The 46,862-nt window shown below is 66.9% G+C and carries 33 protein-coding genes; 18 read left to right on the top strand and 15 right to left on the bottom strand.

Features of this window, described 5'->3' with window-relative positions:
* The 9 genes from A5678_RS24330 to A5678_RS24290 all read left to right on the top strand — a co-directional run.
* Positions 1–3,003 (top strand): type I polyketide synthase (locus A5678_RS24330; protein WP_156747066.1); only part of this gene is annotated, 3,003 nt, incomplete at its 5' end.
* Positions 3,004–3,029: 26 nt separating this feature from the next.
* Complete coding sequence (locus tag A5678_RS24325; RefSeq protein WP_068048115.1) at positions 3,030–7,436, top strand: type I polyketide synthase; 4,407 nt, start codon at positions 3,030–3,032, stop codon at positions 7,434–7,436.
* A gap of 42 nt (positions 7,437–7,478) precedes the next feature.
* Positions 7,479–8,561 carry a daunorubicin/doxorubicin resistance ABC transporter ATP-binding protein DrrA gene (locus A5678_RS24320; RefSeq protein ID WP_068048112.1) on the top strand — a complete coding sequence of 361 codons (1,083 nt, stop codon included), beginning with the start codon at positions 7,479–7,481 and terminating at the stop codon, positions 8,559–8,561.
* Positions 8,558–9,367: an ABC transporter permease gene (locus A5678_RS24315; protein ID WP_068048109.1), complete on the top strand. Its 810-nt coding sequence runs from the start codon at positions 8,558–8,560 to the stop codon at positions 9,365–9,367. The genes A5678_RS24320 and A5678_RS24315 overlap by 4 nt, the downstream gene beginning before the upstream one ends.
* The gene (locus tag A5678_RS24310) at positions 9,367–10,230 is read left to right on the top strand and encodes an ABC transporter permease (protein WP_231983751.1); all 864 of its coding nucleotides are present in this window, start codon (positions 9,367–9,369) and stop codon (positions 10,228–10,230) included. Before A5678_RS24315 ends, A5678_RS24310 begins: the two co-directional genes overlap by 1 nt.
* A gap of 52 nt (positions 10,231–10,282) precedes the next feature.
* On the top strand, positions 10,283–11,521 hold the full coding sequence (locus A5678_RS24305; protein ID WP_068048103.1) for an acyltransferase: 1,239 nt from the start codon (positions 10,283–10,285) through the stop codon (positions 11,519–11,521).
* A 14-nt stretch (positions 11,522–11,535) separates the two neighbouring features.
* Positions 11,536–12,402 (top strand): class I SAM-dependent methyltransferase, encoded by an 867-nt coding sequence (locus A5678_RS24300; RefSeq protein WP_068048099.1) that lies wholly within the window; start codon positions 11,536–11,538, stop codon positions 12,400–12,402.
* A 22-nt stretch (positions 12,403–12,424) separates the two neighbouring features.
* A complete protein-coding gene (locus tag A5678_RS24295; RefSeq protein WP_068048096.1) occupies positions 12,425–13,903 on the top strand; it encodes an NAD(P)/FAD-dependent oxidoreductase in 1,479 nt (492 codons plus the stop codon).
* A gap of 44 nt (positions 13,904–13,947) precedes the next feature.
* On the top strand, positions 13,948–14,307 hold the full coding sequence (locus A5678_RS24290) for a DoxX family protein (protein WP_068048093.1): 360 nt from the start codon (positions 13,948–13,950) through the stop codon (positions 14,305–14,307).
* Positions 14,308–14,332: 25 nt separating this feature from the next.
* Here the strand turns inward: A5678_RS24290 and A5678_RS24285 are convergent, their stop codons facing one another.
* The gene (locus tag A5678_RS24285) at positions 14,333–14,764 is read right to left on the bottom strand and encodes an SRPBCC family protein (protein ID WP_068048090.1); all 432 of its coding nucleotides are present in this window, start codon (positions 14,762–14,764) and stop codon (positions 14,333–14,335) included.
* Positions 14,765–14,856: 92 nt separating this feature from the next.
* On the opposite strand from A5678_RS24285, the gene A5678_RS24280 reads away from it, so the two are divergent.
* A complete protein-coding gene (locus A5678_RS24280; RefSeq protein ID WP_082945727.1) occupies positions 14,857–15,846 on the top strand; it encodes an alpha/beta fold hydrolase in 990 nt (329 codons plus the stop codon).
* Positions 15,847–15,853: 7 nt separating this feature from the next.
* Here the strand turns inward: A5678_RS24280 and A5678_RS24275 are convergent, their stop codons facing one another.
* The gene (locus tag A5678_RS24275) at positions 15,854–18,544 is read right to left on the bottom strand and encodes a LuxR C-terminal-related transcriptional regulator (protein ID WP_368664903.1); all 2,691 of its coding nucleotides are present in this window, start codon (positions 18,542–18,544) and stop codon (positions 15,854–15,856) included.
* Positions 18,545–18,738: 194 nt separating this feature from the next.
* Here A5678_RS24275 and A5678_RS24270 point away from each other — a divergent pair, with 194 nt between their 5' ends.
* Positions 18,739–19,551, top strand: a complete 813-nt coding sequence (locus tag A5678_RS24270; protein WP_068048081.1) for an SDR family NAD(P)-dependent oxidoreductase — start codon at positions 18,739–18,741, stop codon at positions 19,549–19,551.
* Between the two features lie 8 nt (positions 19,552–19,559).
* Here A5678_RS24270 and A5678_RS24265 read toward each other — a convergent pair whose 3' ends face one another.
* The 4 genes from A5678_RS24265 to A5678_RS24250 all read right to left on the bottom strand — a co-directional run bounded on the left by A5678_RS24265 (position 19,560) and on the right by A5678_RS24250 (position 26,572).
* Positions 19,560–21,587 (bottom strand): substrate-binding domain-containing protein, encoded by a 2,028-nt coding sequence (locus A5678_RS24265; protein WP_068048078.1) that lies wholly within the window; start codon positions 21,585–21,587, stop codon positions 19,560–19,562.
* Positions 21,588–21,695: 108 nt separating this feature from the next.
* A complete protein-coding gene (locus A5678_RS24260) occupies positions 21,696–23,891 on the bottom strand; it encodes a malate synthase G (protein WP_068048075.1) in 2,196 nt (731 codons plus the stop codon).
* A 279-nt stretch (positions 23,892–24,170) separates the two neighbouring features.
* On the bottom strand, positions 24,171–25,211 hold the full coding sequence (locus A5678_RS24255; protein ID WP_068048071.1) for a hemolysin family protein: 1,041 nt from the start codon (positions 25,209–25,211) through the stop codon (positions 24,171–24,173).
* Positions 25,208–26,572: a hemolysin family protein gene (locus A5678_RS24250; RefSeq protein ID WP_068048068.1), complete on the bottom strand. Its 1,365-nt coding sequence runs from the start codon at positions 26,570–26,572 to the stop codon at positions 25,208–25,210. The genes A5678_RS24255 and A5678_RS24250 overlap by 4 nt, the downstream gene beginning before the upstream one ends.
* Before the next feature lie 298 nt (positions 26,573–26,870).
* Between A5678_RS24250 and A5678_RS24245 the strand changes: the two genes are divergently transcribed.
* On the top strand, positions 26,871–27,497 hold the full coding sequence (locus A5678_RS24245) for a GNAT family N-acetyltransferase (protein WP_068048065.1): 627 nt from the start codon (positions 26,871–26,873) through the stop codon (positions 27,495–27,497).
* 30 nt (positions 27,498–27,527) lie between these two features.
* Here A5678_RS24245 and A5678_RS24240 read toward each other — a convergent pair whose 3' ends face one another.
* From A5678_RS24240 to A5678_RS24225, 4 genes are all read right to left on the bottom strand, one after another.
* On the bottom strand, positions 27,528–28,964 hold the full coding sequence (locus A5678_RS24240) for a GuaB1 family IMP dehydrogenase-related protein (protein WP_068048062.1): 1,437 nt from the start codon (positions 28,962–28,964) through the stop codon (positions 27,528–27,530).
* 42 nt (positions 28,965–29,006) lie between these two features.
* Complete coding sequence (gene gndA, locus A5678_RS24235; RefSeq protein ID WP_068048059.1) at positions 29,007–30,476, bottom strand: NADP-dependent phosphogluconate dehydrogenase; 1,470 nt, start codon at positions 30,474–30,476, stop codon at positions 29,007–29,009.
* A gap of 100 nt (positions 30,477–30,576) precedes the next feature.
* Positions 30,577–31,527: a M56 family metallopeptidase gene (locus A5678_RS24230; RefSeq protein WP_068048056.1), complete on the bottom strand. Its 951-nt coding sequence runs from the start codon at positions 31,525–31,527 to the stop codon at positions 30,577–30,579.
* Positions 31,528–31,541: 14 nt separating this feature from the next.
* A complete protein-coding gene (locus tag A5678_RS24225) occupies positions 31,542–31,961 on the bottom strand; it encodes a BlaI/MecI/CopY family transcriptional regulator (RefSeq protein WP_068048052.1) in 420 nt (139 codons plus the stop codon).
* A gap of 288 nt (positions 31,962–32,249) precedes the next feature.
* Between A5678_RS24225 and A5678_RS24220 the strand changes: the two genes are divergently transcribed.
* Positions 32,250–32,663: a PaaI family thioesterase gene (locus A5678_RS24220; protein WP_068048049.1), complete on the top strand. Its 414-nt coding sequence runs from the start codon at positions 32,250–32,252 to the stop codon at positions 32,661–32,663.
* A 224-nt stretch (positions 32,664–32,887) separates the two neighbouring features.
* On the opposite strand, the gene A5678_RS24215 is transcribed toward A5678_RS24220, so the two are convergent.
* The 4 genes from A5678_RS24215 to A5678_RS24200 all read right to left on the bottom strand — a co-directional run bounded on the left by A5678_RS24215 (position 32,888) and on the right by A5678_RS24200 (position 36,617).
* The gene (locus A5678_RS24215) at positions 32,888–34,276 is read right to left on the bottom strand and encodes an NAD(P)/FAD-dependent oxidoreductase (protein WP_068048046.1); all 1,389 of its coding nucleotides are present in this window, start codon (positions 34,274–34,276) and stop codon (positions 32,888–32,890) included.
* 190 nt (positions 34,277–34,466) lie between these two features.
* Complete coding sequence (locus tag A5678_RS24210; RefSeq protein ID WP_068048043.1) at positions 34,467–34,847, bottom strand: DUF4189 domain-containing protein; 381 nt, start codon at positions 34,845–34,847, stop codon at positions 34,467–34,469.
* A 115-nt stretch (positions 34,848–34,962) separates the two neighbouring features.
* Positions 34,963–35,880, bottom strand: a complete 918-nt coding sequence (locus A5678_RS24205; protein WP_068048039.1) for an LLM class F420-dependent oxidoreductase — start codon at positions 35,878–35,880, stop codon at positions 34,963–34,965.
* A 59-nt stretch (positions 35,881–35,939) separates the two neighbouring features.
* On the bottom strand, positions 35,940–36,617 hold the full coding sequence (locus A5678_RS24200) for an SDR family oxidoreductase (protein ID WP_068048121.1): 678 nt from the start codon (positions 36,615–36,617) through the stop codon (positions 35,940–35,942).
* A 254-nt stretch (positions 36,618–36,871) separates the two neighbouring features.
* Here A5678_RS24200 and modA point away from each other — a divergent pair, with 254 nt between their 5' ends.
* Both modA and A5678_RS24190 read left to right on the top strand, forming a co-directional pair.
* Complete coding sequence (gene modA, locus A5678_RS24195) at positions 36,872–37,645, top strand: molybdate ABC transporter substrate-binding protein (protein WP_068048036.1); 774 nt, start codon at positions 36,872–36,874, stop codon at positions 37,643–37,645.
* Positions 37,646–37,780: 135 nt separating this feature from the next.
* Positions 37,781–41,035, top strand: coding sequence for a LuxR C-terminal-related transcriptional regulator (locus tag A5678_RS24190; protein ID WP_068048033.1), 3,255 nt, complete (start codon positions 37,781–37,783; stop codon positions 41,033–41,035).
* 36 nt (positions 41,036–41,071) lie between these two features.
* Here the strand turns inward: A5678_RS24190 and A5678_RS24185 are convergent, their stop codons facing one another.
* On the bottom strand, positions 41,072–43,714 hold the full coding sequence (locus A5678_RS24185) for an adenylate/guanylate cyclase domain-containing protein (protein ID WP_082945726.1): 2,643 nt from the start codon (positions 43,712–43,714) through the stop codon (positions 41,072–41,074).
* A gap of 326 nt (positions 43,715–44,040) precedes the next feature.
* Between A5678_RS24185 and A5678_RS24180 the strand changes: the two genes are divergently transcribed.
* The 3 genes from A5678_RS24180 to A5678_RS24170 form a co-directional block, all read left to right on the top strand.
* Positions 44,041–44,793 carry an ABC transporter permease gene (locus tag A5678_RS24180; RefSeq protein ID WP_156747067.1) on the top strand — a complete coding sequence of 251 codons (753 nt, stop codon included), beginning with the start codon at positions 44,041–44,043 and terminating at the stop codon, positions 44,791–44,793.
* Complete coding sequence (locus tag A5678_RS24175; RefSeq protein ID WP_068048024.1) at positions 44,790–45,896, top strand: sulfate/molybdate ABC transporter ATP-binding protein; 1,107 nt, start codon at positions 44,790–44,792, stop codon at positions 45,894–45,896. Before A5678_RS24180 ends, A5678_RS24175 begins: the two co-directional genes overlap by 4 nt.
* A 119-nt stretch (positions 45,897–46,015) precedes the next feature.
* Positions 46,016–46,862, top strand: an 847-nt coding sequence (locus tag A5678_RS24170; protein WP_068048021.1) for an alanine and proline-rich secreted protein Apa, incomplete at its 3' end; no start/stop codon positions are given.

Genomic DNA, 46,862 nt, shown 5'->3' with positions numbered 1-46,862 from the left:
CAGCACGATGCCCACACGTCCGCGGTGGACCACCAGGCCCGGACGCTACAGCCAGCGCCCAAGCGGCCGTCCAAAAATCCCCTCACCCCCGCCATCACCCAGACCCTGGAATCGGTCAAGCCGGGGGAGCGGGTGCTCGTCGCCTCGACGGTCAATCGAGCCGAAGACGAAACGCTCTCCTTCCGTGCGCAGCTTGCCGCGCTCGGTGTTGCGCCGAACAACGCCGGTAGGGGTCGTTTCGCGGAGATCCCCACCACACCGTGGCAGCACTCCACCTTTTCGATCCCGGACCGCTCCGCGACCTGCTCCGCGAGCGATACCAATCCGCTGCTCGGCGGACACACGGAAGTGCCCGGGGGACAGGTGCATATCTGGCAGGCAGACGTTGGAACCGACGTCATCCCGTGGCTGGCCGATTATCGGGTGCACGGACAAGCCGTCCTGCCCACCGCCGCGGTCGCCGAGATCGGCTTGGCCGCCGCCACACAAGCCCTGGGTGTACCGGTTCACGCAGTCTCGATCAACCGACTGAGCATCGAGCAGCTGCTGCCGCTGGAATCCCACACGCCGCTGACGACGCAATTGATTCGCGACGTGGACAACACCATTCGGCTCGAGGTGCACACCCAGTCATCGACGGGCGACTGGTGCCGGCATGCGGTCGCTCAGGTCGACGTATCCTTCGACAGCACGGATGCCGCTATCCGCGACATCAGTGGCCGCTTTCTCGAGTCGCCGGGGGATGCCCGATCGCCGGCCGACTTCTACGCCGCGCAACACCGTGGCCCGGCCTTCACCGCGTTGACCCGGATCGTTGAGCTGCCCGAGGGTGTCTCGGAAACCGAGATCATGGTCCCCGACGAGGCACCGCGGTACGTCGAATGCCGGATTCATCCGGTGCTGCTGGACGCGGCGCTCCAAAGCCTCCTCACCGCTGCGCCCGGCGGCCGCGCTGCCACGGAATCGGATGGCGGCACGTTGTTGCCGGTTTCGTTCGAGTCGATCCGGGTGTTCGGCGAAGCGGGCCGGCATGCCCGGTGCCGCGCGAAAGTGATCAACTCCGATGACGACGGCGCGGGCGTGCTCGGCAGCATCACCTTGACCGACGACGCGGGCATTCCGACCGCCGAAATCACGGGCGTGCGCCTCCGCCGCATCGAACGCGAAGCGGTCCCTATACCGTTGAGTAACAAATTGTTCGAGACCACGTGGGTTGAGGCTCCGATCGCGGTGCAAAGCCCGTCGAGCGGTACTGCGGGCAGCTGGCTCATTCTCAGTGACGACACCGATGCCAAGGCCGCGGACGAATTCGCCGCCCAGTGGCGCTCACCGACCCGCCGCGTCACCACCGCCAGCCTCGTCGACGAGTCCGCCGTTCTGGCCGCCTTCGCCGAGGCGTCGGCCGATCCCGACAGTCCACCAACTGGAGTGGTCGCCCTGATCGGCGACGATCCGCGGGGCATGACCGATCCGCATGCCTCGCTCCAAAGCGCCCGCGACTCGATTTGGTTCCTAGCCTCCGTAATTCGTGCGCTGGTCGGCGGCTGGCACGGCCGCTCACCGCGGGTATGGCTGGTGAGCCGCAACGGCCTCGTCGTGCGCGACGGCGAACCCGGGCAGCCGCGTATCGGCGCACTGCGAGGCCTGATCCGGGTCCTGGCGTACGAGCATCCGGAACTGGGCGTCACGCTGATCGATCTCGACAGCGGCGCCGACGCCGCGTCGACGATGACGACAGAGGTGGCGTCGCCAAGTTCCGACGATGTGATCGCGTGGCGCGGGCGGCACAGGTTCATCGAACGGCTCGCACGCGCGGGCATCCCCACGCGCGCAAGCGACCCGGTCATCCGGCGCGACGGCGCATACATCGTCACCGGGGGCCTTGGCGGACTCGGCCTGACCGTTGCGCGCTGGCTGGCCGATAGAGGCGCTCGGCGCGTGGTGCTCAACGGCCGGAGCCGTCCGTCAGACGATCAACTCAAGGTCATCGCTGAATTGCAGGACCGGTGCGAGATCGAGGTGGTGCGAGGCGATATCGCCACACCCGACGTGGCCCAGCGCCTGGTCGGTGCCGCACAAGCGACCGGTCTTCAACTGCGCGGCGTCCTGCACTTGGCCGCGGTTATCGACGACAGCCTGCTCATCGCCATGAGCAGGGAAAGCCTGGACCGGGTGTGGGCGCCCAAAGCTGCCGGGGCGCTGCGACTGCACGAGGCGACTGCCGGGCTGACCCTCGACTGGTGGCTCCTGTTCTCCTCCACCGCTTCGCTGTTGGGCTCCCCCGGGCAGACCGCTTACGCATCCGCGAACGCGTGGCTGGACGCCCTGGTGTCGTGGCGGCACACACTAGGACTTCCCGCTGCTGCAATCCATTGGGGCCCATGGTCGGACGTCGGTGTTGCGCGTTCGCTGCCGAACGCCGCCGTTGATCCGATCTCACCGGCAGAGGGGATCGCAGCGCTCGAATCGGTGGTCGCCAGCGGCCGCGTGCACACGGGCGTTGCGAGGCTGCGTCCGGATCGCGCGCTGGCCGCGTTCCCCGAGATCCGCCAGCTCGGCTACTTCAGCGAGGTGATCGGGGAGCTGGCCACGGCGGGCGACGACGGTGGCTGGACCGGTCCGGAGGGGCTTCAGAACCTCGACCCCGTCGAGGCCGGGCGCATCGTCACCGAACGCCTATGTGCCCGCGTCGCGGCGGTCATGGGCCACGCCGGTCCCGCCGCCGTCGATTTGCGCGTGCCACTGACCGAGGCGGGAATGGATTCCCTGATGGCCGTGCGTATCAGGAACACCGCCCGTGTCGACTTCGGCATAGAGCCCCCGGTGGCTTTGCTGTTGCAGGGCGCGTCGTTACAGGATCTCGCGGACCATCTGCTGGGGCAGCTCGGACTGGTCGAGGATCGGTCCGCCGACCGGCACGACCGCGTCCGTAACCGGGCTCAGCAACGCGCGGCGGCGCGGCAAGGCGCCGCACTGCGGCGAAAGAAAGGACAACCCTTGTGAACGCCAGTACCCCAACCATTTCGGCATTGGACTCGTTGCCCGCGAACGCGATCGCGGTTGTCGGCATGGCCGGCCGATTTCCGGGCGCGAACTCGGTATCGGAGTTCTGGGACAGTCTCCGGCGCGGCGAGGAGTCGATCGTCACGCTATCCGAAGACCAACTCAGCGCCGCGGGGGTCGACGACAAGACCCTGGCGAATCCGTCGTATATCCGGCGCGCGTCGCTCGTCGACGGAATCGACGAATTCGACGCCGATTTCTTCGGTTTCCCGCCGCAGGCCGCGCGGATCATGGATCCGCAACACCGGCTGTTCCTGCAGTGCTGTTGGCATGCCCTGGAAGACAGCGGCTGCGACCCCGCCCGGTATGACGGCTCGATCGGTGTGTTCGCGACGAGCGGGGCCAGCATGTACATGCTGCACAATCTGCTGTCCAATCACGATCCGAACGAGATCATCGGTGAGGGACCGACATTCGACCTCGTCAACATGTCGCTGTGGAACGACAAAGACTATCTGGCCACGCGCGTCTCGCATCAGTTCAACCTGCGCGGACCGAGCGTCACGGTGCAAACAGCATGCTCGTCGTCACTCGTCGCTATCCACCTGGCGTGCCAGAGCCTGCTCAGCGGTGAATCGGACATGGTTCTCGCCGGAGGCGTGTCGCTTCGAATTCCCCACCACGTCGGCTATTGGCATCAACCCGGATCGATGGTGTCGCCGGTGGGGCATTGTCGGCCCTTTGATGTGCGAGCCGACGGAACCGTCTTCGGAAGCGGTGTGGCCACAGTCGCACTCAAGCCGCTGCAGGCGGCGGTCGCCGACGGCGACCGCATTCACGCCGTGATCAGGGGATCGGCGATCAACAACGACGGATCGATGAAGATGACGTACGCGGCGCCCAGTCCGGCCGCCCAAGCCGACGTCATCGCCGAGGCGCATGCCGTGGCGGACATCGATGCATCGACCATCAGCTACGTCGAGACGCACGGGACCGGCACTCCGCTGGGCGACCCGATCGAGATCGAAGGGCTGCGAAAGGCGTTCGGCGTTTCCGAGGCGACCAGACCCGGGCCGTGTGTCCTCGGCGCGGTGAAGTCCAATATCGGCCACCTCGGCGAGGCCGCGGGCGTGGTGGGCCTGGTGAAAACGATCCTGTGCCTGAAGAACCGGGCGATCCCCGGCACCTTGCACTACACGAGCCCCAACCCGGAACTGCATCTCGAGAACGGTCCGTTCGTTGTGCAGAACGAATACAGCCCATGGGAGTGGGACGGCGTTCGCCGCGCCGGGATCAGCTCCTTTGGTGTGGGCGGCACGAACGCCCACCTGGTCCTCGAGGAGGCCCCGCAGGACCCGGCGCCTGAAACCCACGGTGGTCCCCAGGTGCTTTGCCTGTCGGCGCGAACCTCCGAGGCGCTCGACGACTTCCGATCGGCCTTGGCCGCCGAGTTCTCCCGCCCCGATGCGTTGGACATGTCCGACGCTGCTTTCACCCTCGCCGGCCGGCGAACGGAGGAGATCCGGATGGCGGCGGTCGTTCAAGATCAGCAGGATGCTGCCCGGGTTCTGCAGGGGTCGGAGCACAACAACATTTTCATCGGTGAATCCGTCGAGAACACCGGATCGGATTCCGACAGGGTTGTTTTCCTCTTTCCCGGGCAGGGGGCTCAGCATCCCGGAATGGCCCGGGGGCTCTATGAAGCCGAGCCGGTGTTCACCGAACACTTCGACGAGTGCGCGGAAGGCTTTCGCCGGGAGCTCGGCATAGATCTGCGGACGGAGATCTTCAGCGCGGCTGGACGGGAGTTGGAGCGCACAGACGTTGCCCAGCCGGCCCTGTTCACGGTGGAATACGCGCTCGGAAAGCTGATCGAATCTTACGGAGTTCGCGCGGCCGCGTTCGCCGGGCACAGCATCGGCGAATACGCGGCGGCCACGTTGGCGAACGTCTTTGATCTTTCGACCGCGATCAAAGTCGTGTCCGTTCGCGCACGCCTGATGCATGAATCAGCTCCCGGTGCGATGGTGGCGGTGGCGATGAGTCCGGAGGCGGTGGCCGAGCACCTCACACCGGGCGTCGACCTTGCCGTGGTGAACGACCCGGCCAACTGCGTGCTCGCCGGATCACAGGAGAACATCCGAAAGTTGCTGACGCGGCTGCAGCAGCAGGGCACGCTCGTTCGCCGGGTGCGCACATCGCATGCCTTCCATTCCAGCCTGATGGATCCGGTGGTTCCCGAGTTCGCCGAGTTCCTGTCGCAAGTCGAGCTGAAAGAGCCGCAAACACCTCTGCTCTCCAACGTCACCGGGTCCTGGGTGACCGCCGAGCAGGCGACAGACCCCGCGATGTGGGCGCGGCAAATACGCGCCACGGTCCGATTTTCCGATGAACTGGAGCTGATCCTCGCGGACCCGAGGCGCGTGCTCATCGAGGTTGGCCCCGGCGGGACGCTGACCGGCTCCGCGATCCGCCATCCGAATTGGTCAGATGGGCATCGCACCGTCCGGTTGATGCGACACCAGGTCCAAACCCAAAGCGATCGAGACACTTTCCTGCTTGGCCTCGGTCAACTGTGGGCGGCCGGAATCGAGGTGGACTGGAGCCGCTTCTCAACCGATCGGCCCAGGCTGCTTTCATTGCCGGGTTATCCCTTTGCCAGGCGACGGCATTGGGTTGATCCGAATAAATCCACCAGTTGGGCAGCGGCACCCGCCGCAACGAACGGTGCGGACTCGCCGAATGGCGACGCCGACAACACCAGTGCGGACACGAGCACGCAGTCCGAGATCGAGGCGACCCTGCAACGCATTTGGACGCAATGCCTGGGCATCAACTCAATCGGCTTGACAGACAACTTCTTTGAGGTGGGCGGCGATTCGATCATGGCCATCGGTGTCGCGATGAGCGCAACGAATCAGGGCCTGGAGCTGAGACCGCAAGATCTGTATGAAAACCAGAGCATCTCCATGCTGGCGGCCGACCTCGCGGCGCGATACGCCGCGGGCGGCCTGGCGAGCATGCCATCCGGGGACGATGTGAATCCACCGGTTCCACCCAGCATGGTTGACCGCCTCGAGCACGGGTTGCGGGAGGCCGGTCGTGGGCGTGTGCCGCTAATCCTGCGGCTCGGCTCCGACGTCGGTGTTGACGACGTCCGCTCGGTGCTCACCGCCGTGACCAATCACCACGACGCCTTGCGCCTGACGATCGTGGAACGCGCGGGCAGCTGGGAGCAACACATCTGCCCGCCGGCCGAGTCCATCGATCTCACCCAGCGATCGCTTCCCGCCGGTATGGCTTCCGGAAGCCAGCAGGAGCGGGACGCCGTTTCAACGATGATCACCGAAGAGGCGCGCGGGCGGGATGCGTCCACGCAGGCGTTCAGCGCCACCTATATCGTCGATTCCAGCGGCGAACCGTGCTACCTGGGCATCTCCGTGCTCGAAATGATCGCGGACGGTCTGTCACGCGAAATCCTGCTGAGCGACATCTTCACCGCGTTCGCGCAACGGCTGGCGGGCGAGGACATCGTGTTGCCGCCGACCACCGCCACTTGGCGTGAGTGGTCCCAGCGCTGTGCGACGCTGGTTACTCACCCCGCCGTGCTGGAAAGTCGAGATTACTGGCTGGAGAATTCGACGAAATCCAGCCTGCAGCTGACGGATCAACACATCGCCGAACCACCGGAGGTCGATGATCTGGCGAAGCTCTCGTCGGCCCTGACAGACGAGCAGACCAGCGAGGTCGACCACGCTCGGCACAGGTTTCAGTTCACCGTCGAGGAAGTGGTCCTCGGCGCGCTGGCGCGGACGATCGCGCAGGCCCTCGGCGAAGGTGTCATCACCGTGAACCTGTCGGGCGATGGGCGCTCGGTTCTCAAGCCTGACGTCGATCCGCGCCGGGCAGTAGGCGGTTTCGCGACGATCTATCCGATGCCGCTCACGTGCCTGAGCCGCGAAAGCGCCGGCGCCACAGAGGTGTTGGCGGACATGCGCGACATCCTGAACGCCGTCCCGCATCACGGCATTGGCCATGGCCTGTTGCGCTACCTCTATGCGCCGACCGCCCGGCTGCTCGGCGCCATACCCCCGCCCGACGTATTCGTCTCCTACGAGGGCGTTATTCCCGACTTACCACCCGGCGAGGGGCCTGTGGAATTCATCGATGACTTCGCGATGCCGGTGCGCGACAAGGTCTCTGGCCTGGGCCGTGCCATCGAGCTTCGGGTTTATCGCTGGGGCGACGCGCTACACGCCGACTGGTGGTATGACACCCGCAGGATCCAGCGGTCACAGGTCGAAACGCTCGCGGAGCACTTCCCGGCAGCGCTCACCGAACTCGTGCAGGAAGCGATGGCGTCGGCCCGGGCAGACGGCCAGGCGGACGGCTTCAGCGAGGAAGTCGCGCTGGTCGACCTGTCGGCGGAATGACTCGGGCCGCAGTTGAGGCCCATAACGGCGAAGAGAGAACTGATGCAAACCAAGCCCAGACCTACCGCAGGCAAGAGCGTGATAGTCGACGGGATCAGCAAGTCGTTCGGTTCCGTCGAAGCGCTGCGCAACGTGAGCTTCGAAGTTGGCTGTGGGGAAGTGGTGGCGTTGCTCGGCCCGAACGGGGCCGGCAAGACGACAATGGTGGACATTTTGTCGACCCTCGCACTGCCGGACCGGGGGCGCGCCGTCATTGCCGGCCACGATGTCGTGACCGACGCCGCCGGCGCACGTCGGTCGATCATGCTGACCGGTCAGCAAGTAGCTCTCGACGACATGCTCAGCGGTCGAGAGAACTTGGTCTTGTTCGGTCGCCTACAGGGGCTGAGTAAGTCCAACGCGCGGGCGCGGGCCGAAGAACTACTTCGCGAGTTCGATTTGGCGTATGCGGCGAATCGCCGCGTCGGAACCTATTCGGGGGGTATGCGGCGGCGGATCGACATCGCCTGCGGTTTGGTGGTTCGCCCCGAGGTGGTGTTCCTCGATGAACCGACCACCGGGCTGGACCCACGGAGCCGACAAGCTGTTTGGGATCTGGTCGCCAGCTTCAAGGACCTCGAGATCGCGACCTTGCTGACCACGCAACACCTCGAGGAGGCGGACGAACTCAGCGACCGGATCATTGTGATCGATCATGGTGTCATCGTCGCCGAGGGGACCGCGGACGAACTCAAGGAACGCACCGGAGGCAGTTATTGCGAGATAGTGCCGCGGCACCTGGGCGATTTGCCGGCAATAGCGGATGCGCTCGGATCGCTGCTGCCCGAGTCGAACAGGGCTGCCCTGACGCCTACCTCGGATCGGATCGCCATGCCGGCACCGGCCGGTGCGAACACACTCGTCGAAGCGCTGTCGCGACTCAAGTCGGCGCACGTCGAGTTGGCAGACATCGCCCTTCGCCGCCCGTCACTCGACGACGTATTCCTGGCCCTGACAACGGATTCCAGTTCGCAGACGATGCGGGATGAATCGGCGTGGCGGGATCCGGCGCCGGCCGGCTCCCTCAGCAGCCCGAACGGCGACGGCGGACGGCACCGACGAAGCGATACGGACGTGATGTCATGACAACGGCGCTGACGGCAGCCCGACCGATACCCTCGACATTCGCGCAGTGGTGGACGCTCACCACCAGGTTAGTCACGCCCACGCTCCGCAATGGGGAAGTGGCTACGGCGATAGTTGCGTCTGTGGTGTTCACCGCCGGTTGGTACATACCGTTGAACCACATCATCGGAGTCCGATCGGGGATGAGCAGTTACGCGCAGTACCTGATGCCGTTGATCGCGCTGCAGGGCGTCTCGTTCGCCTCGGTCACCGGAGCCCTGCGCGCAGCGACCGACGCGCGCGACGGGGTCAACCGACGCTTCCAGTCCATGCCGATCGCCCCGCTGACACCGCTGGCCGCCCGCACCGCGGCCAGCGGATACCGCTGCGCGGTTGGTGCAGCGGCGGCCCTTATCAGCGGCCATGTCATCGGATTTCGGTTCTATCGTGGCCCGGTATACGCCGCGGCCTTCTTCCTGTTGCTGATTTTGATCGGTCTGGTGCTGTCATTCCTGGCGGACCTGCTGGGCAACCGTTCAAAGAACCCCCAGGCCATCGCGCAATGGCTGATCCTGCCCCAGCTGATTTTCGGGATACTCTCCGTCGGTATCCAACCGGCAGAACAGTTCCCGGGTTGGGCCCAGCCGATCATCCGCAACCAGCCGATTTCCCAATGCATTCTCGCATTGCGCGCATTGGCCGGCGATGCCACCCCGGACGCGGGCGCGGTGACCTGGCAGGTTGTCGGCCCGTCGCTGGCGTGGCTGGCCGGGGTGATGATGATCGTGGCGCCTTTGTCGTTCATCCTCCTGCGAAGGAGGTCATGATGCGTGTCGCAGACGGTTCCGCGCGAACATCTTTCACGGTTGTCCGCGACGACGCTTTCCCCAGCGTCGACCGCCGGTTGCCGGAGAGCTCGCCGCGGCTACTGGCGCCGAATACCCTGGTGCAAACACAGCGATTGCTCATCGGCTGGTTGCGGGATCCCATGACGTTCTTGTCCGGGCTCATATTGCCAATCTTCTTCTTGCTCATCATCACAGCCGTGCTCGGCCAATCCGTTGCGTCGGCCACGGGGCACAGCGCTCTGCACGGCAGCGTCCCGATGGTGACCCTCATCGGAGCGATGCATGGGGCATCCGTTGGTGCGCTCGCAATCATCACCGAGCGGTCCGACGGCCTGCTCGCCCGGCTGTGGGTGGTGCCCGTGCACCGCGCGTCGGGCCTCCTCGCACGGATCAGCGCCGACGCGGTGCGCATTGTCGTCAATTCGCTTGTCCTACTTTGTATCGGTCTGTTATTGGGTCTGCGATTCGAACGAGGCATGTTGGCGATCGTGGCTTGGCTCGCTGTGCCGATCGTGTTCGGACTGGGATTTACGGCGCTCATTCTCACAGTCGCTTTGTATTGGCCAAATTCGGTCTTGGTCGACGTGATCGTCTTGGTGGACTCACTGACGCTCTTCTTCTGCACGGGATTCGTGCCGTTGGACCAGTACCCACGCTGGATTCAGCCCGTCGTCCAGCACCAGCCGTTGTCCTATGCGGTTGAGACGATGCGCGGGCTGTCCCTGGGCGGTCCGGTGCTGGGCCCGGCGATCGGGACTCTGCTCTGGTCGGGCGGCATCGCCGCCGCCTGCGCCGTCCCCATGATGATCGGCTATCGAAGGGCGAGTATGCGCGGAACGTGACGCGGCGGCCCGTAAGAGCGGCCGCCCCAAGCCGGAAATGCAAGGGAGTCTCATGGTTTTTCCAACATCCGTCGTTCGAAGACTTGCGCCCAGCGAGAACTTCTTCGCCGAAACTCAGACCTTCTCCTCGGTCACCCTGGAGCTCAAGGGTGCCGTGGACGTCGAGGCCATGTCGACGGCTTTCGACACGCTGCTCGAGGTCTATCCGGTGTATGCCGGCCACCTCGAGCAAGCGGACGATGGGCGATACCAGATCGTTGCCGACGATTTTCTGCACCCTGGGACGTGGATAGTCGAGGGCGACGACGACCCCTCCTCGGTGATGCAGCTTGATCAGAATGTGTCTCTGGTCAACCTGATGTTGCGGACGGCCGACGAACATGTCGAGCTGACCCTGTACGTACACCACAGCCTGGCGGACGGCCATCACATCGCCGGGCTCCTCTTCGAGCTCTTCTCGAGGTACGCCGCAGTGGTGGCGACCGGCGACCCGGGCCCGATCACGCCTCAGCCGGCGCCTGAACCCATCGAAGCCCTCCTGGAGCAGCGCGGCATACAGAAGCAGCAGCGCTCCGGACTGGACCGGTTCATTCCAGCGATGTTCGCCCACGAGCTCCCGCCGAGACGAACGAGTGGCACCACCAAATCGGAACGGCCCGTTGCGGTTCCGGCTGCTCGCGGCGGACTCAGCAAGCCGGAGACAACGGCATTGGTGCAGTTTGGCCGCAAAAACCGGCTCTTCGTCAACAACCTGGTTTCGGCGGCGATCCTGCTCGCTGAATGGCGTATCCGCGAGACACCGCACATACCGATTCCCTATGTCTATCCGGTGAACTTGCGGGGGCTTCTCGAACCTCCGGTTCCTCCGACGGGTTCCACCCTCGCTCTGGGAGTGGCCACGTACCTCGCGCAGATCACCCCGGACACCACCCTCGTCGACCTCGCCCGTGACATCGCCGACACGTTTCAGGCCGACCTGTCCGAAGGCGTGATCCAGCAAGCGATGCTGCACTTCAACCTGCAATACGAAGGGGCGCTCCCGGGGCTGGCCGATGCGGTGGTGTCCACGAACATCGGTAGCCTCTCCGCAATACCCATGCCGGGCCTGGAGCCGGTGAGCTTTCACTCCGAGTTCTTTCGATCATCGTCCGCCGTCATCGATGTGTATTCGTTCGGAGTGGTCGCGGGGGAGCTACTGGTCGAGCATCACGTCCAGGCTTCCACGCCCGAACAGTCGCTTGAGTTGATACTTTCGCAGCTCCGCGCGGCCTCTCTGGAATATCAACCCTGAAGGATGGAGCTCTAATGTCTTCTCTCAGCCACACGCAGCCACGCAACGCCGGCACGGACAAGATCCACATCGACCTGAGCGGGCCGCCACAGACCATGCTGGACACGCTCTACGCCAAGGCGCTGGACGCCGACGCCGCTCGGCCGGTATTGGGTGATGTATACGCGAGACGGCTGGTATCCCAGCTGGATTACGACTGGGACAGGAGCGCTATCGCACGGCAGCGCCGCCGTCAAGTGGCGTCGGCGACCGTGCGCAGCGCCCAATTCGACGTCTGGGCGACCGAGTTCCTGGCGCTCCACGGCCGGGCGGTGGTCCTGCATCTTGGCTGTGGTCTGGACAGTCGGGTGTTCCGGTTGAACCCCGGGCCCGGCGTCGATTGGTACGACCTCGACTATGCCGACGTGATTGCGCTGCGCAAGCGGCTCTATCCGACCCGCGACCATTACCATCTGGTGCCTGCCTCCGCCACCGACCCGTCCTGGCTCGCCGGGATCCCCACGGACCGGCCGGTTTTGATGCTTGCCGAGGGCCTGAGCATGTACCTGACCGCGGACGACGGGCTAGCGTTGCTCCGCCGCGTGGTCGAGCACTTTCCCGCCGGGGAACTGCAATTGGATTTCTGGAGCCGGCTCGGAAGTCGGGTGCAGCAGAAGACCAACAAGATCGTGACTCTTTCCGGCTCGAGACTCGGGTGGACGGTCCAGGGTCCCGACGACGTACTCGCCGGTGTTCCGGGAGCCAGGTTGCTGGCGGCGGATTCGCTGTTCCGAGCCGGCACAGTCCGGCGGCTGCCCATGTCCTATCGGTTCGTCGCCAGGTCCGCCTCGCGAATACCGGCTTTGCGCAGGAGCATTCAGCTCCACCGCTATGCCTTCTAAAGACCTGCGGGACGGTGTGACGATGGGCATGGAGCAATTAGACGCCATAATTGTGGGCGCCGGCTTCGGCGGAATGGGCGCGGCGATCCAGCTCAATCGCCTGGGGTACCAAAACATCGCGATCCTCGACCGCGAGGATGACCTGGGCGGAACCTGGCACATCAATCGATATCCGCGGCTCACCGTCGATGTGCCGACCACTACATACTCCTATTGGTTCGAGCCGTACCCTTACTGGTCGCGGTTCTACGCGCCGGGGCAGGAACTCAAGCGGTATGCCGACCACGTAGCCGACAAGTACGATCTGCGCCGCTACATGCGATTTCGCACCAGCGTGGACGGCGCGCGCTGGGACGAGGAAGAGCGTGTGTGGCGCGTCGCGCTCGCCGGTGGGGAAACGTTGACGGCCCGGTTCCTGATCACGGCCACCGGCTACCTGTCCCAGCCCCGCATCCCCGATATCCCGGGCATCACCAGCTTCGAGGGCAAACTGATGCACGGATCCCGGTGGGATCACAGCTACCCGTTCGAGGGCCGCCGCGTCGGAATCATCGGAACGGGCGTGACGGCGGTGCAGTTGGTGCCCGAACTCGCCGAGAACGCTCGGGAACTGACTGTCTATCAGCGCACACCGATCTGGGTGGTCCCGAAGTTTGATTTCGCAATACCGCCCATGGTGCAACGACTTTTCGCCCGACTACCGTTTTTGCAGCGCGCCGTCCGCTGGATCACCGACATCATCGCCGAATTGGGCGTGCTGCCCGGCTTCGTGTATTACCGGTGGACCAGGCCGCTTACCCGTGGCAGCGCGAAAATCTCGAAAATGCACATGTTCGCGTCGATTCGCGACAAAGAGCTGCGGCGAAAGCTGACACCGGACTACGACTTCGGTTGCAAGCGGCCGACATACCACAACTCGTACTACCGCACCTTCACCAAGCCGAATGTCCACCTGGAAACGGCGGGGATCGCATGGGTCGAACCCGACGGCGTGGTCACTGCCGACGGCCGCAAGGCGACGATCGATACGCTGGTACTCGCGACCGGCTTCGATTTGTGGGAGGCGAATTTCCCCGCCATCGAAGTGATCGGCCGTCAGGCACGTAACCTCGGAAAGTGGTGGCGAGACAACAATTTTCAAACGTATCAGGGTATGTCGGTGCCATCCTTCCCCAATTTCCTGAACCTGGCCAGCCCTTACGCCTTCGTCGGCTTCTCCTATTTCAACATGGTGGAATACCAGATGCGCCACATGAACCGGCTCTTCGGCGAGTTGCGCAGGCGTGGGTGCAGCACGTTTGAGGTAACCGAAGAGGCCAACGCGCGGCACTTCGACGTGATGAGCAAACGGGTCGACGACATGGTGTTCTTCCGCGGCAACTGCGCCTCGTCGCGGTCCTACTACTACCGGGGGAAGGCGACGATGATTCGCCCGACGTCCACCCGCAACGCGGTGCGGGACTCAATGCGATTCCCGTTGAGCGACTACAGATTCACTTGAGCCGGTCGATAGCAACGTGACCGGCACATCGAGAGGGGAGCGTTATGCAGATTGCCATCGTGGTGGTCTCGATCGGCCTGGCGGCGTACCTGGCGCTTGCCGGGATTGGATGTCTTTTCTACATGAAGCAGGCACGCGAAGACGCGGAGCACCTGCGCATCTCGTCGGCGCTGACCCGCTTCATCGGCTGTTGCCTACTGGCCGCGGTCGTTGGTCTCATCGCCGGTCTGTTCTGGCGACCGCTGGCCATCGCCGCCGCCATCGGGCTGTTGCTGTTGATGGTCGGCGCCGTCATTTTTCACCGGCGAGTCGGCGACCCGATCACGACGACGGTGCGGGCGCTGGTGGTCTTCGTGCTCGCCGGGTTCATCCTGGCCGTCGACATCTGGCTGCTGGCAGGCTGACTTGCCCGCCGCTACGACATCTGACCTACGTCTCGGGACGCGCCTCCGCGAGGCGCGCAATACGCGCAGTTGTCTCGCCGAAGGTCTCCGCGAGGCGATCGCCCATCAAGCGCGCTGCGACGCCGGCGAACGGCCCACTCAGATCGACGTTCTCGGTCAACACCGTTCCGCCCTCGGCGGGTTCGACCATGTGTTGGTATGTCATCGTCAACCCCGGCAACTTCGACACCCCCACCCACATCTTCGGTGGATCCACCTGCGTGACAGTGGATGTCGTCGGGGGGCCACCCTTGACCTTCATCGCGATCTTTGCGCCAACCACGAAATCCGCGTCAATCTCGGCCTTGTCGATGATGCCGCCCGGCCATTCTGGCGGGTTGGTCCAGACCGCCCAAACCGTCGGTGCAGGTGCGGAACACTTGGACGATGCCGCGAACGATCGCTGTCCTTTTCTCATCAGGACAGGATTGCACCCGGTGACGAACTCAAACGGAACTCATCCATGTTGATTCATCGCCGAACCCAGTCAGCGGAGGTAGGACGCCCGTGATGACCAGTGGCGGACACGGCCACCCGATCGTCTCGAACGCGGACGCCGCGCCGGGAGCGCAGCTGGCTGCCGATCGGGTGGGGGAGCCGCGGCACCGGCGAGTGAAGCGGCGGATCAAGCCGTTGGGATCGGCGCGATCAGCGGGTGTTGTTGTTCCCCCCTTGCCTGAACTGCGACCCGTCGAAGTGCCAGGACGCGGGACTACCGAGGTTCGTCTCGCGGCGGGTCCGACTCCGGTGTTGTTGTTGCACGGGTGGGCGGTCACCGCCGATTTCAACTTCTGCCACCTGATGACCCCGCTCGCCCAGCGGTTCGGCGTCGTGGCCGTCGACCTTTGCGGGCATGGACGCGGCCTGCCGGTGCCCGATACCGAGCGGTTCAGCATCACCCGGTGTGCCGACGACGCAGCTGCGGTGCTCGATGTCCTCGGAATCGATCGTGTGGTCGTCTGCGGCTATTCCCTCGGCGGGCCGGTCGCCATGGAATTCGTCAGGCGCCACAAAGATCGGGTTGCGGGACTGGTTCTGGAATCGACCACACTGGCTTTTCCGAACCGGCGTGACAAGATCGCGGGCTTGATGTTCCGAGCGCTGCGTCCGCTGGCGGATCGCAGTCGCGGCGTTGGCCGCTCGCTCCCACTGCGCTACTACAACCGAATTCGTGCCGGCGATCGGCAGACCGTGGCATGGTGGCCCTGGCTGTGCGGAGAGCTCGTCCGGTGTCATCCGAGAGTGCTCGTCGACGTGATCCTCGCCGAATACGCCTTCGACTTTCGGCCCTGGGTCGGATCGCTTGCGGGCCTGCCGGCGACGGTCGTTGTGACCACCCGTGATCGCGCGGTCCCGCCGCGCGATCAACGTGGTATGGCGCGTTTGCTCGACGCTCCGATGATCGAGCTGAATGCCGATCACGACGTATTCCTCACCCAGCCGGCGTCATATGTCCAGGCCACACTCGCCGCCGTCGAATCCGTCGGCGCGCAGTCGTGATCGCCCATCAATCGACGTTGACCACCCGCAAGCCACCCGACGCGCTGATCTCGGCCACGGGCCGCCGATCGGTGCGGCCGGTCGCAAGCCGCTCGCGGTTCTGGAGCAGGCGGACGAGTTGATCGCGGTCGCCGATTTCAAGCTTGGCGAAGATTCGGTACAGGTGTCCGTCGACGGTACGCACGGAGACGCCAAGCCGGTCGGCGATTTGACGGTTGGTCAGGCCGGCCGCGACGAGGTAGGCGGTCTCTCGCTCCCGATCGGTGAGGGGGAGCGGGTTGGCGGCCAAAGTGGTTGCCGGGCTGTGTAAATCGCATAGGCTGGCAAGCCAGTGGGCGTGGGTAGACGCTTCAAGATTGGGCATCCGCGCACCCGTACGGGCGTGTTCACATGCCGCGTGGGACGCAGCGTCGGCGGCCATCGCCAATGCGCCCATCGATTCGAATTGCCGCGCTGCGTCGTCGAGTCGATGCCCGTCGTGGTATGCCAGACCGTGGCCGTGGGCGGCCATGACGGCGGCAAGCGGTGTGCCAAGCTCCCCACGCAGCTCTCGAAGCCGGCGTGACTGAGAACGATCCCCGAACCGGACAGCCGTGTGCAGCGCCCGCATCTCGACCGCGTGCATCCCCGACCGGCGCGCGAAGCGCGCGGCGCGCTCGGCGAGCGTCTGTGCCGTTGTCGCCTCCCCAGCGCAGGCGCGCCGCCAGGCGCGCGCCAACTCAAGCTCTGGCAGGAAGACCGCGACCTGCGGGCCCGCCGCGTGCTCGGCTTCGGTCAATGCCCGGACCGCGGCCTCGGTGTTTCCCCGCGCCGCTTCCGCTTGAGCGCACCACGCGGCGACGAGCATTGCCCAGCCATGCGGCAGTCGTCCCGACGCCATCGACAAAGATTTCTCCAGGGCATCGCACGCCGGTCCCAACTGACCTCGCGCGTATGCCACGCGGCCCATCAGTGCGTCGGTGATCGCCCGGCCCGCCGGAGCGTCACCGGCCAGTGCGGCGTAGCGCTCGCAGATCCGGTCCGCAGCGGTGAGATCCCCGGTGGCGGTCAACATGAATATCTCGGAGAAGCCGATCGTCAGTCCATCCACCCCTGAGTCGTACTGGGTGGCAGCGAGCTTGCCGCGCGCGGCGACGAGCTGTACGTCGTCCCACCGTCCACACAGTGCCAGGGCGCAACCCGTTGCCGCGGCCGCTTGCACGGTCGGCGCCGGCGCCATGCCCAAAGTGACTGCCGCCAGTCCCTTGGTGATCGCCGTCGGCAGGTCGCCGCCGAAGAACGCGAAGGAGACCTCCATCGCGGTGATCGGGTCGAGCACATGAGAACTCGCGCGCGCTCGCGCCGCACGCAGTATTTCACCCGCCGCATCCACCTGTCTGCAGCTGAAAAACAGGTTTGCGGCTCGCATGCAGCTCCAGTGCACGGTCATCGCTTCATCGCCGCCGTCCGGGACCATTCCGATCAGCAGCTCTTCTGCCTCGTCCCCGCGCCCTTGCCGGCTCATGGCCTCGGCGAGCGTGGTTGCCGCCGGCATGCCGCCCCCGCTGTCGTAGGCGTACCGGGCAAGCTGTTCTCCGAGACCCGGATCCGACATCGTCACGGCGGCCGCCGCCGCACCGGTGACCAGATCGAGATCCGGCACATCGTGGGTGTGCAGCATCAGCTGAGCCAGCCTTATCTGGGTGCGCCAATCCGGCCGGCCGGACTTTTCCCGGACGTAGCGCGACAACTCTTGCGCCAATAGGCTTTTGAGCTCCCGCTCACGCGCTACCCCGCCCAGTCTGGTGACCACCTCGGCCAGGATCGGATGCTGCAACCGCGCCACGGTGTGCGTTTCGTCGACGATGAGCTGGACCAGGCCCCGGCGTTCCGTACGTGCGACCGCATCCGCGCTGCAAAGTACGCGAAGTAGCTCCCAGTCCAATACCTCGGCGGCTGCAATGATTTCGACGACCTCGAGTTCGTCGGGTGCCAGCGATTCCAGGTGGTGCTTCACGAAACCGTCGAACTCCGCGTCGGCCCGGAGTTGGCCCTCCAGGCGCCAGCGGCCTCCTTCATAGACCAGTACGCGGTGCTTCAGAGCGCCTGCCATCAGGCCGCGCAGCAGGAGAGGGTTTCCGGAGGTGAGGCGGTGCAATTGGTTGACCGCTTCGCTGTCGACAGGGCCGTCGAGGCTGGTGTGGGCAAACTCCGAGGTCTGCGCGAGTGTGAACGCCTCGAGGTCGAGTCGACGCAGCACACCCTCCTGCCAGAGCGCCGCCACGGCGTCCGGGACCGGTTCACCCGACCGGATCGTCAGGACGAAGCGGCCGCCGCGCGCGATTCCGAGCTGGCTGATCAGGATCGCCGACAACGGATCGAGCCACTGGGCGTCGTCGACGATCACGACGAGATTCTTCTGCTGGCCCAGAATCCGATGCGCCGTGGCCAGCATCACGGCCGGCGGATGCGCCGCATTGACGGGCACCGAACAATTGAAGGCGCCGAGCGGGATCGCCTGGCCGGTACGCGTGCCACGGATACGCCGCAGCACGTGCCCAGTCGACTCGAGGTTGTCACCAATAGCGCGGGCCAGCGTCGATTTACCCACCCCGGCTTCGCCCACGAGAACCGCGCCCCGGTAACGCGCGCCGGGTTCCAGTGCTTCCAACGCTCGCTGGATTTCCGACGTTCGTCCGATTATCGGCCATCCATGCACCTATGAGAACCTTCTCTCTACCCCATTCGGCTAGATCGACTACGTACCCCCTCACGGCGTGAAGTCACATAAATAAACCTGAGAATTCCTCCCGGCCAGGAGGTGGGCGATCCAGCCGTTCCCACCCCGCCCCGGCCCAACGCGCGGACGCAGCCCAGGTGTAGTCCGGGTGCCGATGGGTACGCCAGGACTCGATGCGAAGTCTCACGGGAGTGGTTGCGCTGGTCACCGGCGCGGGTGCCGGGATCGGCGCTGCGGAGGTGCGGCTGCTGCTTGACCGCGGCGCTCAGGTATGCGCCGTCGACATCGACGAGGGCGCCGCACGCCGCAGCGGGGCGGAACTGGCCATCGGCGCCGACACCACCGACCGTGAGGCCATGGCAACCGTCGTCGACCGTGTGGTCGAGCGTTTCGGCAGGCTGGACCTCGTCATCTGCAACGCGGGGATCACCCATCGGCCCGCGACGCTACGGGTGCTCGAGCCGGGCGAGGCGCAACGCGTGATCGAGGTCAATCTGCTCGGCACGCTAAACACGGTCCAGCCGGCGATCGAACCGCTGATCTCCTCGCGCGGGCGGGTAGTCCTGGTCTCCTCGCTGGGATGGCTGCCCAACGTGGAGTCGCGGTCGATACTTCCCGGTGCCGGCGGGATCGCCTATACGACCAGCAAGGTGGCCGTCGAGATGCTCGGCCGCGGGCTGCGACTGGAACTGGCCGCTTACGGCGTCGGCGTGACGATCGTCTATTTCGCCGTGGTCGACACCGCGATGGCGAGGCTGACGCTTGATTCCCCCCACCCGAAGGCCGTCGACAAGGTAGGCATCAGTCCTGAGCGGGCGGCGGCCGCGGTGCTCCGTGCGGTCGAGCGCGGCAAGGTTCGGGCGATCATCCCCGCCCGCTTCAAGTTCATGGACTACCTTCGCCTCTTCGGCGTGCACCTGGACAGCTTGCTGTGGCGGATCAAGAGTCAGCGAGAAGTGGTCCGCGCTTACGATTCGTCCCGATAGCGCGGTGCTCAGCTCAAGAAGGCGTTGATGGCCGCGGCGAGGTCGGGGGACGCCGATGTGGCGAGGTTTTGGTAGCCACCACCGCTGAGCTGGGCGACCGCTTCCCACGTCGCGCGGTCCGGGTCGCCGCCGAAGTCGATGACGTTCACCGCGATGGGCTTGGCCGGGTCCGCACTCTTGCGGATGAAATCCTGCAACCCGGGACCGTCCAGGCTCTGGTCGGTGTGGGGACCCGCGGTGATGACCAGGATCGAGTTGGTTTGGCCCGGGTGGTAATTGGCCTGCAGGTCTTGGTAGATCAGTCGCAGCGTGGTGAACGAGACGGCACCGCCGGGCGACGAGTACTGCTTGTCCAGCGCTGCGGTCAGCGCCGCCGAACGCGGCTGGCCGTTCACGGGGTCGCTCAGCGGCCCGCCGGCGACCTCCGAACGCCCCTCGTGACCGTCGAACGTCCACAGCCCGACCACCGAGGTGGGCGGCAGCGCCCTGATCTTGTCCTGCAGCGCGGCGATCACGTTCGCCAGCCGGGACTTCCCGCCTTCCTGGCCGGGCATCGACTGGTCGAGCATGATGGTCGCGGCGAGCCCGCTCGACGGGCTGGCCATCGCCTCGGCAAGTGTCGCGCGCATCGCGTCGTCACCCACCGACACCGTCGCGGGGAGCGCCGGGAACGTGGTGACCGGGCTGCTCGGCGGTTTGACCCCGTTGACCCGGAAGCCGGCCTTGGCCAGCTTGGCGAGTTGGTCGGGCTTGCGCATGAAGTGCGCGAACTCGCTGGCCGCCGAGGTCTGGTCCTGCGTCAGCCACGAGCCGCTGAGCAGCACCGTGGGGTAGTCGGCGACCGGCGCCGGCCCGGATGGTAGCCAGGTGGCCAACGTGCCCTTGGCGTCGGGCAACGATTGGCCGCGCTTGAACAGCTGCTGCTCGGTGGTGATCACCGCATGCACCGATGCGGTCGCCGCGTCAGGGGGTCCGAGCAGCGCGTCCATGGCCTCGGTCAGCTGGCTGTTAGCCAGCTTCGGTTGCGCGCTCAGCAAGGCGCGCACCGCACCGGTGCCCTGGGTTGCCGGTGCGCCGGGAGGCGTCGACGCGGCCGCCACCGCTTCTCCGGCCAGGAACGCCGCGTCGCCGTTGCCCTCCATCGGCAGCGCCAGCCGCAGCGACCCCCACGCCGGCAACTTCACCGCGGCCAAGCCGTTCGGGTTGGTCTGCAGCCCCGGCAGCGCCGCCCAGTTCTGGTTGCCGAGCGCGCGCTGGAGTTCCGGCCGGACGGCGAGCACCACCGGCGACGTCACCAGCGAGCGGCTGTCGGTGATCGTTTTCTGCGCCGTGGCCCCGGCCAGCCGCGCGGCGGAGACCGAGCTGCCCGGAATCCACAACGCCGGCTGCCCACCCAGCTCGGCGGGCCACTTGCCGATGAAGCCGTTCAGCACCGCGTCGGATCCGGCCGGTTTGACGCTGACCTCCACGCAGTGGTCGCCGATCGGGCCGGCCGAGGAGTTGTAGGCCTCCGCGAAGTGCTGCACGGAGTCGGCGATCGACGGGTCGGCGATGACGGAGACCGTCTCCTTACCGCCCACGCAGCGACCGGCGGCCTGGTGCGAACGGTTGGACAACGCGTCACCGAAGAAGCTCCACAGGATCACGCTGCCCACCACCACGACGACGGCGACGAGGGCCACGATGACGCCGATGCTGACGCCCCGGCGGCCGCCCTCGCTGCGATGGCCGCCCCGCCAATCGCCGAGGCCGCGGTGGCCGCGGCCGAACAGCGACGGCGACGAGGCCGGCGGTTCCGCGCTCGGCGGCCCCGGTTGCCGCGGCGGGAACTCCGGATAGTCGTCGGCGGTGTCACCCTCGAACCCGTCGTCGGTGGCGTAGGGCTCATCCTCGGCGTCGAGGTGGTCCTCGACCGGATAGTCACCCGCGTCCGCGTAGTGCTCGGTGGCTGCGTCCCGGTGACGGTCGTCGGCGTCGCCGCTTTCGTAGGGCTCGTCGGCGGAGTCCTCAGGGCCGGGCAAACTGTGCCTACCCATAGCGGTGTCCGTCGCCTTTCCGTTGATCCATCCGACTTGTTGTGAACCCGCCGCTGATCTTAGTCGTCGGCGGCATCGATGCGTCGCGAGCCCGATTAAGGCACGAGCTCAATTTGATTGCGCAGCGCGCGCCTTGGCTTCGCGCCGGCGGCGATGCAGGATCGGCTCGGTGTAGCCGTTGGGCTGCTGCGTCCCGGTCAGGATCAAATCCTGGGCGGCCAGGAACGCAATGCTGTCGTCGAAGTCGGGCGCCATCGGCAGGTACGCCGCGTCCTTGGCGTTCTGCTCGTCCACCAGCGGCGCCATCCGCTCCAGACTGGCCCGCACGTCCTCCTCGGTGATCACCCCGTGGCGCAGCCAGTTGGCCAGCAGCTGGCTCGAAATCCGCAGTGTGGCGCGGTCTTCCATGAGCGCCACGTCGTGAATGTCGGGCACCTTCGAGCAGCCGACGCCCTGGGCGACCCAGCGCACCACGTAGCCGAGGATGGACTGGCAGTTGTTGTCGACCTCCTCGCGGATCTCCTCGGGGGCCCAGGCCAGTTCTTTGGCCAGCGGGATGGTCAGCAACTCGTCGATGTTGGTGCGCTTCTTGCCCGCCAGTTCCTCCTGCACGGCCCCCACGTCGACGTAGTGGTAGTGCATCGCGTGCAGGGTGGCCGCCGTCGGCGAGGGCACCCACGCGGTGGTCGCACCCGCCTTGGGCTGGCCGATCTTCTGCTCGACCATGTCCGCCATCAACTCGGTCATGGCCCACATGCCCTTGCCGATCTGCGCCTTGCCCTTGAATCCGGCGGCCAGCCCGATGTCGACGTTGGCGTCCTCGTAGGCCTTGATCCACGTGGTGTTCTTCATCGCGCCCTTGCGGATCATCGGACCGGCCTCCATCGACGTGTGGATCTCGTCGCCGGTGCGGTCCAGAAAGCCGGTGTTGATGAACACGACGCGGTCGGCCGCGGCCTTGATGCAGGCCTTGAGGTTGACGGTGGTGCGCCGCTCCTCGTCCATGATGCCGACCTTGAGGGTGGCCTGCGGCAAGCCCAGGACGTCTTCGACGCGGCTGAACAGCTCGCAGGTGTACGCGACCTCGTCGGGTCCGTGCATCTTGGGCTTGACGATGTAGATCGACCCGGTGCGGCTGTTGGTCAGCGGGCCGTTGGCCTCCCCGGTCTTGAGCCCGTGGATCGCCGTCAGGCCGGTGAACAGCGCATCCATGATGCCCTCGAACACCTCGTTACCGTCGGCGTCGACGATGGCGTCGTTGGTCATCAGATGCCCGACGTTGCGGACGAACAGCAGGCTGCGGCCCGGCAGCGTCAGCTGGCCGTCACCGTCGGGCGTGGTGTAGGTGCGGTCCTGGTTCAGCACGCGGGTGAAGGTCTTGCCGCCCTTGTCGACTTCTTCGGCCAGGTCGCCCTTGTTCAGTCCGAGCCAGTTGCGGTAACCGAGCACCTTGTCGTCGGCGTCGACGGCGGCCACCGAGTCCTCGAAGTCCATGATCGTGGTGACGGCCGATTCCAGGACCACGTCCTTGATGCCGGCGCGGTCGGTCTTGCCGACCGGCGATTCGGGGTCGACGAGGATCTCGATGTGCAGGCCGTGGTTGACCAGGAGCACCGACCAGTCGGGGGAGCCGAGCTCGCCGGTGTAGCCGGCGAACTTCTCCGGGCTGGCCAGGCCGACGGATCCGTCGGCGGTCGCGATCTTCAGCTGGCCGTCTTCGACGGACAGTCCCGTCGCGTCCGCCCAGGACCCGGACTCCAGCGGCACCGCCTGGTCGAGGAAGTTGCGCGCATACGCGATGACCTTGTCGCCGCGAATCTTGTTGTAGCTGGTGCCCTTTTCGGCGCCTTCGCTCTCGGGAATGACGTCGGTGCCGTACAAGGCGTCGTACAGCGAGCCCCAGCGCGCGTTCGCCGCGTTCAGCGCGAACCGGGCGTTGAGCACCGGCACCACCAGCTGAGGTCCGGCGGTCGTGGTGATCTCGTCGTCGACGCCGGAGGTCGTGATCGTGAAATCCTCGGGTTCGGGCAGCAGATAACCGATTTCGGTAATGAACTGGCGGTACGCCTCGACGTCGAACGGCTCGATCACGCGTTGCCGGTGCCACCGGTCGATCTGGGCCTGCAGCTCGTCGCGGCGGTTCAGCAGATCCTGGTTTTTCGGCGTGAGATCGGTGACGACTTTGTCGACCCCGGCCCAGAAGCTGTCCGGGTCGATGTCGGTGCCGGGCAGGGCCTCGTTGTTCACGAAGTCGTAGAGCACTCGGGCGACGCGCAAGTTCCCCGCCGACACGCGATCAGTCATGTTTCTCCTCCATAATGAAGCCTCACCAAGCCGACATTGGCTCGGAGTGGCAATGTCTTCAGCGTACCGAGCAGCAGCCTGGTGAGCGCATCCGCCCAAACCTGCCACGCCAGGTCAGACCGCGCTGACAGCTCTAACCATGCCGCTGCGGCGAGCCCGGGGATCGAATTCCAGCAACGCATCCGTGCGCCTGCGATCCTGCGCCCTCCAGCACTTTCTTGACTGGTAGCCGTAAAAATCATACGGGCTCGCCACAGCCGTACTCCGCGACCAGTACCCCTATGCGTCGCGCATCGTGCCGACGAGGTCCTCAACCAGGTCTTCCATGGCCACCATCGCGACCACCTCGCCGCGCGCACCCGTCACCAGCGCGAGATGGCTGTTGCTGCGGCGCATCCGCGACAAGGCGTCGGCCAGGGGCAGGGACTTGGGCAGCCGCGGCAGCGGCCGCACCATCGCCAGGTCGATCACAGTCCGTGGGTCGTCACCCAGCGTCAGCATGTCCTTGATGTGCAGGTAGCCGATGAAGTCGCCGTTGACGTTGGCCACGGGAAATCGCGAGTAACCGGATTGGGCCAGGGCCTGCTCGACGGCGCCGACCGTCGGGCCGCTGCCCGCCGCGGCCACCGGCACGGCGTGAACGTCGGCGAGCGGGACCGCCACGTCGCCCACCACGCGAGTGCCGATCTGCAGCGCCCGGGTCAGCCTGGTGTGCTCCTCACGATCCAGCAGGCCTTGGGATTCCGATTCGGCGATCATCTCGCTCAACTCGACGGGGGAGACGGTGATCTCGAGCTCTTCCTTGGGTTCCACCCCCAGCGCGCGCACCACCACGCTGGCGCACTTGTTGTAGAACACGATGAACGGCCGCGCGGCTCGCACATAGGCCAGGTAGGCGGGCACCAGCAGCATCGCCGTGCGCTCCGGACCGGCGAGCGCGATGTTCTTGGGCACCATCTCGCCCAGCAGCACGTGCAGGGTCACGACGATCGCCAACGCGATCGCGAACGACAACGTGTGCAGCAGGGTTGGGTGAATGCCGGTCAGGCCCAGCGCCGAGCGCAGCAGGTCGGAGACCGCCGACTCGCCGATCCGCCCGAGCAGCAGCGAGGCGGCCGTGATTCCGAGCTGCGCCCCGGCCAGCATGGCCGGCAGCTGCTCTCCGGCGCGCATAACCGTGACCGCCCGGGCCTTGCCCTGTTCGGCCAGCGCTTCGAGGCGGTCGCGCCGCGCCGATATCAACGAGAATTCCGCCCCGACGAAGAATGCGTTGACGCCGATCAGCAGGATCGCCAGGAACACGCCCAGGGTGTTGCTCATCGGGTGCCCCCTGCCGCCGGCCTGTCGCCGTGCAGCTCGATCAACTCCAGCAGGTCGATCCGGCGCCCCTCCATCCGGATGACGGTCGCTTGCCAGCGCAGCGAGTTGTCCAACAGCCCGTCGGCGTCCAGGGCAGGCAACTTGACCGTTTCACCGGCGACCGGGATGTGGCCGAATTCCCGCAACGCCAGCCCGCCGATGGTCTCGTAGGGACCTTCGGGGGCGCGGAAGCCGGTGGCGGCGGCCACCTCGTCAATGCGCAGCAGACCCGAGACGCGCCAACCGCTTCCGGCCGCCACCACATCCGGGGTGGCGTCGTCGTGTTCGTCGCGGACGTCGCCGACGATCTCTTCGATCAGGTCCTCGACGGTCACCATGCCCGCGGTGCCGCCGTATTCGTCGACGACCATCGCGGTCTGCAGGCTGTTGGCGCGGATCTCGGCCATGACGGCGTCGCCGTCCAGCGTCGACGGGACCACCGGGACGGGCTGCGCCACCGAGATCAGCGGCGTGCCCGCCCGCTCGGCCGCCGGGATGGCCAGCACCTGTTTGACGTGCACGATGCCGACGGTTTCGTCGAGGTCACCGTCGACGATCGGGAAGCGGGAGAACCCGGACTCCGCCGCCGCGGCCACCAGGTCGGCGACCGTGTCGTCGGTCTGCAGCGCCACGATCTTCGACCGGGGCGTCATCAATTCCTCGGCCGTCAGGGCGCCGAACTGCAGAGAGCGCCGCACCAGCGACGCGGTGGCCGCATCCAGCGAGCCGCTGCGCGCCGATGAACGCACCAGCGACAGCAGTTCCTGGGGCGACCGCGCCGACCGCAGCTCCTCGGCCGGCTCGATACCCAGCTGACGCACGATCCAGTTCGCCACGCCGTTCGTGAGCCGGATCGCCGGGGTGAAAAACAGCGAGAACAGCAGCTGCACGCCCACCACGGCCCGCGCGGTGGACAGCGGCCGGGCGACGGCCAGGTATTTCGGGACCAGCTCGCCGAACACCATCGATACCGAGGTGACGACGACCAACGCCAGGAACGCCATGATCGCGTCGGCCATCCGGTCGGATATCCCGATCGCGTCAAACCACGGGTGCGGCAGGTCGGCCAGCATCGGATCGGTCAGATAGCCGGCCGCCAGGGTGGTGGCGGAGATGCCCAATTGAGCGCCGGACAGCTGGAACGACAACTTGTGGTGGGCGCGCCGGATCGCCCGGTCGCGGCGTCCGCCGCCGCGCGCGTTGGCCTCCACGGCGCTGCGGTCCAGCGTGGTGAGCGAGAACTCGGCGCCGACGAAGATCGCGTTGCCGAAGATCAGCACCGCGATGGCCAAGACGCTGATCACGGCGACGGTGACGTTCATGGATCACGCCGCCCGTTGGCCGATTGCCAGGTGCGACTCGCCGGGGAAGGCTCCGCATCCGGCGGCTCGTCCGACGGCCGCCGCACCCGAAATCCCATGGCCTGCACGGGTGCCTGCGGCACGTCGATCCCTTCGCTGCCTGAAACCGGTGCGGACGCGGTCGCCTCCGTCTTTGCTGACTCATGGTAGCCCGGTTCGCCCGACCTGCGGTCAACCACCGTTTTCATCGGTGCCCTCCACCACGTGGCCCGACCCGACTATGGGTTGCCTAACCTTACTCCGGTAGGCTGTGCGCACTATGGCGTCCGAAGCCCCTCCCGAAACCCAATCGGCGCAAGCACTTCCGCGCGAGCGCTTCGACATCGCCGACGAGATAGCGCGGATAGGCGCGCCGCCGGTCCCCGCCCTGAAGGCGCCTTTCGGGTTGCGGGTCGCTCGACGTGAGGACGCGGGCACGGTGTCGGAGTGGATGAACCGCCCACACCTGGCGGCGGCCTGGGAATACGACTGGCCGACGCCTCGGTGGGAGCGGCATCTCGGTGCACAGCTCGACGGAACGTATTCGCTGCCGCTGGTGGGAAGCATTCGCGGCGAGGACTGCGCCTACCTCGAATTATATTGGGGCGCAAAGGATCTGATCTCGCATTACTACCAGGCGGAGGCTTATGACCTGGGGCTGCACGCCGCCATCGCCGACCCGGCCCTGGTGAACCGGGGGCTGGGCCCGATGCTGCTGCCGCGGATCGTGGCCAGCGTCTTGTCCGCGGAGCGCCGCTGTGGGCGCATCATGTTCGACCCCGATCACCGCAACACCACAGCGCGCCGACTGTGCGAGAACGCCGGATGCACGTTCCTCGGGGAGCACGACACCGGAACCCGGCGGATGTCGCTCTACGCGTTGGAACGCCCGAACGCCGACGCATAGCCCTGCGCCCGGCGTCACTTGCGGACGGGGTCACCAACCCAGCGGCAGCGGATGGCCCTCGGCGAAGCCCGCGGTCGACTGCACCCCGACGACCGCGCGCTCGTACAGCTCCGTCAGGTTGGCGGCGCCGACGTATGTGCACGTGCTGCGGACGCCCGAGGTGATGTGGTCGATCAGGTCCTCGACGCCACCGCGGTCGGGGTCCAGCCCCATCCGCGACGTCGAAATGCCCTCCTCGAACAGCGCTTTGCGCGCGCGTTCGAACGCGGTGTCGGCGGCGCTGCGGGCGACCACGGCCCGCTTGGACGCCATGCCGTAGCTCTCCTTGTAGGGCTGGTCCTCGCGGTCGCGCATGAGGTCGCCGGGCGATTCGTAGGTGCCGGCGAACCACGACCCGATCATCACGTTGGACGCGCCCGCCACCAGCGCAAGCGCCACGTCCCGAGGATGCCGGACGCCCCCGTCGGCCCAGACGTGCCCACCCAATTGCCTTGCCGCCGAGGCGCATTCGACGACAGCCGAAAACTGCGGGCGGCCCACGGCGGTCATCATCCGGGTGGTGCACATCGCCCCCGGCCCCACGCCGACCTTGACGATGTCGGCCCCGGCGCCGAGCAGGTCACGGGTGCCTTCCGCCGAGACGACGTTGCCCGCCACGAGCGGCACGCCGAGTTCGAGCGAGGAGACCGTGCGGATCGCGTCGAGCGTCTTGACCTGATGCCCGTGTGCGGTATCGATGACCAGCACGTCGACGCCCGCCTCGGCCAGGGAGCGCGCTCTGGCCCCGACGTCGCCGTTGATGCCGACGGCCGCGCCGATCCGCAGCCGGCCGCCGGCGTCGACCGCCGGGGCGTAGAGGCCGGTCCGGACGGCCCCGGTGCGGGTCAGCACGCCGGCCAGCGTGCCGTCCGCGTTCGTCACCACGGCAACCCCGATCGGGGCGTGCTCGAGCAGGTCGAAGATCTTGCGCGGCTCGGTGCCGACCGGGGCGGTGACGAAGTCGGTGATCGTGACGTCACGCACCCTGGTGAACCGGTCAACGCCGAGGCAGCACGATTCGCTCACCAGGCCCATCGGGCGGCCCTCGAAGACGACGACGGCGACCCCGTGCGCGCGCTTGTGGATCAGCGCGGTCGCATCCGAAACCGAATCGTCGGGCGCCAGGACCACCGGGGTGTCGAGAACGAGGTCACGACTCTTGACGAAATCCACCGTCTGCTGGACGGCGGTGATCGGGAGATCCTGCGGCAGGATGACCAGGCCGCCTCGGCGCGCGACCGTCTCGGCCATCCTGCGCCCGGCCACCGCGGTCATGTTGGCCACCACGACGGGGATGGTGGTGCCCGAGCCGTCGTTGGTGGCCAGGTCGACGTCGAAGCGCGACTCGACGTCCGACCGGCTCGGCATGACGAAGACGTCGTTGTAGGTCAGGTCGTAACCGGGCCCATGCCCGTCCAGGAATCTCATCGTCTTCGCCGTGCCCCCTCGTGTCCTCTTAGTAGTACCCAGCTAGGCGGGCACTTCGCTGCGGTCCCCGCTCCACAGTGTGTGGAAGCGCTTGTCCGGCTCTTCGTCGATCCGGCCGTAGGTGTGCGCGCCGAAGAAGTCCCGCAAGCCCTGGGTCAGCGCCGCGGGCAGCCGCTCGGTGCGCAGGGCGTCGTAGTAGGACAGCGCGGAGGAGAAGCCCGGAATCGGAATGCCCAGTTGCGTGGCGGTCACCACGACGCGACGCCAGCCGTCGATCGCGGCCTCGACTGCGCTGCGGAAGTAGGGCGCGACGATCAGCGTCGCCAGGTCGGGATCTTCGTCGAACGCCTCTTTGATCCGGTTGAGGAACTTCGCCCGGATGATGCAGCCGCCCCGCCAGATGGTGGCCAGGTCGCCGGGCGTGACGCCCCAGTCGTATTCGGCGCTGCCGGCCTGAATCTGGTTGAACCCCTGCGCATAAGCGATGATCTTCGACGCGTACAGGGCCTGACGGACGTCCTCGACGAATCGCTCGGCGTCGGCGGGCTTTTGCCCCAGCTCGCCCGAAGCCAGCCCGGTGGTGGCCTTGCGCTGGGTCACCGAACCCGACAGCGCGCGGGCGAACACGGCCTCGGCGATGCCGGTCACCGGCACGCCGAGGTCCAGGGCCGACTTCACCGTCCAGCGGCCGGTGCCCTTCTGCTCGGCCTCGTCGAGGATGACGTCGACGAGCGGCTTTCCCGTCTTGGCGTCCTTCTGCCGCAGCACCTGCGCGGTGATTTCGACGAGGAAGCTGTCCAGGTCGCCTTTGTTCCACTCGTCGAACACGTCGGCGATCTGCTCGGCCGTCTTACCGAGGGCGTCGCGCAGCAGCTGGTAGGCCTCGCCGATCAGCTGCATGTCGGAGTACTCGATGCCGTTGTGCACCATCTTGACGAAGTGACCGGCGCCGTCCGGGCCGATGTGGGTGCAGCACGGCACGCCGTCGACGTGCGCGGAGATCTCCTCGAGCAGCGGGCCGAGCGACTTGTACGACTCGGCGGGTCCGCCCGGCATGATCGACGGGCCGTTGAGCGCGCCCTCCTCCCCGCCGGAGATGCCGGCGCCGACGAAGTGCAGGCCCCCGTCGCGCATCGCCTTCTCGCGGCGGATGGTGTCGGTGTAGAGGGCGTTGCCGCCGTCGATGATGATGTCGCCCTCTTCCATGGCGTCGGCGAGCTCGTTGATGACGGCGTCGGTGGGGTCGCCGGCCTTGACCATGATGAGCACCCGTCGCGGCTTCTCCAAGGCGTCAAGAAACTCCGCAATGGTCTCCGACCGCACGAACTTGCCCTCGTCACCGTGCTCTTTGAGCAGCGCATCGGTCTTGGCGACCGACCGGTTGTGCAGCGCCACCGTGTAGCCGTGCCGGGCGAAATTGCGAGCGATGTTCGAACCCATCACCGCCAGGCCGGTGACGCCGATTTGCGCCGTCGCGGTCTTGGAACCAGTCGGGGTATCCGACGAACCCATGTCTTCGCCTCTCAAGTCGGAGAACCTTGCCCAAAAGCTTTCCGTCACACTGTGGCACAGCGAACGTGCGGCCGCCCGGGGTGATAGCTTCGGCCTCGCTTCAGAGGTTGAACAGGCGCCGCAGTTCCGTGAGCCACGGGACCGCCAACGCGACGGTGGGCACCACAAACACGGCTGCCGCCGCCAGGTATGCGGCGGCCGACAGCGCCAGGCTGTTGCCATCCCCGCTCAGCCGGCGCACACGGACCACCGTGCTGGTGCCGCCCGCGGCCAATGCGCCCGACGGTGCCCGCCCGGACGCGCAGGCAACCAGGGCCCGCGCCAGGGGAGCACGACCCGCCGCGCGGACGGCGGCGTCGTCGGCGAGCAGCTCGACGAGCAGTTGTACCGCGCCGAGAGCGTTCGCGCTGCGTACCAGCCGGGGGAACGCGGCGTGCACCGCGGTGAAGGCTTCCAGAACCAGGTCGTGCCGGGCGCGCAGATGGGCCCGCTCGTGGGTGAGGATGGCGGCGACTTCCGCATCGGCGAGCGTGCTCAGCGCCCCCTCGCTGACCACCACCCGGCTGCGCACGCCGGGCAAGCAGTAGGCAAGCGGCTGCGCAACATCCAAGACCCGAAGGTCGCGCGTGCGGGCACAGGGCTGGGGGAGCGCCGTGTCGTGGCCGACTCCGACCAGATCGACCACCATGCGGTGATGGGCCCGCCGGCGCCGGGTGGCGATGGCCACCCGAACCACGGCAACCACCAATCGGGCGCCGACCAGCACGGTCAGCGCGAAAACACCGATGTACGCCGCCCACAGCGGCCACCCGAGCCGGCCGGCGTCGCCGACGATGCTGGCGGTGGGCCGGCCGTCGGGACCGGGCATGAGCAGCCGCGTGGCTATCGCGATGCCGGCGCTGAATGCGGACAGGACCGCGGCCAGGGCGATCGCCTGCCACAACACCATTGCGGCGCGAGGAGCGCGCAGCGGCCACCTCGCGCGTGCCAACAAGGCCGGCACCGGACCGACCAGCAGCACCGCGAGGATGGTGAAGGCCAGCGCGGACACGCTGTCAGTCTCCCTCAGTCCTCCGTCAACGCGCCAGCGGATGGCCCGTTGTTACGTTGATTGGCTTCCAGTTCGGCGAGCGCTCGCCGAAGCGCGTCCGCTTCGTCGGCGCCCACGCGCTCGACGAAGTGGACCAGCGCGGCCTGCCGGCCGCCGGAATCCTCGGCCTGGGCCAGCGCGTCGACCATGAGCCCGGCGACCAGCTCGTCGCGGCCGTGCACGGGTGCGTATCGGTGCGCGCGGTCGTCGCGGATCTGGGAGACCAGATTCTTCTTGGCCAGCCGTTGCAGGACGGTCATGATCGTCGTGTAGGCAAGGTCGCGTCGCGCCGACAGCGCGTCGTGCACCTGCCGGACCGTTTGCGGTTCCGGCGTAGACCACAAGTGATCCATCACGGCGCGTTCCAGATCCCCGAGCCGGGTCAGTTTCGCCATAGTGCGTTCTCTCCTGAGCGTCGAGGAACATCCTACTCCGGATTACTACCGACGGTCGTACCGAAGCTTCCCGCAGCGCCGCCGAATTGGTGCTTGCGAAATTAGGGCAGCCTTGCCTATGCTAACCGAGTCGAGCGAACGACGACCGCGGCGAGTCCTGAGGGCTGCAGTGACCCCCGGTCGACTCGATCGGCGAGCCCCGTGCCCAGTGGCACGGGGCTCAGCCGTTTCTTGGGCGGGCGTCCCGCCGGGAACGCCGTCGCCCGACCGATGGTGTAAACACAGAACGTGCCTCAGCCTCCGGAAACGACGATCCCGCCGGATTTCACCGCGCCCTTCGATCAGGAGATCGGGCTGCAATTCACCGAACTCAGCCCCGACGGCGCCCGCGCCCAGCTCGAGGTCACCCCCAAACTGCTGCAGCCGATGGGCCTCGTGCACGGCGGCGTGTATTGCTCGATCATCGAAAGCATGGCCAGCGTGGCCGCCTACACGTGGCTCGCCACCCGCGGCGGCGGGAACGTCGTGGGGGTCAACAACAACACCGACTTTCTGCGCTCCATCGGCTCGGGCATGGTGTACGGCGCAGCCGAGCCGATCCACCGCGGCCGGCGCCAGCAGTTGTGGCTGGTCACCATCACCGACGGCGACGAGCGGGTGGTCGCCCGCGGCCAGGTGCGGCTGCAGAACCTGGACGCGTAGCCCGGCCGGTACAAGCGTGGCCGGGTAGGCCTGCCCAACCCCGGCGCGTCCATTATCGATGGCCGGCCAATTATCAAAGCCGACAAAGGTCTTCGCGATAACCGTGTCTTCGGGATCGGCATGCCCGACGGACCGCCGACCGACGACTCATCGCGACACCTGGTGCCTCGATCCACGAATTGCGTTACCCCGGAAAGGCTTCCGGGACAGAGCGATCGACCAGGTTAGCTCGCCCGCCTGGCGGTCGCCGGGCGCTTGGCCTCCGCGGCGAGCACCGCCAACTGTTCGAGGCGGGTGCGGGCGAACGCCTGCTGTTCGGTGATGGTCAGCTGGCCGCGCCGCGTGCTGAGGAAGGTCACCGTCCACGACAGCAGCGTGCTCACCTTGGTCTTGAACCCGACCAGGTAGACCAGGTGCAGCACCAGCCACATCAGCCACGCGATGAAGCCGCTGAACTCCAACGGACCTACCTTGGCCACCGCGGAAAACCGCGAAACGGTGGCCATCGAACCCTTGTCGAAGTACTGGAACGGCCCGCGGTCAGCCGGATTGGCTCCGCCCAGTTCGGCTTTGATGGTGCCTGCGACGTACTTGGCGCCCTGGATCGCACCCTGGGCCACGCCCGGAACACCTTCGACGGCGGCCATGTCGCCGATGACGAACACGTTCGGGTGCCCCGGGATCGACAGGTCGGGCAGCACCTTCACCCGCCCGGCGCGGTCGAGTTCCACCGAGGACTGCTCGGCCAGGTCCAGGCCCAGCCCGCTGGCCTGCACGCCCGCGGACCACACCTTGCAGGCGGACTCGATGCGCCGGATGGTGCCGTCCGAGTCCTTGACCGTGATGCCGTTGCGGTCGACGTCGGTGACCATCGCCCCCAGCTGAATCTCCACGCCCATCTTCTCCAGCCGGGCGCGCGCCCGCGCGCCCAGCTTGTCGCCGAACGGCGGCAACACGGCGGGGGCGGCATCGAGCAGGATCACTCGCGCCTTCGTGGAGTCGATGCCACGGAACGAGCCCTTCAGCGTGTGGGCCGCCAATTCCGCGATCTGCCCGGCCATTTCGACGCCGGTCGGCCCGGCGCCGATCACGGTGAACGTCAGCAACTTGGCGCGTCGTTCCGGATCCCGCGACCGTTCGGCCTGTTCGAACGCGCTCAGGATCCGTCCGCGCACTTCCAGCGCGTCGTCGATTGACTTCATGCCGGGCGCGAATTCGGCGAAGTGGTCGTTGCCGAAGTACGACTGTCCCGCGCCCGCGGCGATAATCAGGCTGTCGTAAGGGGTTTCGTAGGTGTGGCCGAGCAAATCGGATACGACGTACTTGCCGGCCAGATCGATATGCGTGACGTCGCCGAGCAGCACCTGAACATTGCGCTGCCTGCGCAGGACGACACGGGTGGGCGGGGCGATGTCGCCTTCGGACACGATGCCCGTCGCCACCTGGTACAGCAACGGCTGGAACAGGTGGTGGGTGGTGCGCGCGATCAGTTTGATGTCGACATCGGCGTGCTTGAGTTTCTTTGCCGCATTGAGCCCACCGAATCCCGAACCGATGATGACCACCTGGTGGCGCCGCTCGGTTCCAGCTGTGGTTTCTGGTGGGGGGCTCATGTTTCCGCTGCTCCTGACGGGGGCTTTTGGACATGCGACTGCAGTTAGCCACAACGCTAGTCAGGCAGATACCCGGAAACCTAGTTGATACGCATGTGTTGTTTGCAACACTAACGGTGTGCGGATCCTAAGTGCCTGGTGGGCATCGGGCAGTGTGGCGCAGTTATCAGCTATCGGGACGAGGCCGGCGTCACTGGCTGGAGCCCTCGCCCGCGCAGTGGTCGTGGCCCGCCTGGATCGTCCCGCCGGGGGCCCGTGCCAGCGCGGCTGCCTCCGCTTCTTCGCGCGTCGGACCCCAGCCGCCGAAGTACCTGGACCTGGCCGCGTTCACGGCGAGCGCGACACACCCACCCTCACCGCTGGCCAGCAGGCGACAGTCGCTGATGCTCTTGCGACACGTGTCCATTGCCGCCTTCTCGGCGGCGCCCTGGTTGGCTGCTCCGTCGGCGATGTTGATGTGACCGGTGGAGTCCGAGATCGCCATGGCGATCCAGTTGTTGTCGGCATGCGCGATCGGCGGTGCGGCGAACGCCACGCCGGCCGCGATCGCCGCCAGGGCTCTTCTTTTCATGGCCGTCCCGGACCTCTACTTCCGCGCTGCGCCGTTGTGGCACAGGTAAACGCTGCTGCATGGAAGTATTACCGCGGCGGCACCAATCCGCGACCCCACATGAGCGGCGTCGCGGCTACCGGCCGACGACCGGGCGCAGCGCTTCGCCCACGGCGCTGATCACGCCAGGGGTGTAGAAGGGCAGGTTGATGATCACGCCGTCGATGCCGGCGTCCACCACTTTGGTCTTGATCTGGTCGGCGACCGAGTCGGGTCCGCCGACCACCATGCGTTGCTTCATTTCGGCCGGAATCTGATCGGGCTTCGCGTTCTCGTCCACCAGCACTGTGGTCAGCGTGCTGGTTTCCAGCGTCGCGGGGTCCCGGCCGATGTCCTCGCAGCGCCGCCGCACAACCTCCAATTTGCCTGGCAGTTCGTCGAATCCGGCGATCACGTTGAGGTGATCGAAGTGGCGCGCGGCCAGCGGGATCGTCTTCTTCTCGCCGCTGCCGCCGATCATCAGCGGAATGTGGTCACGGACGCGCGGATTCGCGAGCGCCTCGCGCACCTGGTACCACTTGCCGGAGAAGGTCGGCCGCTCGCCCTTGATCATCGGCAGGATGATCTGCAGCGCCTCCTCGAGCCGGTTGAACCTGTCGGTGAAGGTGCCGAATTCGAAACCGAGTTGGTCGTGTTCGAGTTGGAACCAGCCGGTGCCGATGCCCAGGATCGCGCGGCCCTGACTCACCACGTCGAGGGTGGTGATGGTCTTCGCCAGCAGGGCCGGGTTGCGGTACGTGTTGCCCGTTACCAAGGTGCCCAACTGAACTCGTTCGGTGGCGGTGGCCAGCGCACCCAGGGCGGTGTAGGCCTCCAGCATCGGCTGGTCGGGGTCGCCCAGCATGGGGAGTTGGTAGAAGTGGTCCATCACGAAAACCGAGTCGAAACCAGCCGATTCGGCCTCGCGAGCCTGAGCCAGAACAGTGGGAAAGAGTTTCTCCACCCCGGTGCCGTAGGAGAAGTTGGGAATCTGCAGACCGAGTCGAATAGCCACGCGATCTACCGTAGTGCGGCGCCGAGCGGGACGATACGGCTCGGCTTCTGATTACGCCCTCAGCCGAATTGGGCCAGCGCGCCGTGGCTGACGTGCAGCGTCTGGCCGGTGATGTGGCGGGCCGCCGGGGTGGTCAAAAACAGCGCCAACCGGGCCACCTCGCCGGCAACCGACGGGGGCGTCCGGGAGAGTCCGTCGTAGCCGGGCTGGGCACTGCGCCCGCTGGCCACGGCGTTGACCGTGATCCCGCGGGTGCCGAAGATGCCCGCCTGGCCCGCGACCCAATTCGACAGGGTCGCTTTGATGGCGGCGTCGACGCTTCCGGCCGGCGGGTTCTCGGGAACCACGCTGATGATGGAGCCACCCGAGCGCAGGTGGTCACCCACGGTCTGGACCGTCAGCACCGCCGACAGCACGGTGGCGTCCAAGGCATTCCGCCACGCATTGGCCGTGTCGGCGATCGAGTAGGTGCGTGGGTCGCCGGCTTCCCAGGAGGGCGCCGGAACGTTGACGATGGTGTCCAGATGATGGGGGAACGAGGCACGGGCCCCGGTCAGGCTCGCCGGGTCGGTAGTGTCGCAGACGATCGCGTCCACGTCCAATTCCTTGGCGGCGATCTCCAGTTCGCTGCGCCGCGCACCCACGAGCGTCACCTTGTGACCGGCATCGCGGAAGCCTTCGGCCACTGTGCGCCCCAGCTCGGTGTCTCCGCCGGTGACCAGCACCTCCACTGCCATGACCTCCTCGTGTTCAACGTTGAACCCAGACCCGGGCAGTTCCTTGTGGCCATCCACAAGACCGCCGAGGGGATCTGCCTGGGATCTCAGCGCGTTATGGCATCAATCTGCCTAGATGTTACTGGACAGTAGCTAGTCGGCGAAATTGATGACGCCGCGACGCGCGGATCATTTGGGTAACTATTCGGCGGGCACTTTTTTGCGACGTTCAAGCCGGTCAGCAAGCCGCATTCTCGGCGGGTTAGTGTGCACGCATGCGGCGGATCGGGATCCTGACCGGTGTGGTGTCGATGGTGCTCGTGACGGGCCTGGCCGGCTGCGGTTCGGAACCGCCCTCCCAGTCCCTGCAGGGGTCGGGAAGGCTGGTCGTGTTCGCGGCCGCCTCATTGAAGCCCGCGTTCAGTGAGATCAGCGCGCAGTTCAAGGCCCAAAATGCGGGCAGCAGCGTCGAGTTCGACTTTGCCGGATCCTCCGAACTGGGAACGCAGTTGACACAGGGCGCGACCGCCGACGTATTCGCCTCGGCGGATACCGCGCAGATGGACACGGTTGCCAAGGCCGGCCTGCTGTCCGGCGATCCGACGAACTTCGCGTCGAACACGCTGGTGATCGTTACCGCTCCGGGCAATCCCAAGAACGTCGGCTCCTTCGCCGATCTCGCGAGGCCGGGTCTGGGCGTGGTGGTCTGCCAGAAGCCGGTGCCGTGCGGATCGGCGACCCGGCGGGTCGAAGACAACACCGGCGTCCACCTCAACCCGGTCAGCGAGGAACCGAGCGTGACGGACGTCCTCGACAAGGTCACCACCGGCCAGGCGGATGCCGGGCTGGTGTATGTCACCGACGCCCACAGCGCGGGCAACAAGGTCGCGACCGTGAACTTCCCGGAGGCCGCCGGCGCGGTGAACGTCTATCCGATCGCGGTGCTGAAGAACGCCCCGCAACCGGCATTGGCGCAAAAGTTCGTGGCCCTGGTGACCGGTGACACCGGCCAGAACATCCTGGCCCGGTCGGGCTTCGCCAAACCCTGACAGGGCACCGCCCCACGCAACTGCGACGGATACGCGGTCGCGCGCGATTACGCCTCGTTGCAAGAGAATCCTATGAAGTCAGCGGATGCTGGCTAGCATTAGCTGACACCGTTGTTCGACTGGAGTAAATACGGCGTGAATGCGGTCTTGCCGACGGGCATGGCGACGCTGCTTTTGGCTGACGTCGAGGGTTCCACGCGACTGTGGGAGACCCAACCCGAGGAAATGGGCGCCGCCCTCGTGCGCTTCAACAAAACCGTCTCCGAGGTTATCGCCGCCCATCGCGGAGTGCGGCCGGTGGAACAGGGCGAGGGCGACAGCTTTGTGGCGGCGTTTGCCCGCGCTTCTGACGCCGTGACCTGTGCGCTGGAGTTGCAAAGGGCACCACTGGCGCCGATCCGGCTACGGATCGGCGTTCACACCGGCGAAGTGCAGCTCCGCGACGAGGGCAACTACGCGGGACCGACCATCAACCGCTCCGCGCGGCTGCGCGATCTGGCCCACGGCGGCCAGACCGTTTTGTCAGGCGCGACCGAGGACCTGGTGGTCGACCGGCTCCCGCCCGGCGCGTGGCTGACGGACCTGGGTAGTCACCCGCTACGGGATCTACCGCGGCCCGAGCGGGTGGTTCAGCTATGCCATCCCGACCTGCGCAACGACTTTCCCCCGCTGCGTACCGCAAAATCCGCTGCCTCGAATTTTCCGGTGCAGCTCACCAGCTTTGTCGGCCGCGGCGCACAGATGACTGACTTGGAGAAGCTGCTCGTCGACAACCGGCTGGTGACCCTGATCGGTGCCGGCGGCGCCGGCAAGACCCGTCTCGCCGTTGAAATGGCGGGACGCATCGCCGCGGAGTTCGGTGACGGTGTGTGGTGCGTCGATCTGGCGCCGGTCACCCATCCCGGTGTGGTGGCGGTCGCGGTGGCCCGTGCGTTCGGTCTGTCCGATCAGCCCGGCCGCTCCACGATGGACACGTTGCTGCGGTTTGTTCGCGACCGCCAGATGCTGGTTGTGCTGGACAACTGCGAACACCTGCTCGACGCGAGCGCGGAGCTGGTCGTCGCGCTCCTCGGTGCCGCGCCGGGGCTGACGCTGCTGGCCACGAGTCGTGAGCCGATTGGCGTTGCGGGCGAAGTGAGCTGGCGGGTGCCGTCGCTGTCGTTGGCCGACGAGGCGATCGAGTTGTTCGTCGACCGGGCCCGCCGTGCTCGCCCAGATTTCGCCGTCGACGACAAGAACGCCCCAGCCGTGGGTGAGATTTGTCGGCGCCTGGACGGGATGCCCCTGGCGATCGAGCTGGCGGCGGCCCGGGTGCGGGCGCTGTCGGTGACCGAGATTCTCGAAGGTCTGCGTGACCGGTTCCGGCTCCTGACCGGTGGTGCGCGCAACGCGGTGCTTCGCCAGCAGACGTTGCGCGCCTCGGTGGACTGGTCGCATGCTCTGCTGACCGAACCCGAGCGGGTCGTGTTTCGCCGGCTCTCGGTGTTCCTCGGCGGGTTCGATCTGGACGCAGCCCGCGCCGTCGCCGGTGGTGGCGATGTGGAGCGGTATCAGGTCCTGGACCTGCTCAGTCTGCTGGTCGACAAGTCGCTGGTGGTCGCCGAGAACAGCGGAGGTCGTACGCGCTACCGGCTGTTGGAAACCGTGCGCCAGTACGCGCTGGAGAAGCTCGCCGAGTCCGGCGAAGCCGACGCCATCCGGTCGCGTCACCGCGATCACTACACGGCGCTCGCCGCCCTGCTCGACGCGCCGGCAGACCCTGATTACGAACAGCGAATCGAGCAGGTCGAAACCGAGATCGCCAACCTGCGCGCCGCGTTTTTGTGGAGCCGGGAAAACTTCGACGTCGAGCTCGCGCTAACGGTAACCTCGTCGCTGCAGCCGCTGTGGGAAGCGCGGGGCCGCATCAGGGAAGGGCTGGCCGGCTTTGACGCCGCCCTGGCCGATCTCGCCGCGCAACAGTCCGTGGTGGCACCCGCGGTGCGGGCGCGGGCGCTGGCCGACAGGGCCATGCTCGCGATCCGGATGGGTGACGCCGAAAGCCTGGATCAGGCTCAGCAGGCCCTGGCGATCGCGCGCGAGGTCGATGACCCGGCCCTGCTGGCGCGGGCGCTGACCGCCTGCGGCGTGATCGCCGCCTTCCGCACGCATTTTGAGCTGTCCCGGACGTACTTCGCCGAGGCCATCGGCTTGGCCCGTGCCTTGGATGATCGATGGCGCCTCGGCCAGATCCTCGCCCACCAGGCGATGGCGGCGAGCGTCGCCGGTGACCCGATCGCGACGCGCGCGGCCGCGGAAGAGGGCCGCGACATGGCCGAGGCGACCGGTGACCGTTTCGCCTCGCGCTATTGCCGCTGGTGCCTCGGCGTGGCACAGGCTTATCAGGGCGACCTGGCCGGTGCCGTCGCACAATTCGGTGAGCTGGCGGCGGAGGCCCAGGCAGCTCGCGATGGGATCATTGAGGCAGCTAGCCTCGCGTACCTGAGCGCCGGGCTGGCCTTTCAGGGTGACGCGGCGGCGGCCCGCGCTTCCGCCGAGGCGGCCATCGAGGCCGCCGCCGAGCTCGGCGGGATCTACGCGGGCACCGGCTACGTGGCGTTGGCAATCGCGGCCCTGGCCGCCGGGGATGCTGCGATGCTGCGGAACGCGGCCGAGGCCGGGCCGTACCTGACCGGCCTGCCCCAGACGGCGGCGATGCAACGAGTCTTCCGTGTGGAGGCCGCACTGTTGAGCGGGGATCTGCTCGCGGCCCGCCGCGGAGCCGACGAGGCGGTCTCGAGCACGACGGGCTTTTACCTGTCGCAAGCGCTGTTGACGCGCGCACGTGTGGCGATTGCACAGGGGGAGCCAGATCAAGGCGCACGCGACGCCCACGACGCGCTCGCGTGTACGACCGAAGTCGAGGCTCACCTGCACATTCCCGACATCCTGGAATGCCTGGGCAGTTTGGCCGGCGAGGCTGACAGCCACCGCGAGGCGACACGGCTGTTCGGCGCCGCACACGGCATTCGTCAACGCAGGGGCGGGGTCCGCTTCAAGGTCTGGGACGGCGGCTACGAAGCCTCGGCGAATGCGCTGCGAGAAGCCTTGGGCGAGAACGACTTTGGCGCTGCTTGGGCCGAGGGCGCGGCCATGTCCACCGAGGAGGCCGTCGCCTACGCCCAACGTGGCCGCGGTGAACGCAAACGCCCGACCAGTGGCTGGGCATCACTCACCCCAACCGAACGCGACGTGGTGCGACTGGTGAGCGAAGGACTCGCCAACAAGGACATCGCCGCACGGCTTTTCGTCTCACCGCGTACCGTCCAAACCCACCTGACCCACATCTACACCAAACTCGCGCTGAGCTCACGCACGCAACTCGCACAGGAGGCTTCCCGCCACGCCTGAGCGCGCACGTAATCCATGTTCGCTCATGAGCGGCATTCAGCTCGAGTGTTCGAGTTCCGTTCGGGCCTGGTCGATTTGGTCATAGGCGTACGTCACCATGGCGGTAATGGTCATCGTTTCGCCCGTGCGGGCGAGAGATTCGTAGGTTTGGTCGCCGAGGACCTCGCGCAAGTGCGATTTGAATGCTGCGAGTTCGGGTAAGGTCACCGCGGCCATGGGATGGACCGCTGCGAAGCCGGCGATGGTGGCCGCTGGTTCGTAGCGTCCGACCCGGTCGAGAACAAATGCCAAGATACCGAGCGGGTTGGGCAACATGCCGATGTTGCCCGACTCGTGGTTATTGCGTATGGCCGCATCGAGGCGATTCAAAGCCGCCATCGGGTCGCCTTGTTCGGCTTCGAGTCCGCACAGCCAGTACCCCAGTTGTGTCTCGAAAAATCGGTTGCCGCTGTCCTGCGCGATGTGCACCACGCGCCGCAACGCCTGCAGTGCGCGGCCTGGATCCGATTCGCGGAAGGCGTACCCGCACACGAAAAGTACGTATGAAACCACCCAAGGATTGCCGACAGCTTCGACGGTATCGATGAGGCTGTTGGCGGTTACCAACGCCTCGTCAGCCGAACCGGAGACGGCCAGAGCGAACACCAGGTTCGCCCTGGCCATGGTGTTGGCGTCACCAGTGCGCCTCAGCTGGGCGCGGCACAGCTCGACATACCGTGCGGGCTGGCCGACGAACAAATAAGCGCTGCCGAGCCAGCCCTCGCCGAAGTACGACACCTTGTCGCTCGCAGCGGCGATGACTGTCTGGCCGACCTCGCTATAGTGCACAGCCTCTTCGGAGCGCCCGACGAGAACGCACAGCGATGCACCGACGCATAAGGCGGCGAGTCGAGGATGGTCGACGGCGCGGGCGGGCTCGATCAACTCCTCGGCCCAGGTGATGGGTTCATAGTTTTCGAGAAAGGGGCCGAGCAACGCTGCGTACGCCGCGATGGCGGCGCCCGCGTCCAGGTCGTTGTGCTCTGTGGACCACCGAAAGGCGGTACGCAGGTTGGCCATCTCGACCGTGAGCCACTCGTACGCCTCGCGCTGGCGCGGGCTGTCCCACAGGGCCATGACGTCGGCTTCCCGTCCGGCGAAGTACCGCGAGTGGGCGGCCCGGACCTCGGTGGACGCACCGCCGGCAACAAGTTGTTCCTCGGCGAACTGACGAATAGTCTCCAGCATCGAAAACCGAGTCCGCCCTGAAGATCTGTCGGCAATCAGCAGTGACTTGCGCACCAGAGCGTCGAGCACCTCGAGGATGGCGTACTCGTCGAAGTCATCTGATCCGGCTACCGCGCAGGCACTTTGGAGGTCGAATCCGCCTGCAAAGACCGAACAGCGGTCCAACACGGTCTTTTCGGTGTCGTCGAGAAGGTCGTAGGACCAGGCCACGGCGTGGCGCAGCGTGTGGTGGCGTTCCAGGCCACGCCGCGAGCCGACCAGCAGCCGGAAGCGGTGGTCGAGACGATCGCGGACCTCGCTGGCCGTCATCGACGCCATCCGGGAGGCCGCCAGTTCGATGGCTAACGGAATCCCGTCAAGGCGCTGACAGATCTCGGTGACTGCGGCGGCCTCACCGCCGTTGACGATCGAGAACCCCGACGCAATGCCTTGGGCGCGTTCGACGAACAAGGTCACCGCCGCGGAGTCGATTCCCGCTGCGGCGTCCAGAGGTCGCACCGGCCACACCCGCTCGTCGGAGACTCCGAGTCCCTCGCGACTGGTGGCGAGGATTCGTACGGTCGCCGAGTACGCAAGGATGGCCTCGATCAGGTCGGCAATAGCGTCGAGAACATGCTCGCAGTTGTCGATCACCAGCAACCGTACGCGGCCCTCCAGCGCGGCGGCCAGCGACTGACTGACCTTCTTGCCCGGCTGCTGGGTGATGCCCAGCACCGCGGCAACCGCGTCGGGTACCGCCGCCGGATCGGTGACCGCCGCCAGCTCGAAAAGCCAGACGCCATCGGGAAACTCGTCGGCGAGCCGACCAGCGACCTCGACCGCCAGGCGGGTCTTGCCGACCCCGCCCACCCCCGTCAGCGTCACCAACCGATACGCCTTGAGCGCCGCTTCGATCTCGGTGACCTCGAGCTCACGTCCGATCAAGCTGGTGCTCGCCGGCCGCAAATTCCCTGAAGTCGTATCGAGCCCTCGTAGCGGCGCAAACTCGGTTCGCAGGCCGGCTGCCCGAAGCTGGAACACACCGACCGGCATCGGCACGCCGCGCAACCTTCGCGGCCCGAGATTGACGAGGTCGACTCCGCTGAGCAGACCCGCCGTCGAGTCGGCCAACAGGATCTGCCCGCCGTGACCGGCCGCCATCACCCGCGCCGCGCGGTTCAGCGCCGTGCCGAAGTAGTCGCCGTCCCGCAGCTCGGCCTCACCGGTCGCCAGCCCCATCCGGACCGGCAACTCAAGTCTGCGCTGCGCGACCACCGCGGCATCCACCGCCGAGCGTGGCGAGGCGAACGCGGCGCACACGCCGTCACCGGTGTGCTTGAACATGAAACCGCCGTGCCCCTGGATCGCCGAACGCAACACCTTGTCATGTGCGGCAAGGGCTTTCCGCATCAAATCCGCGTCCTTCTCCCACCGACGGGTCGAATCCTCAATATCGGTGAACAGAAACGTCACAACCCCAGCAGGCGGGCGCCCTGCGGACACCCGCAAAGGATGTCACACCGAGCCCACTGCCACCTAGCAAACCGCGACGGACTTTCAACACTCTCGGATGTCCTCTTTCGCGAAATCTTTCGCTGTGCCAATTCGGCCTGGCACAGCGGAAGACTCGAAAATGAGCGTGACACCGGGATCGGATCGGTGGACTCATACCCGATTCGCGGCTCGCGCAGCGCTAGGTTGAGGCGGTGTCTATCTCCCGACCATGGTTAGGGGGTGTACGTACTGGCGAGCGTCGCACGGATCTGCCGCGCTGGGTGTACATCCCCTCCGCGGTGGGGATGGTGTTCGTGGTGCTGCCGTTGCTGGCCATCGCGATCAAGGTCGACTGGCCGAATTTCTGGTCGCTGATCACCAGCTCGTCCTCTCGGACGGCCCTGTTGCTCAGCCTCAAGACCGCCGCCGCCAGCACCCTGCTGTGCGTGTTGCTCGGCGTGCCCATGGCGTTGGTGCTGGCCCGCAGCACGGCGCGGTCCGTGCGGCTGTTGCGGCCGTTGATCCTGCTGCCGTTGGTGCTGCCGCCGGTGGTGGGCGGAATCGCGCTGCTCTACGCGTTCGGCCGGCTCGGATTGCTCGGCCGGTACCTCGAAGCCGCCGGCATCAGCATTGCGTTCAGCACCACCGCGGTCGTGCTGGCGCAGACGTTCGTCTCGCTGCCGTTCCTGGTCATCTCCCTGGAGGGGGCCGCGCGCACCGCCGGCGCCGACTTCGAGGTCGTCGCGGCGACCCTGGGGGCGCGTCCCAGCGCGATCTGGTGGCGGGTCACCCTCCCGCTGCTGCTGCCCGGCCTGATGTCGGGGACGGTGCTGGCGTTCGCCCGCTCGCTGGGGGAGTTCGGCGCGACGCTGACGTTCGCCGGGTCGCGGCAAGGAGTGACCCGCACGTTGCCGCTGGAGATCTACCTGCAGCGGGTCACCGACGCCGACGCGGCGGTGGCGTTGTCGATCCTGTTGGTGGCCGTGGCCGCAGTGGTGGTGTTGGGCTTGGGCGCCCGCCGGCTGAGCGGCACCGAGGCGAGGCAGCCCGGGCCGTGAGCGAATTGCACCTGCGCGCCGTCGTGGCGGACCGCGCCCTGGACGTCGAGTTCTCCGTATCGGCGGGCGAAGTGCTGGCAGTCCTTGGACCCAACGGCGCGGGCAAGTCGACCGCGCTGCATGTCATCGCCGGGCTGATACGCCCGGATCGAGGATTCGTGCGGTTGGGGGATCGGGTGCTGACCGACACCGCGGCCGGGGTGGACGTGGCGACCCACGACCGCCGCGTCGGCCTGCTCTTGCAGGACCCGCTGTTGTTCCCGCACATGAGCGTTGCCACCAACGTGGCCTTCGGGCCGCACAGCCGTCGTGGCTGGCTCCGCCCGGCCCGGGCCGCGGAGAAGGCGACGGCGCTGCGCTGGTTGCGCGAGGTGGACGCCGAGTCGCTGGCCGGCCGGAAGGCGCGCCAGCTGTCCGGCGGTCAGGCCCAGCGGGTGGCGATCGCGCGGGCGCTTGCCGCCGAGCCCGACGTGTTGCTGCTCGACGAGCCGCTGACGGGCCTCGACGTCGCCGCGGCCGCGGGAATCCGCGCGGTGTTGCGCCGCGCGGTAGGCCGCACCGGCTGCGCGGTCGTGCTGGTCACGCACGACCTGCTCGACGTGTTCACCCTGGCCGACCGGGTGCTGGTGCTGGAGGCCGGCAAGATCTCCGAGGTCGGCCCGGTCTCCGATGTGCTCACGGCCCCGCGCAGCCACTTCGGGGCGCGCATCGCCGGCATCAATCTGGTCAACGGGACCGTCGCGCCCGACGCCTCGCTGGACGCGCGCTCGGGGGCCCGCTGGCACGCCGCCCCCACTCTTCAAGGGGGCGACGAACTCGCTGCCGGACGGAACGCGATCGCGGTCTTCCCGCCCACGGCGGTGGCGGTTTACCGGGAGCGGCCGCACGGCAGCCCGCGGAACACCGTCGAGGTGACGGTGGCGGAGATGGACATTCGCGGGTCGGCGGTGCTGGTGCGCGGCGAGCAGCAACCCGACGGCGCCCCCGGCCTGGCCGCGGAGATCACCGTCGACGCCGCCTCGGAGCTGCGGCTGGCGCCCGGAGAGCAGGTGTGGTTCTCCGTCAAAGCCCATGAGGTGGCGTTGTATCCGGCGGCGCACTGAGGGCGGAATTGAGCACCGGGCTGCCCGGTGGGTTGCACATCGGCAACATCAATAAAACGGCATCGCAATTGTCCGCAAGGCTCCTTGCGTCACAGCGGTAACACGGTAGGTTCGTCGCCATGGACCAGGTGGAACCCAACTCGACACGTCGCAAAGGCCTGTGGGCGACGCTGGCGATAGCCACGGTGACCAGTGCCAGCGCCGTCACGATCGCTTTTCCGGCGACCTCGTACGCCGACCCGGAAGTCCCGACTCCGGTGCCGCCGGCAACGCCGACCGCCCCAGCTCCCGCGGCCGCTCCGGCGCCCGGCGCTCCTCCGGCACCGGTCGATCCCAACGCGCCCGTGCCACCGCCACCGCCGCCCGTCGACCCGAACGCGCCGCCGCCCCCGCCACCGGCTGACCCGAACGCCGGGCGGATCGCCAACGCCGTGGGCGGTTTCAGCTACGTCCTTCCCCCTGGGTGGGTGGAGTCGGACGCGTCCCACCTCGACTACGGCTCGGCGCTGCTGAGCAAGACGACGGGGCAGCCGCCGATGCCCGACCAGCCACCACCGGTCGCCAACGACACGCGCATCGTGATGGGCCGTTTGGACCAAAAGCTTTACGCCAGTGCCGAAGCCAACAACTCCAAGGCCGCGGTGCGGCTGGGCTCGGACATGGGTGAGTTCTTCCTGCCGTATCCGGGCACCCGAATCAACCAGGAAACCACCCCGCTAACCGGGGCCAACGGCGTCACCGGCAGCGCGTCCTATTACGAGGTCAAGTTCAGCGACGCCTCCAAGCCCAATGGCCAGATTTGGACCGGCGTGGTCGGGCTGCCCGCGGGGAGCACGCCGAACGGCGGACCGCCGCAACGCTGGTTCGTGGTGTGGCTCGGGACGGCAAACGATCCCGTCGACAAAGGCGCGGCCAAGGCGCTGGCCGAGTCCATCCAGCCCTGGGCGGGCCCCCCCCCGCCGCCCC

This window comes from Mycobacterium sp. E2733 (assembly GCF_001667585.1).
GTDB lineage: Bacteria > Actinomycetota > Actinomycetes > Mycobacteriales > Mycobacteriaceae > Mycobacterium.
Note: the sequence above shows the minus strand (reverse complement) of the source record. Positions and strands in the feature narration are given on the sequence as shown.

Bases quoted from the DNA above. Each gene is read 5' to 3' on its own strand.
- A5678_RS24320 (WP_068048112.1), top strand. From the start codon at position 7,479: ATGCAAACCAAGCCCAGACCTACCGCAGGCAAGAGCGTGATAGTCGAC.
- A5678_RS24315 (WP_068048109.1), top strand. From the start codon at position 8,558: ATGACAACGGCGCTGACGGCAGCCCGACCGATACCCTCGACATTCGCG.
- A5678_RS24310 (WP_231983751.1), top strand. From the start codon at position 9,367: ATGCGTGTCGCAGACGGTTCCGCGCGAACATCTTTCACGGTTGTCCGC.
- A5678_RS24305 (WP_068048103.1), top strand. From the start codon at position 10,283: ATGGTTTTTCCAACATCCGTCGTTCGAAGACTTGCGCCCAGCGAGAAC.
- A5678_RS24300 (WP_068048099.1), top strand. From the start codon at position 11,536: ATGTCTTCTCTCAGCCACACGCAGCCACGCAACGCCGGCACGGACAAG.
- A5678_RS24295 (WP_068048096.1), top strand. From the start codon at position 12,425: ATGGGCATGGAGCAATTAGACGCCATAATTGTGGGCGCCGGCTTCGGC.
- A5678_RS24290 (WP_068048093.1), top strand. From the start codon at position 13,948: ATGCAGATTGCCATCGTGGTGGTCTCGATCGGCCTGGCGGCGTACCTG.
- A5678_RS24285 (WP_068048090.1), bottom strand. From the start codon at position 14,764: ATGAGAAAAGGACAGCGATCGTTCGCGGCATCGTCCAAGTGTTCCGCA.
- A5678_RS24280 (WP_082945727.1), top strand. From the start codon at position 14,857: ATGACCAGTGGCGGACACGGCCACCCGATCGTCTCGAACGCGGACGCC.
- A5678_RS24270 (WP_068048081.1), top strand. From the start codon at position 18,739: ATGCGAAGTCTCACGGGAGTGGTTGCGCTGGTCACCGGCGCGGGTGCC.
- A5678_RS24265 (WP_068048078.1), bottom strand. From the start codon at position 21,587: ATGGGTAGGCACAGTTTGCCCGGCCCTGAGGACTCCGCCGACGAGCCC.
- A5678_RS24260 (WP_068048075.1), bottom strand. From the start codon at position 23,891: ATGACTGATCGCGTGTCGGCGGGGAACTTGCGCGTCGCCCGAGTGCTC.
- A5678_RS24255 (WP_068048071.1), bottom strand. From the start codon at position 25,211: ATGAGCAACACCCTGGGCGTGTTCCTGGCGATCCTGCTGATCGGCGTC.
- A5678_RS24250 (WP_068048068.1), bottom strand. From the start codon at position 26,572: ATGAACGTCACCGTCGCCGTGATCAGCGTCTTGGCCATCGCGGTGCTG.
- A5678_RS24245 (WP_068048065.1), top strand. From the start codon at position 26,871: ATGGCGTCCGAAGCCCCTCCCGAAACCCAATCGGCGCAAGCACTTCCG.
- A5678_RS24240 (WP_068048062.1), bottom strand. From the start codon at position 28,964: ATGAGATTCCTGGACGGGCATGGGCCCGGTTACGACCTGACCTACAAC.
- gndA (WP_068048059.1), bottom strand. From the start codon at position 30,476: ATGGGTTCGTCGGATACCCCGACTGGTTCCAAGACCGCGACGGCGCAA.
- A5678_RS24225 (WP_068048052.1), bottom strand. From the start codon at position 31,961: ATGGCGAAACTGACCCGGCTCGGGGATCTGGAACGCGCCGTGATGGAT.
- A5678_RS24215 (WP_068048046.1), bottom strand. From the start codon at position 34,276: ATGAGCCCCCCACCAGAAACCACAGCTGGAACCGAGCGGCGCCACCAG.
- A5678_RS24210 (WP_068048043.1), bottom strand. From the start codon at position 34,847: ATGAAAAGAAGAGCCCTGGCGGCGATCGCGGCCGGCGTGGCGTTCGCC.
- A5678_RS24200 (WP_068048121.1), bottom strand. From the start codon at position 36,617: ATGGCAGTGGAGGTGCTGGTCACCGGCGGAGACACCGAGCTGGGGCGC.
- modA (WP_068048036.1), top strand. From the start codon at position 36,872: ATGCGGCGGATCGGGATCCTGACCGGTGTGGTGTCGATGGTGCTCGTG.
- A5678_RS24180 (WP_156747067.1), top strand. From the start codon at position 44,041: ATGGTGTTCGTGGTGCTGCCGTTGCTGGCCATCGCGATCAAGGTCGAC.